Genomic DNA, 57,671 nt, shown 5'->3' with positions numbered 1-57,671 from the left:
CTGCAAAACGTAATGCAGGTTCCACCGTGAGCTGTGTAGCGATATCTAACGACATCAGGCTGTGTACGCCAGTATCAATTTCTGGATGCCATTTCGCTGGAGCAGGAACGCCAAATAGCGCATCCAGTTCAGGAAACAGTACCGCGAGTGCTCCACATTGGCGTAAAACAGAAAAATAGGTCGAAGGTGACGCACTCGACAGTGCCTTTTCGGTCTCTTTCCATACTCGCTCATGGGTAAGATAGGCTAATTCACCACTTTCGGTAATTTGCTTCATTAGTATCAAGGTTTCTTCTGCGATAGTGAAACCCAAAGGTGCAAAGCGTGCGGCGAATCGAGCGACCCGTAAAACACGCAATGGATCTTCGATAAAAGCAGCAGAAACATGTCGAAGACGGCGAGCAGCTAAATCTTGCTGTCCATGCCACGGATCAATAATAGCGCCCGCTTCATCTTCAGCCATCGCATTGATCGTCAGATCACGACGTTGTAAATCTTCCTCGAGAGTCACCTCAGGCGTAAACCGTGTATCAAACCCGGTATAACCACTTCCAGTCTTACGTTCGGTACGCGCTAGGGCATATTCTTCATGGGTCTTGGGGTGTAAAAACACCGGAAAATCTCGGCCAGCCTGTTGATAGCCGAGTGCCAACAATGATTCGGGAGTCGTCCCCACTACCACCCAATCACGATCCGTTACGGGTAATCCCAGCAAGCGGTCTCTCACCGCGCCCCCCACAAGATATTTTTGCACGTATTACATCCAACGATTTTTATTTTTACGACGAGGGATCATATGAGGTAAGAATAGGCCAAAGATCAATCCAACGCCTAATACCCCGCCTCCATATAAGAACCACTGCATAATGATTGCGCGCTGTTTATCATCAAGTTGCACATTTGCCGCATCAACTTTTTTCTGAGCCACGATTAGGGCGTTTTTTAAGCGCTGATTTTCGTCTTTAAGTTGGTTAATGGCTCCATCGCTTCCCGCAACTTTTTGTTGCATTTCCGCGGTGCGCTGATTCCAACTGTTATCGATATTCGCCAATTTATCGCTAAGCGTTTTTACCTGTTGTTCGAGTTGTGGCACACGGACTTTAAAACTTGGGTTTTCGCTTAGCTGTGATTCAGGGATCCAAGTCGTTCGACCTTGTTGATCGCGAATTTGAGCATAATGGGTATCGGCATCGGTACTAAGCAGGGTGACGGCTTCACCGGCATTCACTTGTCCAACCAGTCGATATTGATTACCCGGACCGCTGCGTACCCATGTCGAGAGATCATCCGAAATATAACGGGTGGTCTCTGCTTGAGCGAGTGAGATAGATTGGCCGAGTGTAAGCAGTAAGCAACCTGCAAAAATTATTTTTTTCATTAGATGACAGTTCTGATAGTAAGAGTCGCCACAGTCTGTAGGCGTCAAGTTATGTTATAAATGAGAAGTTTCCTGTTCTCCTTGCACGGTGATCCTAACAAATCAGAGACAGCTCGTCTTTAGTGGATTACCCTTGCTTGGCAATAACAGTGAAGATCTCGCAACGAATGAGTAGCAACAGGATATCTATGACCATCGAAATCGAAGTAAAGTTTCTTGTCGATACCAATCATATCGACAGTATTAAGCAACAATTGAATTTATACCCCAATCGCTATACGCCACCTGTGCTACTTGCCAACCACTATTATGAAACGGCAGATAACCAACTACGACGTTGGGATATGGGGTTACGCATCCGCGGAAAAAATGGTCAGTACGAAATGACGCTTAAAACCGCCGGTCAAGAGATTGGTGGGCTGCATCAACGTCCGGAATACAATATTCCGTTAACAGAGCATCAACTCGACCTGACATTATTACCGCAAGAAGTATGGCCGGCGGATACGGATATTTCTGCCTTGCAAGCGGCACTTTCTCCGTTATTCAGTACCGATTTCCGTCGTGAAAAATGGGTGATTACCTACCGTGAGAGTGAGATTGAAGTGGCCTTTGATCAGGGGCATGTCGGTGCCGGTGAGCAAACAATACCGTTGCTAGAACTTGAGCTCGAACTGCTCAACGGGAAAAGGTCTGATTTATTTGCCTTAGCCGCTGAGCTTATCAACCATGGCGGAATAAGATTAGGATGGCAAAGCAAGGCTGCACGCGGATATGGGCTAGCACAAGGCGTGGGTTTGCCCGCTATTCAGCCATTAATGCCATTTTCAGTAATACCTAAAGCAAGCTGTGAACAGGGCCTCTCTACACTGCTTAGTGCCTTAATTCGTCGCTGGCAATTACTGGAGTCACACTGGTTAGAAAATGAGGCACAGGCGTTACCTTTATTACTGCAAACATTGCTTGCGATTCGTGAAACGTTCACGTTATTCGGGGGATTAATTTCCCGTTCCGCGAGTAGCGAAATACGCCAACGTCTCACGGTTATTGAAGAGGCTTTACAGCAGAAAAAACCGAATGCCCAGAGCCTCTGTTTTTCAGTTGATGGGGTACAAGCACAACTGCAATTAACCGAACTGGTCGTTGCACAGCAGTGGCGTCAATCGGCGAATGCTCGGCAGCTCAAACGTCTCGACGGCTCTTTTAAACGCTTTTGTGATGTGATGTTAAGTCGTTGTGCCGCCGACTTACATGCGCTGGCTGCAGAAAACTTAATTGCGAATCAGGCTGGTATGACCTTGTTGAGGCTCGACAAATTGATACTGTCTATCACCTTACTGAGCAGCGCCTACCCGCGTGAGCAGCTTGAAGCATGGTTAGCACCTTGGGTCTTAGCACGACAGTATTTTGTCTCTGATCAAGACGCAATCCGTTTACCGCTTCCGGTACGACCTTTATCCCCCTTTTGGTTAACCAGTAATACAGCGAAAGACTCACTTAACGGTTAAGAGAGAATATTATGTTGCCACTCCCATTAGCATTGACTCAGCAGGCTGAATCCCGTGTAAAAGGGCAATTATCGCCGCAAGAACCTCTGTTTACTGTCCTCGCCTTCAGTGACTTTGTGGCAGAAAATTTACAGCAACACCCTGAGTGGCAACAAAATTTGTATGACCAGCCACCTCATGCACAAGAGTGGCAACATTATGAACGCTGGCTTGAACAACAGCGCGTAGACGTTGAGACGGAAGCGCAAATCATGCGGCGATTAAGACTGTTTCGCCGAGAGATGTTAGTACGCATTGCCTGGATGCAAATTCTCAATATCGCTACCACTGAGCAGACTTTGCAGCAGTTAAGCCATCTTGCAGAAAAGCTTATTACCACCGCACGCGAATGGTGTTGGCAGCAATATTGTTCCGAAATGGGGACACCTTGCAATGCCGAAGGGCAAGTTCAGCCATTACTGATTCTCGGTATGGGAAAACTGGGCGGAGGAGAGCTGAATTTCTCTTCAGATATCGATCTGATCTTTGCCTGGCCAGAGAACGGGTCGACGCGAGGGGGACGACGCGAATGGGATAATGCCCAATTTTTTCTGCGAATGGGGCAACGGATTATTAAACTCCTAGACCAACCGACCATCGACGGTTTTGTTTATCGTGTCGATATGCGACTGCGTCCTTTTGGTGAGAGTGGCCCATTGGTGATGAGCTTCGCCGCGCTAGAGGATTATTATCAGGAGCAAGGGCGCGAGTGGGAGCGTTATGCGATGGTGAAAGCGCGCTTGATGGGGGAAGATCAACCCCCTTTTACTGAAGAGCTGCAACAGCTACTACGGCCCTTTATTTACCGCCGCTATATCGATTTCAGTGCCATCCAATCGCTGCGGACGATGAAGGGTAAAATCCATCGAGAAGTCAGACGTCGGGGCTTAAAAAATAATATTAAGCTAGGTGCAGGGGGAATTCGAGAATGCGAATTTATTGTACAAGTTTTCCAGCTTATCCGAGGAGGGCGTGAGCGTTGCTTGCAGAGTCGCTCTCTATTAACAGCGTTGCAAGCTATTGATACACTCTCATTACTTCCGAGCGAGCAGGTAGGGCTATTACATGAGGGATACCTTTTTCTGCGGCGTGTTGAGAATCTCCTACAAAGTATCGCTGACCAACAGACGCAAACGCTACCCGATGATGACTTAAATCGTCAGCGTTTAGCCTGGGCAATGGGATTTGAACAGTGGTCAACCTTTCATACTCACCTTGAACAGTTGATGATGTCTATTCACACCCTGTTTGTCGCATTAATTGGTGATGAAGAACAAAGTGCATCAGAGGAGCAAGTGGAGAATCATTACCAGCATCTGTGGCTCGAAATACCCGATCTCGACGAACTTCAACTACTGACTCCACAACTCGCCGTTGATCAACAGCAGCAGTTTCTCAGCGCGCTACAGAATTTTCATCACGATATCGGACGGCGTACTGTCGGCCCTCGGGGGCGTCAGGCATTGGACCAACTCATGCCAATGATTTTGGCAGAGGTTTGCCCGCGAAACGATGCCGCCGCCACGTTTTCGCGGTTATTACAAGTTCTACTTAGTGTTGCAAGCCGCAGTACCTACCTTGAGTTATTGATTCAATACCCAGGGGCATTAAAACATCTTGTAAGATTGTGTGCCGCCTCACCCATGGTTGCTACGCAATTAGCGCGCCATCCATTGCTACTTGATGAACTTCTTGATCCCCAGACCCTCTATCAACCGGCACCGAATAATAGCTATCGCGAAGAGTTACGCGAATATTTATTACGTATCCCGCAAGAAGATGAAGAACAACAAGTTGAGGCATTACGCCAATTTAAATTGACCCAACAATTACGTATTGCCGCCGCAGACATTGCCGGGACTTTACCGGTCATGAAAGTCAGTGATCACTTAACTTGGCTCGCTGAAGCCTTATTAGAAGTCGTGGTTTGGCAAGCCTGGCAATTAATGGTGCAGCGTTATGGTAAACCTAATCATTTGACCGATGAACAAGGTCCAGGTTTTGCTGTGGTTGGCTACGGTAAATTGGGGGGATGGGAATTAGGATATCGCTCTGATTTAGATTTGGTTTTTCTGCATGATTGCCCTGCCAATACCGTAACGAATGGCGAACGAAGCATAGAAGGGCGTCAGTTTTACTTAAAGATGGCACAAAGAATTATTCACCTTTTTAGTACACGTACTGCATCGGGGATTTTATATGAGGTCGATGCGCGGTTACGTCCATCTGGGGCGGCAGGGATGCTGGTGACTACTTTTGAGGCCTTTGAAGCCTATCAACATAATGAGGCCTGGACATGGGAGCATCAAGCATTAGTGCGAGCTCGGACAGTATTTGGTCATCCTCGTTTACAGAAAAAATTCGCCGAAATAAGACATCATATCCTCTGTCAGCCCCGCGATATTAGGCAACTGACGACCGATGTTGCGGCGATGCGCGAGAAAATGCTCAAGCATTTGGGCAACAAACATCTGCCACTTTGGGATATTAAGGCAGATTTAGGTGGGATCACTGATATTGAGTTTTTAGCGCAATATTGGGTATTACGTTTTGCTACGGACTACCCTGATTTAACGCGCTGGTCGGACAACGTCCGCATCGTTGAAACCTTGTCACAACAAGGATTACTCACAGAGCAAAACGCTAAGGCATTGACCCATGCCTACATCACGTTACGTGATGCACTGCATCATTTAGCATTACAGGGGGAAAATGGTGGAGTCGAGGAGCATCATTTTCTACAAGAGCGATCCCTCACTCAATCGGTATGGCAGCAATGGCTAGCCAGTGAGTGAGAGACAAAGGGGAGCTGGCGCTGATGCAAGCTCCGCGATTATCATTAGGCTGTGGTATGATAGGCGCAAAATGTTAAACAAATCTAGCTTGGAGTTGCTGGCATGAAGGTTTCACTGCCTGAGTTTAATCGTGCAGGAGTATTGGTGATTGGCGATGTAATGCTAGATCGCTATTGGTACGGCCCAACACAACGAATCTCCCCAGAAGCCCCCGTCCCTGTTGTCAAAGTGGATGTGGTAGAACAGCGTCCGGGCGGTGCGGCGAATGTAGCGATGAATATTGCCGCCCTAGGCGCAGCATCGCGGATTATTGGCTTAACCGGGGAAGATGAAGCCGCCGAACAGTTACACTCCGCATTGACAGACGTGGGGGTGGAGTGCCAATTTGTTACTGTCTCGACGCACCCAACGATCACTAAGTTACGTGTACTTTCGCGGAACCAACAATTAATTCGTTTAGATTTTGAAAATGCCTTCGATTCGCAACATAGCGAGAAAATTACCGAACGGCTGCCTTTCGCCCTCGATAACATGGGTGCCATCGTTTTATCGGACTATGCAAAAGGTGCGTTAGCGGATATTCAACCGCTAATTATTCAAGCCAGAGAAGCGGGTATCCCGGTATTGATTGATCCTAAGGGCAATGACTTTACTCGTTATCGCGGCGCAACGTTACTGACACCCAATCTTTCCGAGTTTGAAGCCGTTGTCGGCAAGTGTCATACAGAAGCGCAATTAGTCGAAAAAGGGATGGCATTACTGGATGAGTGTCAGCTAAGCGCTTTATTAGTCACGCGCTCGGAACAGGGCATGACTCTGCTGCAACCGGGAGTTGCCCCGCTTCATCTTCCTACACAAGCGCAAGAAGTCTTCGATGTCACGGGTGCTGGCGATACGGTTATCGGCGTGCTCGCTGCCTCCTTAGCAAACGGATGTTCGTTGGAAGAGGCCAGTTTTCTCGCCAACACTGCTGCGGGTATTGTGGTCGGTAAGTTAGGAACCTCGACGGTGACACCTATCGAACTGGAAAATGCGTTACATGCTCGTCCCGAAGAGGGATTTGGCATTATGAATGAAGCGAGTTTGCAACAGGCTCTCGCCGCAGCACGTCAGCGTGGTGAAAAGATAGTTATGACAAATGGCTGTTTTGATATTTTACATGCCGGTCATGTTTCCTATTTGACTCACGCACGTAAGCTGGGCGACAGATTAATTGTTGCGGTCAACAGCGATGCATCAACTGCTCGTTTAAAAGGGCCCACACGGCCGGTTAACCCATTAGAGAATCGAATGATTGTCTTAGGCGCTCTCGGTGCCGTTGATTGGGTGATTCCTTTTGAAGAAGATACGCCTCAGCGTTTGATTGGTGAGCTATTGCCCGATTTGCTGGTTAAAGGGGGAGACTATCGCCCAGAGCAAGTTGCGGGAGGCGAAGAAGTCATTGCGAATGGCGGCGAGGTACGCATCCTTAATTTCGAGGAAGGCTTATCGACCAGCAACATTATTAAGAAAATTAACGGTCAGTGATTGAAATAAGACGTCGGTCCCTGCAGGGACGACGTCATCATGCTGAAACTTATTTGACGTCTGGAACAATAGGTGTTTCGTTAGATACGTCGGCAGGGCTGACTTCTTGGGGGCCTGTCGCGGTGACTTGCTTGCTCTCTAGCGCTTCAAGGCGTTTTTCTAACAATGCCAGTTTTTCACGCGTGCGAACTAATACCTGCGTTTGCACATCAAACTCATCACGGTTAACCAGCTCCATACGGCTCAGTTGTGCTTGGAGTACCTGACGGATTTTCTTTTCGACATCATCACCAAGATTACGGATCCCCTGCGGGAGAGCGTCTTGGACTTGGCGTGCAATTTGTTCAATTTTTTTTGCATCAATCATAATTATTCCCTGAGGTTAACGCCGGAGAAACAGTAATATTTCTGGCATACAGGCTGTAAGTAATTTAAGTGTAATCCCTAATTCACTAAGGTTAAACCTAATTTCTGCACATTAAATGACAATTTTAGCAATTAGGGTTCATTGCGTATTAATTATTTTGCCGATATAGTGATTAGGCTTATTCTCAGGGCGGGGCGTAATTCCCCACCGGCGGTAAATCAGACTCTCTGAAAGCCCGCGAGCGCTTTATTCTACTGGAATAAAGGTCAGCAGATCCGGTGTAAATCCGGGGCCGACGGTTATAGTCCGGACGGGAGAGGGTAAAGATACTGTTCCGATCACTGCGATCTCTGCTGTATTGCTACGTTTAACGACGTCACTCCTATGCCCTGATTCTGGTAATTTTATTAATAGATATAGGATTTTTTACCATGAATCAGAACACACTTTTATCTGAATTTGGCACGCCAGAACAGCGTGTAGAATCGGCTCTACAAGCACTTCGTGAAAATCGCGGTGTAATGGTCTTAGATCACGAAGACCGTGAAAATGAAGCCGATATGATTTTTGCCGCCGAAACCATGACCGTCGAACAGATGGCCCTCACCATTCGTCATGGTAGCGGCATCGTCTGCTTATGTATTACTGAGCAACGTCGCCAGCAATTATCATTACCAATGATGGTCGAACACAACTCCAGTGCTTACGGCACGGGGTTTACTGTGACTATCGAGGCTGCTCAAGGCGTTACCACGGGTGTCTCTGCCGCGGATCGTTTAACGACGGTACGTGCTGCGATTGCTGAGAACGCTGTTCCGGGTGACCTGAATCGCCCTGGGCATGTATTCCCTCTGCGTGCACGCGAAGGTGGGGTGTTGACTCGTGGCGGACATACCGAGGCGACGATCGATCTGGTCAGATTAGCAGGCTTTTCTCCTACGGGCGTACTATGTGAGCTGACTAACGATGACGGGACGATGGCTCGGGCCCCCGAGGCGATTATTTTTGCTAGGCAGCATAATATGCCTGTCGTGACCATCGACGATCTCGTCGCTTGGCGTCAACGTTATGATCAACAAAAAGCGGTATAAATCCTACGCTTAATCTCTACACTTATTGCTATCGGCTCTACGCTAAGTTTTAGCCTCAAGCCGGTAGCAGTAGTCGCGTTCAGTCGCACCTCGATACCCCTCGAATAATATCCTCGTGAGTGACGGGGGCAAGTAGATAATCGAGCCCACCATCTAATAAAAATAATAAAACTAAAAAAAGAAAGTTATTGGTCATCATATCCCTAATGATTATTTTCTTTTTTTCGAGCGGTAATTTTTCATTTCTAGTAACTTTCCAATTTGTTGTCGTGTGAATCTTTCATCTACATACCACTTACTAGTAAACGCTAAAATTTAACAAACCAAGCGTGGGTTTTAGGGTTGACCAAGCGAGGAACAGTGCTAAAAAAATAGCTAATACTTTATTTAGCCTTTTTATCGATGTAAGTTTTAACTTGATGAGTATTATCGGTGACATAACATACAGGGAAAGAAATGGATACTGCATTACTTGATATAATGCGCTCAGGCAGGAATAAGAACTGGGCAGAAACAATGATTAACCTTGAGGCCAGAAAGCTTATCAATACAGCTAATATGCTGTCAGCTTTCCATCTCAGAGACAGTTTCACCCGAATGAAATTTATTCAGGAAATAAAAGATGTTATTGATCAGTAATTTGCAGCCGCCAGACGCGCAAAGTCTGATGAAGAGTGCATGGCCAGCGTAAAAAACCTCAGGGCAGAGACCGAAAGTCTTGAAGAACAGGGGCGTATGCTCCGCACTAAAGCGGCGAAAATTTACGCAAAAGTGGAGTTCGTTCGGGAAAATAACAAAATTGTGGGGTATGTGATTTCAGCTGTGAACATAGTTCTGTCGGGGGTTACGATAGTTGGCGGGTCTATTATGTTAACCACGATGGGGCCAATAGGAATGTTAGCCGGCGCGGTGTTAGTTGTTGATGGATTTAACGGTTTATCTAAGGAATTGAGAAATTTGACACAGTCAGCGGGTCATAGTTTTTCACAAGGAATTTTTGCTGATTCAGTGATGCAAACTGCTCAGTTTATGGGGTTCAGTTCAAAAGCAGGACTGGCTTTTTATAACGGGATCACTCTTGGTGCCAGTGTTTACAGTATTTTCGGTCTTATACGAAAACCGGGAGCATGGAGATTATTCAGATGGATGCCGAGTGACTATTATCGCAGAGTCGAAACAATGAGCCGTCCCACATTAACAATTAAGATTGTTGGTTACGGTGTGAAAGCAAAAGTGATTTTCGATCTTTTAACGACAGACAGTGGTAAGGGTTAATGCCTATTTTTTTTCCTGTAACGCCATGATTTATATGAAACGACTAAGGGCTGAGAAAATGACATGATGATTATCCCTAAGATCATTGCCAGCCCGTCTGCCATTATTCTACTCGGTGAACTAAAAGCGACCAGTAATAGAAAAATCACAATACATACACCAGTGACCCAGAGTAACGCATTGAATCGGCGGGCGAGATCATTTATAGCCTCTTCAAGCGTTCCACCATAATTTACCACGTTGTTTTTGATTTTTTGAAGTTCATCATGACGAAATCCCGACTCTAGCAATGCTGTTTCACTCACTTTCATAGCAACCTACCTTCCATCCTTAAATGTAGATACCTTTCATCAGCAAGAATACACAAAAATCCATGGAAAAGCAGAAGCCTCACAATATGGTCCTTTGCACACTTGACCTTCAACCCCAAGATCACTTCTTGATGGTCTACCTCTTTTACCATTTGGCGACAGAGTATGATGTTAATGAGGTCTCAAATTAACACTCCGGCGTGCTAAGAGTCGTCGCGACACAGAAGGCGACCGATATTCAAATTTTTTGAAAATGATCATCACGGCTTACTAGGTGTATTTTTTATCCAGCGGCGTATCCTAGGCGTAAATTCTTGTGATAAGAGGAGTTATCATGACTCAACCTATGCCTGCACTGTTCTTAGGGCACGGTAATCCGATGCACGCCATTCAAGAAAACCGTTACACCGAGGTCTGGCGCCAACTGGGTGCACAGTTACCTCGTCCTAAAGCTATCTTGGCGATCTCAGCACACTGGGTGACCCAAGGCACTGCGGTGACGGCAATGGATCGGCCGAAAACGATTCATGATTTTGGTCGTTTCCCCCAGGCGCTGTTTGATGTTCGCTATCCGGCACCCGGTGATCCACAGCTAGCGCAATCAATCAAACAGCGCTTAGCCTCGTCTAATGTGACCCTCGATCAACACTGGGGATTAGACCATGGTACCTGGGGAGTCTTAGTGAAAATGTATCCTGAGGCAGATATCCCCGTTGTTCAACTCAGTTTGGATGCGGGCTTATCAGCCGAAGAACATTACCAGCTGGGCAAACAACTTTCCGCACTGCGCGATGAGGGGATCTTACTGCTCGCCAGCGGCAACACTGTGCATAACCTCGCGATGGCGCGTTGGGGAGCGGAAGGGAATATTTATCCTTGGGCAGAGGATTTTGACCGCTTTGTGCAAAATGCCTTAACTTCTGAGACAGGGGATAGACATCATCCGCTGGTTGATTATCAGCAACTCCCTAATGCACAACTCGCCAATCCAACACCGGAACATTTCCTTCCGTTGCTGTATATTTTAGGCGCAGCGCGTGCGGACGATACTATTACTGTACCGGTGACGGGAATGGATATGGGAAGTATTAGTATGACCAGTGTGTTAGTGCGATAAAAGGGGATAATTGACCGCAGGAAAGACGTCATTGTCTTACCTGCGGTTGCATTAATTACTCGCGAAACGGATTGCCTGCACTTGGCGCACGGACTCTTGAAGAATGCGTAACCGGCGCTACAGATGTCATTGCAGCTGGCTGAGCATGAACCGTTGTTTCACCATCAGCAAGACGATCTTGTACTGGGTTATCCGGTGCCACCGCTTCCGGTGACGTAGCAACCTCTCTTCCTAAAGTATTGTTTAAATTAGCAAGATCCTGTTCGTTAAGCGTTCCTAACGCATACTTAATGTTGATCTGGTTAATGAGATAACCATAACGTGCGTTGGCAAGTTGTTGCTTGGCATTATAGAGCGTAGTGGTGGCCGCTAACACATCAACAATAGTACGAGTCCCGACTTGGTAGCCGGCTTCCATCGCATCCAATGAGCTTTGTGCTGAGACAACGGCTTGGCGGTAGGCTTCAATGCTGCTAATAGAGGCATTAATATTATTAAAGGATGAACGTACCGTTTGTACCGTTGAACGGTGAGCACTTTCTAACTTTTCACTGGAGCTGACAAAGCTGTATTCAGCTTGTTTTACCTGAGAGGTTACAGAGCCGCCGCTATATAAAGGAATCGATAGGCTTACCCCAACTTGATTACTTCCCTGAATATAATCTTGTGTCGTAGAGGTGGTATGAGCGCGATAACCGTCGTATTTATTATTGGTCACACCCGTTGAGGCATTGAGGCTCAATGTTGGCATGTGGCCGGTTTCGTAATAACGAATTTGTTCACGTGCGAGATCTTTAGAAAGGCGTGCAGAGAGCAACGATAAGTTGTGGTTTTCCGCTTTCGCTAACAGCGTATCAATAGGCTGTGGTTTTTCGGTTTGAAAGCGATTGATGTCGAGAGACGAGAGAGAGAAGTAACTATTTCCCGTTACCTGACGTAATGCCTCCATTTTATTATCGATATCATTACGTGCAGTGACTTCATTGGCTAAAACGCTGTCGTACTGTGCGCGCGCATTTTGTACGTCAGTAATGGCGACTAAGCCGACATTAAAGCGTTGAGTCGTCTGATCCAGTTCACGATAAATGGACTGTTTTTGCGCTTCGACGTAAGAAAGCGTATCGATGGCGTTTAATACATTAAAATAAGCGGTTGCCGTATTTAAAATTAACTCTTGTTGGGCAACTTGATAAGACACATCTTGGATACCTGCCGTCTTTTCTTGTAACGTTAAGGCACGCCATTTAGACATGTCAAAAATCGTTTGCGTCAGTTGCAGTGAGCCTGCCCAAGTATTGGAACGTATACCACTATAATCCCTAAAACCGCTGTTAAAATTGTAATCACCACCAAGGCCTAGTTGCGGGAGTAGTGGACTACGCGATTCATTAATTTTCTCAAAAGCAGCATCGCGATCAGCCGCTGCACTACGTAAATCAGGATTAGTATCACGTGCTTGTTGATAAACTTGTAATAAGTTTTCAGCGTGGCCTAATTGACTGAAGCCAGCTAAGCTCAGACCAACGAGTACGGGGAGCAATTTTTTCATTTGCGTTCCTTTGTGTTGCAGCGAAATTGCAAAAAATAAAGTTATCAGGTCAAAAATATCTCGAATTGTACCAGACAGGCAGAATGAAATAAGTTGGCTGAACGTGCCTTAAATGGAGCGTTAGCGTAAAATAATGCCTGAATTGCTGAGTTATTAGTAAAAATTGTCCTAGGTAATTGGAACAACCCTACATCCGAGGTCTATTATATGTGCAAAAAGCTAAAATCTCCCACCCAATTTACACGCGACGATGTTGAAATAGTGCACGAAGAACCCATGTATAAGGGATTCTTTTCAATCACTAAATACCGTTTTCGTCATCGACTCTACGCTGGAGGCATGAGTAATCCTGTCGAGCGCGAGGTATTCCAACGAGGAAAAGCGGTTGCACTATTGCCTTATGACCCCGTTAGAGATGAAGTTGTACTTATTGAACAAATCCGTATCCCAGCACTGGATGCCGATCGCACGCCTTGGTTGATTGAATTAGTGGCGGGCATTTGTGAAATCGGTGAGTCGGAGGAAGAGGTTGCACGTCGAGAGGCCGACGAAGAAGCAGGTCTAGCACTAGGTCGGACAAAACCGGTGTTAAGCTATCTTTCGAGTCCAGGAGGAAGCAACGAAAGGCTGGCTATTTGGGTCGGCGAGGTAGATGCAGCGAAAGCAGAAGGGAATCATGGTTTAGCGAGTGAAAATGAAGACATTCTCGTCAGAGTTGTGAGTCGTGAACTCGCTTATCAGTGGGTGGAGTCAGGCGTGATTGATAATGCAGCCTCTATCATTGCGCTGCAATGGCTTACCTTACATCATGAGCAATTACGTAATGAGTGGTTATCTCCATGAAACAGCAATACATTCCCAATTTTCCGGAAATGATGCGTTTAAATGAAACAAATTATGCACAGTTACGGCGACTGATCCCAAGAGATGAAGTGGAAGGGGCAGCGCTGACTTACCAAGTTAAGGGGATTCACTATCAAGTTATGATTGAAGAATCGACCCGCTATACGACGAAAGTCATGATCAAGCAGGTCGCTCCAGTGGTCAGCTATTGGCAACTACCTTCGATGTCGGTAAGGCTATATCATGATGCAATGGTCGCAGAAGTGTGTTCGACCCAGCAGATCTATCGTTTCAAAGCACGCTATGATTATCCTAATAGAAAATTACATCAACGCGATGAAAAGCATCAAATTAACCAGTTCCTTTCCGAATGGTTACGTTATTGTCTTGTGCAAGGTGTAATGGCTACCGCCCAGCACGAGTTATGAGACAATAGAGTTTTTAACGCTGATAAAAGGTGCGTCTTAGTGAATTCGTTAGTGCTAGAGATCGCTGATAATCGGAGTGTCCGACTGCTACAACTCACTGACATGCATCTCTTTAGAACTCCGCATGAAAGTTTATTAGGGGTGAATACGTGGCAGAGTTATCAAGCCGTATTGGCTGCTGTTAGTGCAGAACGGCATAATATCGACCTCGTAGTAGCGACTGGCGATCTCGCTCAAGACCAAAGCCCTGAAGCCTATTTGGCGTTTGCCGCGGGCATTCATCAGTTGCAAAAACCCTGTGTGTGGTTACCGGGTAACCATGACTTCCAGCCAGCGATGGTGAACACGCTGGCGCACCAAGGGATCTGCCCGCAAAAATCGGTGTTACTTGGCGCACATTGGCAATTATTACTGCTTGATAGCCAAGTTCATGGTGTGCCACATGGATTATTAAGTGACTACCAACTGCAAGGATTAAGCGAGGCACTGGCTCGTCACCCTCAACGGCATACGGTTATTTTGCTGCATCACCATCCGACACCGTCAGGGTGCACATGGCTGGATGCACATAGCTTACGCAATGCTCATCAGTTGGCAGAGGTCCTACAGCATTACCCTCTGGCTAAAACTATTGTCTGCGGCCATATCCATCAAGAGATGGATGCAGGCTGGCAGGGAAGACGCGTGTTATCGACGCCCTCCACCTGCGTACAGTTTCGTCCACAATGCACTGGGTTTACGATTGACTCGCTTTCTCCTGGCTGGCGTTGGCTGGAGCTGCATCCAAATGGTGAGATTTCGACGCGTGTAGAACGTTTATCTGATACACAATTTCAACCTGATCTTCACTCAGAAGGGTACTAAGCATGTCAACATTGCTGTATCTGCATGGCTTTAACAGCTCTCCTCGTTCAGAAAAAGCCGCGCGACTCGCTGATTGGTTAGCTGAATACGCCCCACATATTCAGTTGCGTATTCCTGAATTGCCCGCTACGCCGGAAACAATTGAAACTTTTTTAATCACAGAGTTTGAAGGCTGTACTGACCAGCCAGTCGGGATTATCGGGTCATCCTTAGGCGGTTATTATGCGACTTGGTTATCACAACGTTACCGCGTACCGGCTGTAGTCATTAATCCTGCAGTGAAGCCATTCGAGTTATTACTCAATTTTTTAGGTGAGAATCAGAATCCATACACTGGGCAAAAATATATGGTAGAGTCTCGCCATATTGACGATTTGAAAGCGCTCGAAGTGACCCCGTTAATCGCGCCTGAACAGTTATGGTTACTCCAGCAAACCGGTGATGAGGTATTAGATTATACCGAAGCGGTTACGTATTATTCAGCATGCCGTCAAACGATTGAACAAGGGGGAAATCATGCCTTTATCGCGATTGAACGTCACTTCCCATCAATCATCGAATTTCTTGGTTTAACTTATTGTTAGCCACTCACTCTGTACAAATGAAAGAAGACAATGACTCAATCAAGTTATAATGCTGCCGATATCGAAGTGCTGACTGGCCTTGAGCCGGTTAGACGTCGACCCGGCATGTACACCGATACTGTTCGACCTAATCACTTAGCTCAAGAAGTGATTGATAACAGTATTGATGAAGCGTTAGCGGGACATGCGAAACGCGTTGAGGTTATTCTTCATGCCGATCAATCACTGGAAGTGATCGATGATGGGCGAGGAATGCCTGTGGATATTCACCCTGAAGAGGGTGTCCCGGCGGTTGAGCTTATTCTCTGCCGTCTGCATGCGGGAGGCAAGTTCTCCAATAAAAATTACCAGTTTTCCGGTGGCCTACATGGCGTCGGTATCTCGGTCGTCAATGCGCTCTCTACTCGCGTTGAAGTCACCGTTAAACGAGGCGGTGAAGTCTATGACATGGCCTTTGAGAATGGTGATAAAGTTCAAGATCTCACGGTAACTGGTACGGTAGGTCGCCGTAATACCGGTACTCGTGTCCATTTCTGGCCAGATAGCCATTTTTTCGATACACCCAAATTTTCAGTCAGTCGTTTAAGCCATTTGTTAAAAGCGAAAGCGGTGCTGTGTCCCGGTGTTGAGATTATCTTCAAAGACAAGGTTAATGATAGCGAACAACGTTGGTGCTATCAGGATGGCTTGACGGACTATTTACGTGAAGCGATAAATGGCCTACCAACCTTGCCAGATCAGCCTTTTGTCGGCACTTTTTCGAGCGAGACGGAAGCGGTTGATTGGGCGCTGCTTTGGCTGCCGGAAGGCGGCGAACTGCTGACTGAAAGTTATGTCAACTTGATCCCCACCATGCAGGGCGGTACTCACGTTAATGGATTGCGCCAAGGATTGTTGGACGCAATGCGTAACTTCTGCGAATACCGGAATATTTTGCCTCGCGGCGTCAAGCTATCCGCGGAAGATATTTGGGATCGTTGTGCGTACGTATTATCGGTAAAAATGCAAGATCCGCAATTTGCGGGACAAACTAAAGAGCGACTTTCTTCTCGCCAATCGGCAGGATTTGTAGCCAGCGTCGTCAAAGATGCTTTTAGTCTCTGGTTAAACCAAAACGTACAGGTCGCCGAGCAATTGGCGGAGTTGGCCATTGCGAGTGCACAACGGCGCTTACGTGCTGCGAAGAAAGTCGTGCGTAAGAAATTGACCAGCGGGCCTGCATTACCAGGAAAATTGGCTGACTGTACTGCCCAAGATTTGTCACGTACTGAACTCTTTCTCGTTGAAGGCGATTCTGCGGGAGGATCAGCCAAACAGGCACGTGAACGTGAGTTCCAAGCCATCATGCCGCTTAAAGGGAAAATTCTCAATACGTGGGAAGTCTCTTCGGATGAGGTGCTAGGATCACAAGAGGTGCATGATATCTCGGTGGCCATCGGTATTGATCCCGATAGCGAAGACTTAAGCCAACTGCGCTACGGCAAAATTTGTATTTTAGCGGATGCTGATTCCGATGGTCTACACATTGCCACCTTGCTCTGTGCGCTGTTCGTTAAGCACTTTCGCCGCCTGGTACGCGATGGCCACGTTTACGTTGCGATGCCGCCGCTTTATCGGATTGATTTGGGTAAAGAAGTGCATTACGCCTTGGACGATGAAGAGAAAGCGATCATCATTGAAAAGCTCAGTCGTAAGCGTGGGAAAATCAGTGTTCAACGTTTCAAAGGGTTAGGTGAAATGAATCCTTCACAACTGCGTGAAACAACGCTCGATCCGAATACTCGTCGCTTAGTACAACTAACGATTAGCGACGAAGATGAAGCGGAAACCTTACGCGTGATGGACATGCTACTCGCGAAAAAACGCTCTGAAGATCGGCGTAATTGGTTACAGGAGCAAGGCGATCAGGTCGACATCGAACTCTAACCGCCGAGCGGATTACACTTGGCCGAAAATATCGGTCAAGTGTTGCTGATAGTCGCGAACGAAGGTCGGAATATCAGGCTGTTTAATCACGTCATTACAGATAAAGGTTGGGTGAGGCGTCATCCCTAAAAATTGGAAGGCTTTATGTGTATGAAGATAAAGCCCATCCACGCCGATGCCTTCAAAGAACTGATCTTTATCAGTAAAAGCCTGCAGAGGAGCATTCCAGGTTAGGGACAATAAGTAGTGCTTGCCCTGTAACAGCCCACCTGAACCATAGTGTTTGTCGCGGTCTGCGCGGCTACGGCCATCGTTAGCATAAAGGCTACCGTGTCCAAGGCTTAGTACTTCATCGATATATTTTTTTACCGTCCAAGGCTCACCCATCCACCAAGCTGGCATTTGTAATATAAGGCTATCGGCTGCCAAAAATTGTGCCACCTCGTGTTCACAATCATAGTCATCAATCACGCGGGTTTTCGTGACTTTATGCCCGAGTAACTGAAGGGTATCGACAGCGGTAGCTGCTAGGGTGTGATTAAGTTGACCTTGGGAGAGCCCAAAAGTTGTCCCGCCGTCAATAATATGGATATGGCTCATTAATGTTCTCATGTGTCAATGTGGGAAAATCGGTCGATGTACAGTAAACCGTTTTGGCATAGCAATAATTAACACCCTATGCGATCGCTGGGTAGAGGGCGAAGAGAGTTATTGTGACTAACGACGTCTAATAATGTACTATCGCGGGCAAATAATCCCGTTAGAAATGTAGAGTTCGGGAGTGAAGTGAGGAGTATTTCATGAGTGTAATCACGCAGGATGGTGTCGAGCGTCGTGCTCTTCACGAATTTACTGAGAATTCTTATCTCAATTATTCGATGTACGTCATTATGGACCGCGCATTGCCTTATATTGGTGATGGTCTTAAACCAGTTCAACGTCGTATTATTTATGCGATGTCAGAACTGGGTCTCAATGCGAGCGCTAAATTCAAAAAATCAGCGCGTACCGTAGGTGATGTGCTCGGTAAGTACCACCCTCATGGTGATAGTGCTTGTTATGAAGCCATGGTACTGATGGCTCAGCCGTTCTCTTACCGTTATCCGTTAATCGATGGACAAGGTAACTGGGGCGCTCCCGATGATCCGAAGTCCTTTGCGGCTATGCGTTATACCGAATCACGCCTCTCTAAATATGCGCAAACCTTATTAGCGGAACTCGGCCAAGGAACCGTCGATTTTATTCCCAACTTCGATGGCACCTTAGAACAGCCGAGAATGCTACCGGCACGTCTTCCGAATATTTTACTCAACGGGACGACCGGTATTGCCGTCGGTATGGCAACTGATATTCCTCCGCATAACTTACGGGAAGTGGCTCAAGCCACTATTGCGTTGATCGATAAGCCCGAGACGTCATTAGACACATTGATGGATATCGTTCAAGGGCCAGACTTCCCGACGGAAGCAGAAATCATCACTCCACGTAAAGAAATCCGTAAGATTTATGAGACGGGGCGTGGCAGTATCCGTCAACGTGCAGTATGGCATGTAGAAGAGGGCGAAATCGTCGTGACTGCGTTGCCTCACCAAGCCTCTGGGGCGAAAGTGTTAGAGCAGATTGCGACACAGATGCGAAATAAAAAGTTGCCGATGGTCGAAGATCTCCGTGATGAGTCAGATCACCAAAGTCCAACTCGCATTGTCATTGTTCCACGTTCAAATCGTGTCGACAGTGATGCCTTAATGAACCACCTCTTTGCAACGACCGATCTTGAGAAAAGCTATCGTGTTAACCTAAATATGATTGGGTTAGATAATCGACCAGCGGTTAAAAACCTGCGCGAGATCCTTAGCGAATGGTTAACTTACCGGCGTGATACGGTACGTCGTCGGCTTTCTTATCGTTTAGAGAAAGTACTGAATCGATTACATATTTTAGAAGGCCTATTGGTTGCCTTTTTACATATCGATGAAGTGATTGAGATCATTCGCCAAGAAGATGCCCCTAAGCCTGCATTAGTTGCTCGTTTCGGACTGAGCGATACTCAGGCAGAAGCTATTCTCGAATTGAAATTACGCCACTTAGCTCGACTCGAAGAGGTGAAAATTCGCGGTGAACAGCAAGAGTTAGAAAAAGAGCGTGGTGAGCTACAAGCCTTATTAGCGTCAGAGCGTAAAATGAACACCTTGCTGAAAAAAGAGCTTCAAGCTGATGCGAAATTGTATGGTGACGATCGTCGTTCACCGCTACAAGAGCGTGCAGAGGCGAAAGCGATTAGCGAAACGGATTTAGTTCCCTCAGAACCCATCACTGTTGTGTTATCACAAATGGGGTGGATACGAGCAGCACGTGGCCATGATATTGACCCAACCGGTTTGAGCTATAAAGCAGGGGACAGCTATTTAGCTTCAGCAAAAGGTAAAAGTAATCAACCGGTCAGCCTGATTGACTCAACAGGGCGTAGTTATACTCTTGACCCGAGCACGTTACCTTCCGCGCGTGGGCAAGGGGAACCGATTACCGGTAAACTGAGCTTAGCACCCGGTGCTACGGTGCAGCAGGTTCTGATGGCACCGGATGAGACTAAGCTGTTAATGGCTTGCGATGCGGGCTACGGATTTATTTGTACTTTTGCTGATCTACAATCTCGGACAAAAACCGGCAAAGCCCTACTTACGCTTCCAGATCAGGCGAAAGTCATGCCACCGCAGTTTCTTGATGAGTCGCGGGATCAGCTATTAGCGATTACTGAGGCTGGACGTATGCTGATCTTCTCTGTGGATGACCTCCCTCAGCTTTCCAAAGGGAAAGGGAATAAAATTGTTGCAATCCCCAGTGCCGATTTTGCTGCAGGAAAAGATAAGCTGGCATGGTTGGTGTTAATCTCAGCACAAAGTAGCGTTACCTTACATGTCGGAAAGCGTAAGTTGAAATTACGCAGTGAAGAACTGCAGAAGTTTAACGCTGAGAGAGGCCGTAAAGGGACATTGCTACCGCGAGGATTACAACGCATCGATCGTGTCGATATTGAATAACGTTTCTCTCTCTATCGCTGAGAAAAACCTAATGTGAAGGCGGGTATTGAGCCACTCAGATTATCCAAATAGGCTTGATATCTGTCCTTGAATGATGAACGTATTGAGGATGCTATGCTGTTAATTTTACGAGCGATAATAGTCGTTGTGTATTCTATTTTAGTCAGTGTGTTGGGATGTTTATGGTGTCTCACCTCTCCGCGCAATCCGCGCCATGTGGCTACCTTCGCGCACCTGTTTGGTAAGTTAAGTCATTTGTTTGGTATTCAACTGGAGATGCGTCGACCCGAGGGGATCGAACAGGTCGGAAACGCAATTTATATTGCCAACCATCAGAATAACTACGATATGGTTACCGCCGCGAATATGGTACAGGCCCCAACGGTTACCGTCGGGAAAAAAAGCCTTGCGTGGATCCCTTTCTTTGGTCAACTTTATTGGTTAACAGGGAATCTCCTTATCGATCGTGAAAATAAAGCAAAAGCCCATAACAGCATTAACCAAGTCGTAGAACAATTGAAAGATGGCCACGTTTCTTTTTGGATGTTCCCCGAAGGTACGCGGAGTCGTGGGCGGGGGCTACTGCCTTTTAAAACAGGTGCCTTCCATGCAGCGTTAGCAGCCGGCGTACCGATTATTCCTATTGTCGTCTCAAATACGCATGGAAAAATTAACCTTAACCGCCTAAAAAATGGGTTGGTCATTATTGAAATGTTACCACCGATTGATACTACGCCATTCCAAGAGCAATCAGCCAGAAAATTGACCAGCCATTGTCGTGAAATTATGCAGCAGAAATTTGATGAGTTGAATGCGGAAGTGGAACGTCGTGAAGCTGAGCGCGTAAAGTGATCATTGTATTAGACGACTATTGACTCGCTGCTATTTTGTTTAAGGTTAACCATTAATGTCCTTTACCCGACGCAAATTTATTCAGTTTTCAGCCGCTGCGGCTGTTGGTTCCTCGTTATTGCCACGATCGGTCGATGCCGCGGATAATGAGGGAAGTAATCCACTCTATATTCCACCATTGGTAGAATCACGACGTGGCCAACCTATATTTTTAATGATGCAGGAAGCACATTGGCCTTTTAACGGCCGTAATCAAGCGGATTGTGTCGGTTTTAATGGCATGTATTTGGGGCCGACAGTTAAGGTATGGAACGGTGATGACGTTAAACTCATTTACAGCAATCGTCTAACCGAGTCAGTCTCAATGATGGTCAGTGGATTACAGGTACCTGGACCCTTAAGTGGCGGCCCACCTCGGTTAATCTCCTCAGAAGTCGATTGGTCACCGATTTTACCTATTCGACAGCCAGCGGCGACTCTGTGGTATCACGCGAATACTTATCAGCACGCAGGTTCGCAAGTGTACCGGGGATTAGCCGGCTTATGGCTAGTTGAGGATGATGTCAGTAAGCAGCTTGCCCTCCCCAAACACTATGGTGTTGATGATATCCCTCTTATTATCCAAGATAAGCGGTTAGATAATTTTGGATCGTTGGTTTACAGCGATAGCTCAAGCCCATTTCTTGGCGACACACTGCTGGTTAACGGCACACAAAAACCCTATTTCAATGCTTCGCGGGGTTGGGTTCGTTTAAGGTTATTGAATGCTTCTAACTCACGGCGCTACCTGCTACAGCTCTCGGATAACCGTCCCTTTACGGTAATCGCTGGCGATCAGGGCTTTATGTCTGCCCCGGTGATAACAACGCAATTGTCACTTGCTCCTGGTGAGCGACGCGAAGTGCTGGTGGATCTCTCTGACGGTCATAATGTGTCGATTACCGCGGGCACTGAAGCGACGATTATGGAACGGATCCGGGGTATTTTTGAGCCGTCAACGGTTCTGACATCGACCTTAGTGCTCACGCTGCGCCCAACGGGGCTACTGCCATTGGTAACGGATAGCGTTCCTAGCGCCTTGGCACCTGCATTAGCGACAGGATTTGCTAGCCAACATCGGCATATTCGTTTAAATGACTCGCCTGCAGGTATTAATGATCAAGCCTGGGATATGAAGCGTGTTGATATGACGACACAGCAGGGCAGTTTTGAACAATGGACTGTCGAGGCTGATTTACCCCAATCCTTCTCTGTACAGGGAGCAATGTTCCTTATCAAAAGTGTTAATGGTGCACCGCCGATGGTTGAAGACCGTGGCTGGAAAGATACGTTATGGGTCGACGGAAGTGTTGAGTTACTGGTCACGTTCCCGCAAACCTCTTCTGCACATTTCCCATTTATTTATGGTAGTCAGAGCCTTGAACTGTTTGACCAAGGTGCAGTAGGCCAGTTAGTCGTACAACCTTCGCAGTCTACCTCCAATAGTTACTGATAATGCCTCCCCTAGTGGGGAGGCTTATTCGGCTAGCGTTTCTCGAAAGAGTCGGGATCTGGGCCTAACCGTTTACCGCTATCTAACGTGGTGATGGCTTTTAGTTCGTCTTTTTCAAGTTTAAAGTCAAAAACGGCGAAATTTTCATCGATCCGCTTAGGGGTGACCGATTTAGGAATCACAATAAGACCACTGTCGAGATGCCAGCGAATAACGATCTGGGCAGGGGTTTTCTGGTATTTATTGGCTAATTTTTGGATAATTTCCTGATCAAAGACGCCTTCACCGCCTTGTGCAAGAGGGCTCCATGATTCAGTATGTATTTTGTGTAGTGCATTCCAAGTATGGAGTTGGCGCTGTTGGAATAATGGATGTAATTCTATTTGGTTAACCACCGGTGTGACGCCAGTTTCACGGATAATACGCTCAAGGTGTGTCTCTTGGAAATTACAGACGCCAATACTTTTCACTAACCCCTGACGTTGTAAATCAATTATTCCTTGCCATGCTGCAACATAATTATCCTGTTGTGGGCAAGGCCAATGCATAAGATAAAGGTCAACATAGTCGAGTTGTAATTTACCCAAACTGGTTTCTAGTGCTCGCTGCCAATCGTTATGATCGGAATTCCAAAGTTTAGTGGTGATAAAGAGATCTTCGCGAGCCACTGCGCTCGATTGTAAGGCTTGCCCAACCCCTTCTTCATTTTTGTAGATAGCGGCAGTATCGATAGAACGGTAACCGGTATTCAGCGCGTGACTGACGGCATCACGAGTTTGTTCAATTGAGGCTTGCCAAACACCCAAGCCAAGTTGTGGCATGGTACGACCATCATGCAGCGAGACGTCTAATTGCTGAGACATTTTAGGCTCCTTCTCTTGACCATTCGATCGGGGATAATGAGCCTAAGTGTAGTCAAAAAAGTTATTTTTTGAGGCAGAGCCCCAAATTTCAGACAGATTTATGCCAGATCCTTCAATCGCGCAAAGCCTCGCGCTAAATCAGCAATAAGATCCTGAGGATGCTCTAATCCGATATGTAATCGAATAAGCGTCCCGGTAAAATCTAATTCGCCAACAGGACGGATAGCCGCGATCTCTTCCGGCTGACTAGCGAGGATCAGCGACTCGAAGCCCCCCCATGAGTAAGCCATACTAAAATGCGTGAAATGATCGAGGTAATGGGCCAGAGCGGATGGGCTTAATTTTTCCTTCAGGATAAAAGAGAACAATCCACTACTTCCAGAAAAATCACGTTTCCAAAATTGATGACCCGGAGATTGTGGTAAAGCCGGATGGTTTACCCGAAAAACTTCATCGCGCTGACTCAACCATGTTGCGATCTCAATACTCGCCGCCTCGTGTTGCCGTAACCGCACGGATAACGTTCGTAGTCCACGAGCTGCGACATAAGCGGTATCTGCATCAACCATTTGTCCCATTAAATAGGAATTTTCACGCAATTGTTCTACGCAACGTGCATTCGCAACGGCTGTTCCGATCATGGCATCTGAATGGCCAACTAAATATTTCGTACCGGCTTGAATGGAGATATCGACGCCAGCCTCTAATGCATTAAATAAAATACCTGCCGCCCACGTATTATCCAGAATAATGACGGCTTGCGGAGCAATTCGACGCACAGTAGCAATAAGGGTAGGGATATCTTGGACTTCCATAGTGATCGAGGAAGGCGACTCAAGAAAGACTACACGCGTCTCTGGGCGTAGCCACTGTGCAATTTCCTCACCGCTCTGTGCAGGGAAAAAGGTCGTTTCAACGGCGAGTTTTTTTAAAATTGTTGAACAGAAATCTTGCGTCGGTTCATAGACGGAACCGCTAACGAGAATATGATCACCAGCGCTAACAAACGCTAAAATGGCATTTGCCACAGCCGCTGCGCCGCAAGGATAGAGAACACAACCGGCACCGCCTTCGAGTTCGGTCATGGCATCTTGTAAAGCGAAATGGGTAAGCGTGCCGCGACGGCCATAAAAAAGCTCACCTTTCGCTCGACCCGCGGTGGCCTTCTTTTTCTCAGCCACACTAGAAAAAACTAAAGAGGAGGCACGTTGAACGACGCTATTGACTGCCCCTTGCGTGTAGCGAGGTTTACGTCCAGCGCTAATAAGGGTCGTTTCAATATTTTTTTTATCGGACATAGCGGTTCCTAGAATAATATTTCGGATAAGCGCTAGAGTATGCAGAGTCAGCGAGAAAAGGGGAGGTTTTTCTTAGTCTTTTCAGTCATAACAGTATACTTATCCTCTCTTAAAAAACTTATCCCGATTTATGATTATAACTTCCTGTTTTAAGAAAATATTATGCGAAGCCCTTTTTTCTATATGTAAATAGTAATGATAACTACTATCAATAGAGTTTGCTTTTGGTATGATAGTGCAATTGTATTGTGCAACAACCCGAGGCGAGAAAATGAGTGTCGTTACCAATAATCTAATGCAAACGGATTTATCTGTGTTAGGCATGTATCAACATGCTGATATTGTCGTCAAAGTCGTGATGATAGGCTTATTACTCGCCTCTGTGGGGACATGGGCGATTTTTTTCGCCAAATATACGGAATTAACATCAGCGAAACGTCGATTGAAAACTGAGCAAAATGCTTTGAGCGAGGCAAAAACGCTTGAAAGTGCAGGCAAAATTGCACAGCAGTTTTCAACAGGAAGTCATGCTGCACGGTTGATTGCTGAAGCACTTGATGAGCGTGAGCTCTCTACACAAAGCGATGATCATGCCGCAATCAAAGAACGCACAGTATTTCGCTTAGAGCGTCAAGTCGCGCGTATTGCTCGCGATGCGAGTCGTAATAATGGTTTCTTAGCCACTATCGGTTCCGTTTCTCCGTTTATCGGTTTGTTTGGTACCGTATGGGGCATTATGAACAGTTTTATCGGGATTGCGAAAACACAAACGACCAATCTTGCGGTGGTGGCTCCTGGTATTGCTGAGGCGCTGTTGGCCACCGCGGTCGGCCTCGTCGCGGCAATTCCAGCTGTCGTCATTTACAACATTTTTGCACGAATGATCGCTGGCTACAAAGCATCGTTAGGCGATAGCGCAGCACAAATTATTTTATTACAGAGCCGTGATGCTGATCTGCAAAAAAGGACTTTTACGCAAACGACTCTTCACTCATCCAGCCAAAAACTGCGTGCGGGTTAACTGTTATGGCAATGCGACTCAATGATGAAGTAGAAGGTGATGGTGAAATGCATGAAATTAACGTCACGCCATTCATTGACGTGATGTTGGTTCTGCTGATCATTTTTATGGTTGCAGCGCCGCTGGCAACGGTCGATATTCGAGTTAATCTACCCGCTTCCACCAGTACACCACAACCAAGGCCTGAAAAACCGGTTTATCTAAGTGTTAAAGAAGGCAATCAACTCTTTGTAGGGAATGATGCGGTTAGTAAAGAGAACTTAATACAACGCATCATGACACAAACGGAAGGGAACAAAGAGACGACAATTTTTTTCCAAGCAGACAAAAGTATCGATTATGCGACATTAATGAGCATTATGGACGAACTTCGCGGTGCTGGATACTTAAAGATAGGGCTGATGGGCTTAGAAACAGCGACAAAATAGCGTTTAAAAAAACGGAGATCCTCCTACGGGAGGATTTTTTTATTACATTTGTTTGTTATTTGTTGTCATTATTTTAATGAAAGGTGACTTGGATAACATTAAAAATTGACGAGGTTAGGTACAAAAAACAAAAAATGTGAGAAATATTTAATGAACTATTCTGAGATCCCTGAAACCTCTTCTGCTTGGCAACATACCAAATCTATCTTCCGCGTCACCAGCGGAAATTTTTTAGAAATGTACGACTTTATGGTTTTTGGCTATTACGCTACCGCCATCGCCAACACTTTCTTTCCCGGTAGTAACCCTTTTGCTTCGTTAATGTTGACGCTAATGACTTTTGGCGCGGGTTTTTTGATGCGCCCCCTCGGTGCCATTATTCTTGGAACCTACATCGATCAGCATGGCCGTCGTAAAGGATTGTTGATCACCTTGGGTTTAATGGCACTCGGTACTTTAACGATTGCCGTGGTACCCGGCTACAGCACATTGGGGATCTTTGCGCCAATTTTGGTATTAATGGGTCGCTTACTCCAAGGATTTTCAGCGGGTGTTGAGCTAGGAGGCGTTTCTGTTTATCTCTCTGAAATTGCTCCTGCGGGACGTCGTGGTTTTTTCGTCAGCTGGCAGTCAGCGAGCCAACAGGTTTCAGTTATTTTTGCAGCATTACTTGGTCTGCTTCTCAATCACCTACTCGGTAAAGAGATGGTCTCAGAATGGGCATGGCGGATCCCCTTTTTCGTCGGCTGTATGGTAGTTCCCTTTCTTTTTTACATCCGTCGCTCATTGGAAGAAACCTCGGCCTTTAAACAAAAAACACATCGCCCGGGTATGAAAGAGATTGCCCGTTCGGTATTGCGTAACTGGCCATTAGTGATTGCTGGGATGTTTATGGTCGTCACAACTACGGTAATGTTTTATATGATCACGGCCTTTACACCAACCTTTGGTAAGGCCGTGCTGAATATGACTGACCAGCAAAGTTTTCTTGTCACCTTATTGGTAGGGGTTTCAAACTTATTCTGGCTACCGGTTATGGGGGCTCTCTCGGACCGAGTCGGTCGGCGGCCATTATTAATAATCTTTACATTACTAATGATTGCGACGGCATGGCCAATATTGCGTTGGTTAGTTGCGGCGCCTACATTGACTCATCTGATCGAAACAGAATTATGGCTATCATTTTTGTATGCCAGTTATAACGGTGCGATGGTTGTTTGGCTAGCGGAAGTGATGCCCGTTGAAGTCAAGGCTTCTGGATTTTCACTGGCTTATAGTCTCGCAACGGCACTATTTGGGGGTTTTACGCCGGCTATCTCAAGTTATTTAATTCACAGTACCGGTGATAAAGCGATGCCCGGTGCTTGGTTAACCTTTGCTGCAGTATGTGGGTTTATCGGTGCGATGAGTTTAGGGCGATTAATAAAACGTTATCACCCTAAATATTAGTGACATTTTTACGGTATTGGGTGGTAGGCAACTATTAATCTGCTGCCCAATAATAACGTATCGTTATTTGTTTTCTATAATAATTCTTATTTGCATCTCACTACCTACCTTATGTCAATGATGAATATAGCTATTAATCTTTACTCTTTCCGTTATAAAAATCTAAAAATTATCTGAACTATTTTTGATGACTCTTAGCTTATTTGGTTATGTATAATCGAATTTTTTTATCATTAGATCCCGCCAAAAACAGAATTGCATATTGCATTATTTTGTATCATCACATTGATTTTTTTGACATATTAGTCACTAGTTATAAAAAGTTTTTACTGATCTAACGTGGATTGAAAAGCATTATCATTGTTAAAACCAATTTTATACATCCATTTATTGATTAATTTATGAAAGAAAAGTAAAAAATGATTTAATACTTATAAAAGTAATTGTTTAGTGAGTTACTAATCACGTAATATTGATTTTACTAATCATTCATCGCTCGGTCAGAAAAATTTCTCTCTGGCACACCGGGTAGGAGAATCAGTTGAATACAATGAATATGATGCATGTGACTTGGGATAGTGGTCTGGTAGTGGCCTCTATATTTATTGCATTCCTCGCCTCTTTTTCAGCCCTGGATACCGTGGCTCGATTTTCTGAAAGTCGAGGCCTTAATGCGTTGCTATGGTTGTTCGGTGGTGGTGCTGCTATGGGCATCGGGATTTGGTCAATGCATTTTATCGGTATGATGGCGATGAATTTCGATATGCCGATGGGCTACAACCTCAGTGAAACCTTACTCTCTATTTTTCTGGCTATTATTGGTTCAGTTATTGCCTTATGGACAGTATTTAGACACAACCAAATTACGCTCATTAATATCTTTTTAGGTGCAACAGTTTTAGGCTCATCCGTGATTGGTATGCACTATATCGGTATGGGCGGCTTACGTATTAGCCAACCGATAATTTGGCACAAAACACCGATGATTCTCTCTTTCATTATTGCTTATGCTGCCTCCGCCATTGCGTTATGGCTGGCGTTTCGTTTACGTAATAATGAGTCAGGGATTATATTTCGTCGTTTTAATGCCGCAGTTGTTATGGGAGTAGCCATTGCCGGTATGCATTATACCGGTATGTACGCAGCCAATTTTAGTGAATCGATGACAGTATTGCCGGGGGGATTAGGTTCTCAGCGTCTCACTATTTGGGTCTTTATTTCTACTTTAGTGATATTAGGCAGTAACCTTTTTGGTGCGATGATTGAATCGCAAATACGTGTTTCGCGTATGGCTAGCAAGTTAAAAGAGTCTAATGAAGAATTACGACAAATGGCGTTACACGATCCATTGACTAATTTGGCTAACCGCACTTTATTTGAAGAGAGGTTACACGAGTATATTGCCAAGGCAAATCAAATGACTTCCACGTTCAGTCTACTCTATATGGACCTTGATGGATTTAAAATAGTTAACGATGCTTATGGCCACGATATTGGGGACAAACTTTTAGTCGAAGTGGCGAAGCGTCTTAGCCAAGTCATTGCTATAAGTGATACCTTTGCACGTGTTGGCGGTGATGAATTTGTCCTGCTATCGAATGCCAGCTCGGAACATCAGGCCTCTCTTTTAGCAGATAAATTAGTTAAAACAATAGAACCTGAATTTATTGTAGAGAGCTATGAGCTACGGGTTTCATTAAGTATCGGTATTGCGATGTTCCCGATACATGGCGGGGAAGCACGTGAAATGTTATTTAATGCTGATTCCGCTATGTACCACACTAAAAACAGTGGTCGAAATGGCTTCAGTGTCTATCACACCTCGATGAGCCCGATTGGACGTAGTCAAGTTCAGTTAAAAAATGAGTTGTGGCGGGCCATCCATAACAATGAACTACGTTTATATTACCAGCCTAAACTCAATGTAACCTCAGGGGAAATCGTTGGATACGAAGCGCTAGTTCGCTGGCAACATCCCGAGCGAGGCTTGAAATCGCCGGAGAAATTTCTGCCTATAGCAGAGCGTACTGGCATGATTATTCCCTTGGGTGAGTGGGTACTGAACGAAGCCTGTCGCCAACTTGCATTTTGGCATCAGCAAGGTGCCGAACATCTGACTATTTCAGTCAATCTTTCCGCACAGCAATTTGAACAAAAAAACTTAGTCTATATTGTGACAAGAACCCTTGGACAATATCGAATTTCGCCTGAAAAGCTGATTTTAGAGATCACCGAAACGACGGCGATGCGTTACCCTCAAGAAAGTATCAAGATCCTCAAAGAGCTTAAAGCGATTGGTGTACAGGTTGCGATTGATGATTTTGGAACCGGTTACTCTAGCTTACTTTATTTACAGAATATGCCCGCCACTGAACTGAAAATCGATCGCGCATTTATCAATAGTATTGGCCATAAAGAAACGGATCCACGCTTACTCTCAATGATTATCGAGTTAGCTAAAAATATGAATTTGAATATTGTTGCGGAAGGCGTAGAGAGTGAGGAACAGCAGAGACATTTAGTGGGTTTGGGCTGTAATATTCATCAGGGCTACTATTTTAGCCGGCCGGTCCCACCATCAGAAATTATTATTGCGGCGACAAAGTATCAAGCACGAGCCTAAAGCAGTCGTCGCGGATGAAGAACAGCATCCGCGACCATTCAATTAGTTATGAGGATTGTTGGTATGGGACTCAGTATTCATTGTCGCTAAGTCTTTATCGATCAAGAACAAGCCATTAGAGCTGTTCTCCAGCATTCCCAATTTATCGAGTACCGTTTTAAACAACTTCTCTTCTTCGTGCTGCTCAGCCACATACCATTGCAGGAAATTAAAGGTTGAGTAGTCTTGCGACGTCATAGCCGCATGAGCAAGTTCATTGATTTTCTGCGTAATCAGTTGCTCATGGCGGTAAGTTAAGGTGAACACGTCAGTGACCGACTCGAAAGTCACAGGAGGCGCTTCAATGGTACCCAGTACCGGTAATGCCCCTGCATCACTAAGATAATTAAATAAACGCTGCATATGGTCCATTTCTTCACGTGAATGTGAACGTAAAAAAGAGGCAGCGCCCTCTAAGCCTTTATCGCTGCACCATGCACTCATTTGCAAATAAAGGTTAGCAGAATAAAATTCGAGATTGAGTTGCTCGTTTAAGCGAGAAACCATATCAGGTGTCAGCATAATTATTTCCCCAGAAAGATAATCGGTCATTTATGGTCAATAATCATACGCGAGATAGCCGAGCAAATAAAGTGAAGTTTTTTAATAAGTCTAGTTAAATCAATTATTTAATAATAGAAATCATTCCATCTATTGAATGTAATTGTTAATCATTCTTAGTTTCTGTTCTGCGTTGAGTATTGCCCCCTCAATGGCGAGTGTTTTTATCAATGAGGGGGTGATTGGGGAATATCGAAAAATAGCGAAATCGTGTAAACTAGCGGCAATTGTATTTAACGAGTAGCTTAAGTGCTCGCAACGTCAGGAAATTAAGATAACAGCATGTCTATAGAACGCCTTCTGCAAGAAGTCGCCCTCCGGCGCACTTTCGCCATCATTTCTCACCCCGATGCAGGTAAAACCACTATCACTGAAAAAGTCCTTCTTTTCGGGCAGGCTATTCAGACAGCGGGGACAGTTAAAGGACGTGGTTCAAATCAACACGCAAAATCTGACTGGATGGAGATGGAAAAACAGAGGGGAATCTCTATAACGACCTCTGTGATGCAGTTTCCCTATCACGATAAGCTGGTTAACTTACTCGATACCCCTGGACATGAAGACTTCTCGGAAGATACGTATCGTACCCTGACCGCGGTTGACTGCTGCTTGATGGTGATTGATGCGGCCAAAGGGGTTGAAGATCGTACCCGTAAGCTAATGGAAGTTACGCGCTTGCGGGATACGCCGATTATCACTTTTATGAACAAGTTAGACCGTGACATCCGCGATCCGATGGAGCTACTTGATGAAGTTGAAAGTGAATTAAAAATTGCCTGTGCGCCGATCACTTGGCCAATTGGCTGTGGCAAGTTATTCAAAGGGGTTTATCACCTCTATGATGATGAAGTTATTCTCTATCAATCTGGTAAAGGTCATACCATCCAAGAAGTCCGTAAAATTAAAGGGTTGAATAACCCAGACGTTGACCAAGCTATCGGTGAAGAGTTAGCAGGGCAGCTGCGTGATGAATTAGAGTTAGTTCAAGGTGCTTCCCATGAGTTCGATCGTGAACTCTTTTTACAAGGTAAATTAAGCCCAGTCTTCTTCGGTACAGCATTGGGGAACTTTGGTGTTGATCATATGCTAGACGGTTTGGTCGAGTGGGCACCTTCTCCCATGCCACGAGCTACTGACCAACGTCAGGTTATAGCGGGTGAAGAGAAATTTACGGGGTTTGTCTTTAAAATCCAAGCGAATATGGACCCTAAGCACCGTGACCGTGTTGCCTTTATGCGTATTGTTTCTGGTAAATACGAGAAGGGAATGAAGATGTACCAAGTCCGCACCGGCAAAGATGTGGTGATTTCTGATGCGTTGACCTTTATGGCGGGTGACCGTGCACATGTTGAAGAGGCGTGGCCCGGCGATATTATCGGGTTACATAACCACGGTACGATTCAGATTGGTGACTCTTTTACCCAAGGTGAAAAGATGAAGTTCACCGGCATTCCTAACTTTGCCCCTGAACTTTTCCGCCGTATTCGTCTGCGCGATCCTTTAAAACAAAAGCAGCTTCTTAAAGGATTGGTTCAACTTTCCGAAGAAGGTGCGGTGCAAGTATTCCGTCCGATTAGCAATAACGACTTAATTGTTGGGGCGGTTGGTGTACTGCAGTTTGATGTGGTGGTCGCACGCTTAAAATCTGAGTATAACGTCGAAGCGATTTACGAGTCGGTGAATGTGTCAACGGCCCGTTGGGTTGATTGCAATGATGTAAAAAAATTCGACGAATTCCAACGTAAAAATGAAGTTAACCTTGCGCTAGATGGCGGCGACAATCTGACTTATATCGCTCCGACAATGGTTAATCTCTCTATCACTCAAGAACGTTACCCTGACGTTCGCTTCCGTAAAACTCGCGAGCATTAATTTTTTGCCTAGCCCATCGTCAAAAGATGGGCTTTTTTCACTTCCAGTAAGTTAAATCCTAAAACGCTACGCGATGCGTAATCTCGTCTATCATTATTATTGTAATGATTGAACAAAAGAAAGCGACTTTCTCAGCCAAGGGTTCGATCTCACGTTTCTGAGAAAACACGTTATGAAAGCAAAATTAATTATTAACACTGTGGCAATTATTCTGCTCAGTTTGGGTGTACTGGATAGCTTAAAAGTGGCTGCACAACAGAATCCTTCACTCGTCAGCCAATCTGTCGACCATGTTGATGGTTTTCTGAGTGATACAACGGTTACTGCAAAGGTTAAAGCGGCTATTTTGGACAACAAAAAGATCCATGTTTCGTCATTGTCCGTGAAGACAGAGCAGGGACAGGTAACGGTGAGTGGTTTTGTTCCTGATTGGCAGGAGAAAAATCTTATCAGTGTGCAGGTTCCAAAAATCGCAGGGGTGAAACAATTGGATAATCGGGTGCGAGTACGTCGTTCACACGAAAATTCAGTCAGAGTTTACGCCAGTGATGTCGCAACGACCAGTGAAGCGATGATGCGTCTTTTTGCAGACAAACAGATTAATACTCGTGACGTTCACGTCGCGACACGGCATGGTGAAGTTTTCTTAACGGGTACGGTTCCGAGTCAATCAGAAAAGCAACAGGTTGAAAAGTTAGTGGAAGAGATCTCAGGTGTACTCAAGGTCAATAATGAGTTGAAGGTGCCGCACTAATCTCTTTGATACAGAGGCGAGTCACTAATCATAGGCAGTGACATATAGATAAGGAGTGTACTTATGTTTCGTTGGGGAATTATCTTTCTCGTTATAGCGCTAATTGCCGCTGCACTTGGTTTTGGCTCTTTAGCTGGCACGGCGGCTTGGGCCGCAAAAATTGTTTTCGTGGTCGGTATTATTTTATTCTTGATCAGCCTTTTTACTGGGCGTAAAAGGTTATAACCTTTATTAAAAACGTCGCTAGCAGGGACGCTGGCACACTATCAACGACTATGAGATATATCGATACTCACTGCCATTTCAATTTTCCCGTCTTCAGCGACAATCTTGCTCAAAGCTTGCATCAACTTCGAGAATCCAACCTGAGTGCGGTGATTATTCCCGCGACGAAAGCGACAGACTTTTCGGCTCTGCTAGCATTGTCTCGACAGCATGCTGAGCTTTTTGTGGCGCTCGGACTGCATCCACTGTGGATATCCGAGCATCATGATAACGATCTTATCCAACTGGAAAACGCCTTAAGCAGCGGCAATCAAGTGATCGCTATAGGTGAAATTGGCGTTGATTTTTATACACCCCAGCTCACTGCGCTAGCGTCTCGCCAATGGGCACTGTTATCGGCACAACTGCAATTAGCGAAAGCATACCGTTTACCGGTAATTCTACACTCTCGTAAAAGCCACGATCCTCTCTCGCGCTTACTGAAAGAAAGTTCTCTCCCCGCCACAGGAGTGATTCACGGATTCACTGGAAGTTATCAACAGGCTAAACGTTTTATCGACTTGGGATTTTATCTTGGGGTAGGGGGAAGTATTACCTACCCACGGGCGAACAAAACCCGAGAGGCTTTGGCCCGTGTGCCTATTGAGTTCTTAGTATTAGAAACTGATGCCCCAGATATGCCGCTTTACGGGTATCAAGGTACAGCGAATCGACCTGAGCGTGTCGTGCAGGTATGCCAAGCACTGGCAACACTCAGAGGGCAACCGGTTGAAGAGGTGATGGCAGTCATGTGGCAAAATAGTCTGCGGCTTTTTCCCCAATTAACCGCAGAATTAACGTAATTATGCCGTCACCTATATCACTTATCGTGAATACCTTCTACGCGATAGTGAACAATTGGGTATAATTGGTAAAACACAAAGATTGAGTGATAGAGATGAGTAATGTAATGCAGGTAGCGACCCAAGCCTTGGGACTAATGGACTTAACCTCCCTAAATGACGATGACACTGAACAAAAGGTCAAAACCTTGTGTCAGCAGGCTAAAACCGTAATGGGAAACACTGCTGCGGTTTGCATTTACCCACAATTTATTGCAGCAGCCCGTGAAGCCTTACAGTCACAAGACACTCCTGAAATTAAGATCGCCACAGTCGCTAATTTTCCACATGGAAATGCAGACATCACGGTTGCGGTCGCGGAAACTCGCGCAGCCATTGCGAGCGGTGCAGACGAGGTTGATGTTGTTTTTCCTTGGCGCGCATTACGTGAAGGAAACAGCGAGGTTGGCTTTGAATTAGTCCGTGAATGTAAAGCCGTCTGTGCGCTGAGTAACGTACTGCTAAAAGTGATTATCGAAAGTGGTGAACTCAAAGAACCTAGCCTGATTCGCCAAGCTAGCGAGCTCGCTATTGACGCAGGTGCCGACTTTATAAAAACCTCAACGGGGAAAGTCCCTGTTAATGCGACCCTTGAGGCCGCGCGCATCATGCTTGAAGTGATCCGTGATAAAAATAAAGTAAATGAAGTTGGTTTTAAAGCGGCCGGTGGCGTGAAAACGATGGAAGATGCCGCCGCGTATTTGGCGTTAGCCGCTGATATTGTCGGCCCGGATTGGGTGGATAAACGACACTTCCGTTTTGGCGCCTCGGGGCTATTAGGGAATTTACTCGCAAGTTGTGGCCACGGCGAGCAGGATCTACAAGCGAAATATTGAGACTCTTATTATTAATCAGTGCATACTGGCCTGATCGATAATTTTTATCTCAATAGCCTTATTAAGGAGATGAGTATGAAACGTGCCTTTGTAATGGTTCTCGATTCATTCGGAATTGGCGCCAGCCATGATGCAGAAAAATTTGGTGACAAAGGATCAGATACCTTTGGCCATATTGCTCAAGCCTGTGCGCAAGGCTTAGCCGATCAAGGTCGTAAAGGGCCGCTAGATCTACCCAATTTAACGGCACTGGGTCTTGTCAAAGCCGCAGAGCTTTCAACGGGTAAAATTGCAGCAGGCATGGATAGCGATGCCGAAGTGATCGGTGCTTACGCCAGCGCGCAAGAGCTCTCATCTGGAAAAGACACCCCTTCAGGACATTGGGAAATTGCGGGTGTACCTGTCCTTTTTGACTGGGGTTATTTCCCAGAGAAGGAAAACTCTTTTCCTGAATCGCTTTTAGCATTATTAGTTGAAAAAGCACAACTTCCTGGCTATCTCGGTAATTGCCACTCCTCAGGGACGGTCATCTTAGATGCCTTGGGAGAAGAACATATGCGTTCGGGAAAACCGATTTTCTACACTTCAGCGGATTCTGTTTTTCAAATCGCCTGCCATGAAGAAACCTTTGGTCTTGAACGGTTGTATGAGTTATGTGAAATTACCCGTAAAGCCCTGACGGAAGGGGGATATAACATTGGTCGTGTTATCGCTCGTCCTTTTGTTGGCGATAAAGCCGGACATTTTGAGCGAACAGGTAACCGCCATGATTTAGCCGTCGAACCGCCATCTCCGACCGTATTAGCGAAGCTAAAAGAAGCGGGCGGTGCAGTGATTTCGGTAGGAAAAATTGCCGATATTTATGCAGAGCAAGGCATCACTAAAAAAGTGAAAGCCACGGGCTTAGACGCATTGTTTGACGCAACAATTCGCGAGATGCAGCAAGCACCTAATAACAGTATCGTGTTCACCAACTTTGTTGATTTTGATTCGAGCTGGGGGCATCGTCGAGATGTTGCCGGTTATGCAGGTGGCTTAGAATTATTCGATCGTCGCCTGCCTGAATTAATGGCTGAGGTAAAAGAGGGTGATATATTGATCCTAACGGCTGACCACGGTTGTGACCCGACTTGGGCAGGTACTGATCATACGCGCGAGCATATTCCCGTTTTACTCTATGGGCCAAGTATTAAGCCAGGTTCATTAGGTCAGCGTGAAACCTTTGCCGATATCGGACAGACGTTGGCGAAATATTTTGAGCTAGCGCCGATGCAATACGGCAAAGCACTATTTTAATAATGATAAGGCGGTGCATAAGTCACCGCCTCGAAAAAGAAGGAAAATGTAAACATGGCTACTCCTCATATTAATGCAGAAATGGGTGACTTTGCTGACGTTGTCTTGATGCCCGGTGACCCGCTTCGTGCGAAGTTTATCGCAGAAAACTTCCTAGATGACGCGGTAGAAGTCAACAACGTACGGGGTATGCTTGGTTATACCGGAACTTATAAAGGGCGCAGAATCTCGGTAATGGGGCATGGAATGGGGATCCCATCATGCTCAATTTATACCAAGGAGCTGATTACTGAATATGGCGTAAAAAAAATCATCCGTATCGGCTCATGTGGTGCGGTACTGCCTCAGATCAAACTACGTGACGTTGTTATTGGTCTTGGCGCTAGCACTGACTCGAAAGTCAACCGTACCCGTTTTAAAGATCACGATTTTGCCGCTATCGCAGATTTTGATATGGTGAACAATGCCGTCAATGCAGCGAAAGCCCTTGGGGTAGAAACTAAAGTCGGTAATATTTTCTCCGCTGATTTATTCTATACGCCGCAACCGGAAATGTTCGATGTCATGGAAAAATATGGCATTCTGGGCGTAGAAATGGAAGCTGCAGGTATCTATGGTGTTGCGGCTGAGTTTGGCGCAAAAGCACTCGCGATCTGTACCGTTTCCGACCATTTACGGACTCACGAGCAAACAACCTCAGAAGAACGTCAAACGACCTTTAATGATATGATTAAAATTGCTTTGGAATCTGTACTATTAGGTGACTAACCTATTGTTCCATTACTCTTTTAATTAAACAGAGGAGCGCTTAGGCGCTCTTCTTTGTTATTAAATGACACACTTTATTCACTTTTAGCTGCGAATGTTACTGGCGCTAAATACGAATCCTATTATTATAGAGCGTCGAAAATTTTGTGGCCCTCCAATAGTTGTTGTCAATGAATCTGCGTAATTTTGAAACTGAAGAAAAGTTGTTTATCCGTCGGGCGCTAGTGGCGCTGGGGTTGGTCTGCGTCTGTTTTACCATTCTCGGTGTTAATCTCTGGCATTTACAGATTCAGCAACATGCTTACTATCAAACGCGATCGAACGCGAACGATATAAAAATGATCCCGATTGCGCCGACGCGAGGGATGATTTACGACCGTAATGGAATTCCTTTAGTTCAAAACGTTACGCAATATGACTTACAACTGACACCCTATAATATTGCCAACATGCAGCAATTGTTGGATCAACTCGCCCCAATTATTGACCTAAGCCCGGATGATATCGCTGATTTTAAGAAACGACTAAAAGCGACCAGTCGTTATAAACCGATTATCGTCAAAGAAGAGCTGAGTGAAGAGGAAATTGCGCGTTTTTCTGTTAATGAATACCGCTTCCCTGGGGTAAGTATCAATTCATTCCAAGATCGTTTTTATCCTTACGGGGCATCATTAGCTCATGTTGTCGGCTATGTGTCTAAAATTAACGATCGTGATGCTGCGCGGTTGAACGCTGAGGGAGTCGGGGAGAACTACGCGGCAGATCATAATATTGGTAAGCAGGGTATCGAAGGCTATTATGAATCGGCACTACATGGCAAAACCGGCTACCAAGAAGTGGAGGTTGATAACCACGGCCGTATTATTCGTGTGCTCAATGAGGTTCCACCGACCGCCGGTAAAAACATTTGGCTGACGCTCGACCTGCATCTACAGCAATATATCGAAAGCCAATTAGTGGGGCAGCGGGCTGCGGTACTAGTTGAAGATCCCCATGATGGATCGGTACTCGCGATGGTGTCGAGCCCGAGCTATGATCCAAATCCTTTTGTGAAGGGGATCAGTTACCAGTCCTACAAACAGTTACTGCAAGATAAAGATCTTCCGTTGATCAACCGGGTGACACAAGGTCTCTATCCGCCGGCTTCTACAGTAAAACCTTATATGGCGATGTCGGCCCTCTTAAATAATGTGATCACTCCGCAAACCAGCTTCTTTGGCGCACCGACCTGGACGCTTCCGGGAACGGACCGTCGTTATCGTGACTGGAAAAAGACCGGTCATGGGATGTTGAATGTGACGCGAGCGATCGAAGAATCAGCCGATACCTTTTTCTACCAAGTCGCCTACATGATGGGTATCGATCGGATCCATCATATGCTTAGCCAATTTGGCTATGGCAAATTATCCGGCATTGACTTAAATGAAGAGTATCGCGGCCTGTTACCTAGTCGTGAATGGAAACTTAAGGCGCGGAAAAAAGCCTGGTACCAAGGGGATACTATTTCCGTAGGGATCGGGCAAGGTTATTGGATAGCCACCCCTATTCAGATGGAGAAAGCGCTTGTTACCTTGTTAAATAATGGGAAGGTGTTGATTCCGCATTTATTGCAGAAAGAGCAACTCGGTAATCAAGTTGAACCCTACAAAGCGCCTGAAACGTTTACGCAAGTCGGCACAGCGGACTCCCCTTACTGGGCATTAGTGCGCCGAGCAATGTTTGGTATGGCCAATGCGCCTAATGGTACGGGGTATAAGTATTTCCATACCGCTCCTTACGGGATTGCTGCAAAAAGTGGGACCTCGCAGGTATTTAGCCTGCGTCAAAACCAGGTATATAACGCGAAAATGATTCCGGTTCGGCTACGTGACCATATCTTTTACACGGCATTTGCTCCTTTTGATGATCCTAAGGTGGCTGTCACTTTAATCTTAGAAAATGGCGGAAGTGATGGGGTGGTTGCAGCACCGGTGATGAGGAAAATCCTTGATCATATTATGCTTCCCAACCAATCGGATAACAGTCTAACACCAGGCGAAGGCATCCCAGCGATGCTACCGGTGGAAAGTGCGCATCCAGGAGCTATTTTGGCGACGCCAACGGCTCCTGTAGCGAGTCCAGCGCCGAAGCCGGAAACGACGCATTAAGATAGGTTGAATACTTTATTCCTATTCATAAAGCCTTGCTGTAAAGCAGGGCTTTTTGCTATGGGTAAGTCTGAAAACCTCGGTGTTTCAACGCGTCGCGACGAGGTGTCTAAGGCTGATTTTAATACAGAGTAGGATAATGAGGATGACTAACTTACTTACGACGCTTAGTGGCTCAAACTTATTATTAATGATACTTAGTGTATTAGGCAGAGGTTAGGGACTGGCGGATAGTGAATGAAGAGATCTCCGACATAAGCCAAGGCAGATAACGAGCAGGGGATGCTTGTTCTAGTGCCAATAGAAATCCCATCAACCTGTCGTAATTCAACGCCAAGAGCTACGGTGGTAAGGCCCTGAGAAGCTACCCAGACGGTGGTTTGAGTGAAATACCGACGCTTTGCAGAAAAAATAGGCGTACGAACGATCCGGTGAAGATTTTTCATTGACGAAGTGACGCTAATCCAGTTTAATACGCCCCGTTGCCCGAATAGCTCAGTCGGTAGAGCAGGGGATTGAAAATCCCCGTGTCCTTGGTTCGATTCCGAGTTCGGGCACCACTATTCTATAAATGGACGTCGATTGACGTCCATTTTTCCTTTTAAAGTCAACAAAATATTGACTTCAAGCCTTCTCCTACCGCTCTCTGACTCTCATCGGCAAGCGCTATCATTTGATGGTATATTCGTTGGTATCTTTAGTTCGATACGTTTTGTACCATCAAAAGAGGGGGGTGAATGATGGCTCTCACTGATGTCAAAGTAAGAAATGCCAAACCCGCCGATAAGCCTGTAAAGCTCACAGATAGCAGCGGCATGCATATTCCGATTCATCGGAATGGTTCCAAGTACTGGCGTCTGCAATACCGCTTTGCAGGAAAACAAAAGCTACTTGCTCTGGTGGTTTATCCCGCTCTATCACTTGCTGACGCACGTCATCGCCGTGATGATGCCAGAAGATTAATTGCTGCTGGTATTGACCCATCGGAAAAGAAAAAATCCGATAAAGTTGAACAAAGCGGCGCACTGGCTTTTGAATCCGTTGCCAGAGACTGGCATGCAAGCAACATCAACTGGTCAGAAACTCATGCTGAAAGAGTGATCAATAGCCTTACTAACCATGTGTTCCCTGCTCTTGGCAAACGCAACACTACTGACCTTAAAACCCGCGACCTGCTTCAGCCAATCAAAACGGCTGAAAAATCCGGGCATCTTGAGATTGCTGCCCGTCTCCAGCAACGTATCACCGCCATCATGCGATATGCTGTCCATAATAGTATTATCGAGAGCAATCCTGCTCAGAATTTAGCAGGAGCCATTGCAACAGCAAAAAGGGTTCATCGCCCTGCTCTTCCTTTTGAACGCATTACAGAGCTTCTCAGCCGCATTGAGAGCTACAGAGGAAGGCCGCTCACCCGCCTTGCTGCTAAGCTAACTCTGCTGACTTTCGTTCGTTCCAGCGAACTACGTTTTGCCCGTTGGTCTGAAATTGATTTCAGGAATGCGCTGTGGACCATTCCAGCCGAACGGGAAGAGTTATTGGGTATGAAGCACTCCAGCCGCGGCTCCAAGAAGAAAATGCCTCATCTTGTCCCATTGAGCCGACAAGCCGTCGCTATTCTGAAAGAGATCCAGAATCTCAGCAAAGATCTGAAAATTATTTTTACGGGCGATCACTATGCAGATAAGCCTATGAGTGAAAACAGAATCAACAACGCTTTGCGAAAAATGGGCTATGACACCAAAACAGAAGTTTGCGGTCACGGTTTCCGTTCTATGGCTTTTAGTGTCTTGATTGAGTCAGGATTATGGTCAAAAGATGCTGTTGAACGGCAGATGAGCCATCAAGAGCGTAACAACGTTCGTGCCGCTTACATCCATCTCGCTCAACATCTCGATGAGAGAAGGATGATGCTCAAGTGGTGGGCTGAATATCTTGATGCCAGCAGGAAAAGTATGGTTAGGCCGTTTGAGTTTGTATATAGAAAATAGAAAATTAGACAAAGATAATATCCTTACATATTAAAAATGTAAGGGTTTGTTTTTATTATATTTTAATACTTCATTAAAAGCCAAGTACTTTTGAGGTACAATCAAAGGCACTTGATATATTGGTTTAGATTGGTAAATTACTATGCTCAAAAAAACAGCACGCTCTGGAACATTCACAGATAATATGAAACTGCCTGTTCATCGTTGGTTTCGATACTCAGCAGGTTTTTCTGCTGAGTGGGTCAATTCTGAGATTTTAAAATACCAAGAAGAAACCGGTAATAAAGCTATAGTACTTGAACCGTTTACAGGTTCAGGAACCACAAATATATCTGCTGACTCATTAAAAGTTAAGTCTTATGGATTTGAAGGACATCCTTTTATTGCAAGGATCGCTAAAGCAAAACAGTTATGGGATACAAGTATCCTAGACTTTGATGAAGCAGGAAAAGCAACTCTTAATTATGCGATGTCTATTAAATCGGACACTAAAATTGATAGATATAAAAATGATAACCTTCTTGGAAAATGTTATTCGCTTGAATCATTTGAAAAACTGGACCGTTTGAAAAGAGCCTATGAAAAATTATCGACTACAGAACCAGTTTGGGAGCTAATTCGATTAAATATTACATCGATCCTTCGAGCTTGTAGTCACGTAGGCACTGCACAATGGCAATATGTATTGCCAAATAAATCTAAATCAAAAGTTCTTGATCCCTTCGAGGCTTTCTCAGGAAAGCTTGAACTAATGAAGTCTGATATGTTGCATGCCGTTTCTTCTGGATGGGAAAGTTGTTCTAAAATAGAACATCAGGATGTAAGACGTCCATTTCTAACTGAAAAATGTAATTTGCTCATATCATCACCACCATATCCAAACAATTACGATTATGCTGATGCTACGCGATTAGAAATGATGTTTTGGGGAGAAATTAATGGCTGGGGAGACCTGAAAGAAGTTGTAAGACCATCTCTTATGAGATCTTGTTCTCAACACTCTGCTGCCGATAAGATTGACTTAGATGAATACATTAGCAATCCATTATTATCCCCAATTAAAGATGAAATAGCGGACGTCACCAAGCAATTAGATGTTATTCGTCACACAAAAGGTGGAAAAAAAACATACCATACTATGATTGCTGCATATTTTTTAGACTTAGCGCAGACATGGGTAAATTTACGAAATAATATGGATAAAGGGTCAAAGATCTGCTTTGTTATTGGTGATTCAGCACCTTACGGAATTCATGTTCCAGCAGAACGATGGTTAGGAGATTTAGCTCTTGCAGCTGGCTTCTCTGAGTATAGTTTTGAGAAACTGAGAGATAGAAACGTTAAGTGGAAAAATAGAACACATACGGTACCTTTGCATGAAGGTAGGCTTTGGATAAAAGGATAAAAAATGGCTACATCCCCATCACATAAGTTAGGACAGCTTTTAGGCAATATGCTTGAAAGCATTTTCATCCCTCTACTTCAGGGGGTTGCAGATAGACATAACATGTATTTGGATGTTGTTGGGCAACCACGAGAAGGAAGGAAGGGTAAAAAAATAACTTGGGCCGACTCTTATGGAAGCACTCATGACTTGGATATCGTTTTTGAATATGGTGGATCATCTACACAATTAGGAAGACCCGTAGCATTCATTGAATCCGCGTGGAGAAGATACACTAAACACTCCAAAAATAAAGCTCAGGAAATTCAAGGAGCTATTCTACCAATTGCTGATAAATATTATATCGAATGTCCTTTTAAAGGCGCTATACTTGCTGGAGAGTTTACTGAACCCTCACTAAAGCAACTGGCAAATTGTGGTTTTCATGTGTTATATATCCCTTATATAAAGATAGTGTCTGCTTTTTCTCAATCTGGCATTGACATGTCTTTTGATGAGAGCACTTCTGAAGTTCTTCTTAGCCAAAAGGTTTCTGCAATTGAAAATATAAGCCAAGAGCAGCTTCTCACCATTAAAAGAATAATTATTGATTCAAATAGAGATAGTATATCCACTTTTATTAATGTACTGGAAGGAAAAATAAGTAAATCTTTGAAAAAATTAATTATAACTCCACTCTATGGAAATAACTATGAATTTAATAGTTTAAACGACGCAAAAGATTTTATTACTAGTTATAATACACAAAATTCCGCCACAGGATATTTGGCATTCAATAATTTTTTAATATATGTTGTTTATATGAATGATGACCATATAAAAGCAGAGTTTTCATCAAGTATCGCTGCAATAAATTTTTTAAATGCAGTAATAATATAACATAGTAAGAGTGTAAATTCTTTTTCTATGTGAGATGATAAGAACCTACGACCTATTAGGGCCATCCGGCCCGATATCATCCCACTGAGTTATAAAGTACTTCTTGTATAAAACCGAATAAGTTTCATACAAAATATAGACAAAATAATTCTATATAAACACAATCACAATGCCTATTTTATTTTTGTTTTAGTGCATGATATTTTGAATATTTTATCGACCACCTCAGAAAAAGTATATATTATAATTATTTAATATATAGACACCAGAAACGAGTAAAAGCAAGTTTTACTCGTTTCTGTCGCCGCCATTTTTCCAGTTGTCTAAAAGTTCATTACCTCTATCAGCATATATATTATTTTTTAAGTTTTGTTTTTTTAAATATAAATAACCAATAACAGAAGGTAAATGCTCATCTATTTCTAAATATTTTATACCAAGCACTTTACAAATATTAGTGCCCATTTCAATAAGAACTCTTGCTCTTTTTTTCTTCTTTCAGCATCTTTGCTTTTGCTGATTTATTCTTTCTTCTTTGCTTTTAGTTGTGCAAGCTATTGTTGATGATACAGAACTCTGTTTTCTATTTTATCTATCTTTTTACTCATACTTTAAACCCCCTTCTTTCTGGCATTAGCAATAGCCTGTTTGGTCATTTTATCAAAATGATACCCAGCTACCTTTATATCATCACTATGATTTTTCTTTTCAATGTATGAAGCACCGACCCAGAATATAAAAAAAATAAAAAACACATTATTATTGCACTTATGATAAACATCGTTAGCTCATTATTTTTGTTTTATGAATATTCAGTAATATATTTTCACTCATTTGTCAAAAGGCTTAATTTCTGTTATTAAATAAATATAAGTAAAGCGACATTTCTTATTTTAAGCCAATCTAAAGAGAGGATAAAAATAAAAATCAATGCCCACTTACACAAACTTTTCTTCGCAAGTTTGTAGTGGTCTCTACGAGGTTAAAGGCAAAAACAAAAGTCAAAATTAAAAGAAAAAAGGATTGCTCATATGGATATATATTTTTTTCAATGTAGGTTGTAGTAAGAACAAAATTTTTAAATAATGCTGTGACTCATGCGGAATATATTAACCGTATTGATCTTGATAATAGCCGTGATGGCTCAAAATGGCGTTATGGTCATCGCAACGAAGATGTATATAAATCTGGTGTTATCCTTCCAGATAAGGCAGATGAAAAATTCTCTGACCTGTCTTATTTATGGAGTGAAGTTGAAAAAAAGGAAAATAGATCCAATAGTCGTTTGGCGCGGTCTTTTATTATTGCTTTACCAAATAAGCTAACACCAGAAAAAAATTAAAAATTGATTGAAGATTACATTAAAAGCCATATGACAAGCAAAGGTAGGATTGTAAACTACGCCATTCATATAGATGATATTAATAATTTTCATGCCCATTTGATGAGCACTACAAGAGAAGTTGATAAATCAGAATTAGAGTTTGCAAAAAAGAACGTTATAGGCAGAACGTGGAACGATGATGATTTTCTTGAAGGGTTGAGGAAAGGCTGGGCTGATACTGCTAATACTCATCTGGCAAAGCTTGATCATCAGGTCAGGATTGACCACAGAACACTATCAGCGCAACGTGATGAAGCTATCGAACAATTTGAAATGGCTACCACTGTGGAAGCAAAAGCAGAAGCTTTATCCCGTGCTGTAAGTCTTGACAGACCAGCAATACAGCATATTTGGCGTAGTAAGTTAGATACAGAAGAAGGCAAGGCTTTACGTGAAGTACAACAAGACAGAAGAGATCTGCAGCTCATTATTGCTGAAGAGACTAAAAGGAGTGTTTTGTCTTTACCACAAGAGATAGTTTTAAATAACTTTACTCCTAAAAAAATAAAATAAAAATCCAAAAAAAACTACTATTGAAAAAAACACACCCCGCCCCAGAAGCAGTTTTAAAAACTGCTGATAAAGTGGGAGAGATAATAGATCTCAAATATAGTACTTTTGGTAAGTTAATATTAAACATTAAAATAATGTATAACGAGTACAAGAAAAAATCTATTGGTAAGAAAATAAATAAAAGAATAAAGAAGATAGAAAAGGCAGACAAAATAGGTGGTGGCAAAGGCGGTTGTTTTGCTAGAAATTTAGATAATGATTATTCAGTTGAGGATGATATCCAACCTATACCAGAAGAACGCAAGGAAGATGAATATACGAAGCTGAAGAAGTTTTTTGATGATGTAAATAAAAGCGGTATTGAGCTGAACAGCAAAAAAGAAATGATGCTTAAAGCTGAACAGGAGCATAAAAAGATGCTATCACAAGAACCTAAACATAAACCAAAAGCGGACGATCAAAATGATAGACACATTAAATATAAATGAGATATCTGAAAAGTATAAAAAATATTGGATGAAGGATGTATTATTTTATATACATAAAAAACTGATCTATATGGTGAAGTAATAGAGCTCGCAATAATTAATAATGAAGATTCTGTTTTGTTCAGTCACAAGATAAAACCTAAAGAGGAAAAAATAACACCTACCGCTGAAGCTATTCATCATATGTCTGTGGAGATGCTTAAGGATGAAAAAGAGTTATCCTTCTATATGGATGAGCTAACAACTATTTTTTTAGATTATAAAAATATTGTCATATACAATGCTGCGTTTGATCTTTAATGCTTACAGTAATCATTAAGAGAAAATGACGTATCCGAGTTTTTCGATTGGGGTTTCAAATATCCTGATCTTAATATTGAATGTGCAATGCTTGATTATGCTTATTATTATAATGAGTATAGCTATTACTTTAATGATTATAAATGGTAAAGATTATAAGTAGCGGTAAGAAGATTTGACTTTTATTTTACTAACATCACTCCACATAGAGCGTTAAGCTATTATTTAATGACGCTACACGTCATAGAGTCAATGGCTAAAAAGAAAAGCGAGAAATTTTATTCTCTTGCTGATTTTTTCAATAAAAAATATAGCAGGATAAAAATCTATATTTATTTTCTTTTTAAGAAATCATTGTGGCGGGATTTTTCTATTCTTTACAGTTCTAGTTTAACTTATTTTTTATCGGTGTCTCATGAAATGTCACCTTACTATTTTATATTTCCCAGTTCTGGTTTTTCATGTTCTTTTATTTATTTTTTGTACTAATAGTACTAGAATTTTATCAGCTTAGGTTCTGGGGTTTTAGATGGCGACTTTCAGTCGTAGTAGTTTTCCGTCAGGAAAACTTAGTTTTTCTGCAAGCTTAATCCCCCGCAAAAAAATACTATTGTAATATTTTTTATTAGGTTCGCAGGTTGGCGATTCTCACCGTAGCTATTGAGTTCCAGCACGTTTCCGACGCTGGGATACCCCATCGGACTCCTACGGATACATCATGATGATTTAAAGCATTTTCTCGTTTTACTAAAGAAAATTACACTACCGCTTAATAGATTTTAGATGAACGCTTCAAGTTGGTGGCTACCGACTTCCCCCCGTTTATATGCCACCTACAATAACCTAAGAATAAAACAGTCTTTAACACATGATATCCAAAGACTCTTAGACCTGATACACAGGTTTAACGTTATTGCTTTTGAGAACTAAAAGGATTCTGGAAATGGTATTTAAAATACTTGTAAAAAGTTGAGATTTAGATTTGACAAATATGAAAGGATTATTTAATGCTTTATTATACTTGTAATCACGTTAATCCTCTAACTAATTACAAGACTTAAAAAAGTCGTCGAAATTTTTTAGTCCTTAAAAAGTCAACTTTAATAAGTTGGCTTTTTTTGTATCTTTATTGTTTATAGATCTCTATATATAACCTGTCAATAAAAAATAAAAAATATTTTTAACACCATGATCAATTAGAAAAAGACATCAATAAAAAAGGCCAGATAAAAACCTAGTCTTTTATTTACTGTCAGTTATTTTTTTCATATATAGCCCTAAAACGCTTTGTATGCGATTCTGAGGCGTTTAATGTTTTAAATGGTAAATACACTAAAAATAAGCAAAATGGTTTGTAGTGCCCTTCAGGATTATTTTTTTGAAAACATTCACAAACAATAAAAGAAAATATTTTGTTTCCATAACTAATTGTTTATTATGCAAGAAATAAAAACACAAATAAAATATGATGTTGTCATAAAAAATAATTTAAAGTCACATAGTTACAAGATAATGACAACAACCAATTGTTTTTAATTGGCTTTTTTCTCGATTAATATAATAATATGATGGTATATTTAATGGTACAAAAGAGAGTTATATGAAAAAATATCAATATAATTATATTCTTAATATATTTTACGGGTGCGAGTTCGGGCACCAAATTCATATTAACGGACCTCCACAGAGGTCCGTTTTTGCATTCTAAGCCCGCCAAAATCAACGCTTCTACAATCCCTTAACTCCACCCAACTCAATTAACTTCAACCTGCATCAAGTCCCTTGCGAGGGTACAACTGAGGATATAGTCTGATTCGATAAAATATATACCCCTTGTCTATCAGGAGATACCGCTAATGGCGCTCACTGACGCTAAAACCCGTGCAGCTAAACCGGATGAAAAACCTTATAAACTTGCCGATAGCGGTAACATGTTTTTGCTTGTTCATCCTAATGGCTCGAAGTACTGGGGCGTTAGGAAGGTCTTGCCGCGAGTTTATTCAGTCGTCTGGAATATCTCTGGTCTTCGTGCTCGCGGCCGGTGTCTACGCAGTCGGATTTGTACCGGCTGACGTAGGCAATTGAACAGCTTAAATCGCAGGGCTGGGTCAATGAGGTGATCAGTGACGGGGAATAGGGCAGTGAAGGTCTAACTGAGAATACAGCGATACGAATGCACTGCTGGTCATAAAATCGGCACTGACCGGCTGGCATTACAGTCCTGACAGCAAATGAAACGCTCTCTGTCCGGGCATAAAACCGATTATGTTCCTGACGCTTCCTTATGGTTACTGCTGTGTTTCCCACATAAAGCAAAACTATAACTTTCCACCCCTTTTATCTATTTCTGATCTAAAACCCTATCTTCAAAAAACATGGGCATTTCACCTCCCCTGATATTGATGTAAATCAATTCAAGATCTTTTCGTTAACAATTATCCGTTCATTTTTACTACAGCAATATAAATATTTGTTTTGTTAGCTAATGGCAGTTCATTTTACTGTCATTAGAGTGCAATCATCCATTACAATTTTAGTGTAAAATTCTTATAGATTACATTTTTACAATTTAAAGTTTGGTTTGTTTGATCTTAAGTCGATCATTATTCTGTTTTCGTGTGAAAATCACTTTAGTCTGAAAGTGCGCGCAGCGATAAACCGAGGGATGATGAGATGGCTGATAGTTTCCAGAATGAAGTGCCAAAGGCACGTATTAATCTAAAACTTGACCTGCATACAGGAGGAACGAGCAAGAAAACGGAACTCCCCCTGAAATTGCTCATAGCAGGCGACTTCAGTAATGGCCAAGAGTCTGTCCCCCTATCTGAGCGCAAAAAAGTGGATTTGAATAAAAATAATGTTGATTCTGTGCTGTCCGAATACTCCCCAAAACTCAATCTAACCGTTAAAAACACACTGACTGATGACGGCAGCGAAGACACCATCGATCTGACCTTCCGAAGCATGAAGGATTTCACCCCTGAGCAGGTTTCCCGTCAAATCCCCCAACTGAAGGCTATGCTTTCCATGCGTAACCTGCTTCGCGATTTAAAAGCGAACCTGCTGGACAATCAGACTTTCCGTAAGGAGCTGGAAAAAATTCTGCTCGACCCGACGTTGAGTGCAAAACTCAGAGCCGAGCTTTCTACCCTAGCCCCGAAACAGCCATAACGGTCACCATGATTTAACGGATTAAAAAGGAAGATGCTGATGTCGGTAAAAAATGAGAATGGGACGAGTGCCGAAAGCGTGGTACTGGAACGTCCTGCTGCGGATGGGGTTTATGCGTCCCTGTTTGAAAAAATTAATCTGAACCCGGTGTCCGAGCTGAGTGCGCTGGACATCTGGCAGGACGCACAGGCGATGTCGGAAGCGACTGCGGATGAACGATTAACCGCTGGGATGCAGGTATTCCTAGAGTGTCTGAAAAAATCGGGCTCAACCGTTGAAAAACTCGACAAAAACCTGATTGACCACCATATCGCGGAACTGGATTGGCAGATTAGCCGTCAGCTGGATGCGGTAATGCATAGCGAAGAATTCCAGGCGGTAGAGAGCCTGTGGCGTGGCGTAAAATCCCTAGTCGACAAAACCGATTTCCGCCAGAACGTGCGCGTCGAACTGCTGGATATGTCCAAAGAAGACCTACGTCAGGACTTTGAAGACAGTCCGGAAATCATCCAGAGTGGACTGTATAAACATACGTATATTGATGAGTATGACACACTGGGGGGAGAGCCGATCGCTGCGCTGATTTCCGCTTACGAATTTGATGCGTCTGCGTAGGATATCGCGCTCCTGCGCAATATTTCAAAAGTATCTGCCGCCGCGCATATGCCGTTTATTGGATCGACTGGCCCGAAATTTTTCCTCAAAGATTCGATGGAGGAAGTGGCGGCCATCAAGGATATTGGCAACTACTTCGACCGTGCCGAGTACATCAAGTGGAAATCCTTCCGCGAGACGGATGATGCTCGTTATATCGGTCTGGTGATGCCGCGTGTACTGGGTCGCCTGCCGTATGGTCCGGATACCGTACCCGTACGCAGCTTCAATTATGTGGAAGAAGTTAAAGGCCCGGATCACAACAAATACCTATGGACCAACGCTTCGTTTGCGTTTGCTTCTAACATGGTGCGCAGCTTCATCAACAACGGCTGGTGTGTACAAATTCGTGGCCCGCAGGCCGGTGGTGCCGTGCAAGACCTGCCTATTCATCTGTACGATCTGGGTACCGGTAATCAGGTAAAGATCCCGTCAGAAGTAATGATCCCTGAAACCCGCGAATTCGAGTTTGCCAATCTGGGCTTTATCCCGCTGTCCTACTACAAGAACCGCGATTATGCTTGCTTCTTCTCGGCGAATTCGACGCAGAAGCCTGCGTTGTATGACAGCGCAGATACAACGGCTAACAGCCGCATCAATGCCCGTCTGCCGTACATTTTCCTGCTGTCGCGTATTGCGCATTACCTGAAGCTGATTCAGCGTGAAAATATCGGCACAACCAAAGACCGTCGTCTGCTGGAGCTGGAGCTGAACACTTGGGTACGTGGTCTGGTGACCGAAATGACCGACCCGGGCGACGAACTGCAGGCCTCTCACCCGCTGCGCGATGCGAAAGTGGTGGTGGAAGATATCGAAGACAATCCGGGCTTCTTCCGCGTGAAACTCTATGCGGTGCCGCACTTTCAGGTGGAAGGCATGGACGTTAACCTGTCACTGGTTTCTCAGATGCCAAAAGCCAAGTCGTAAGGCGAGGAAAATCAGGGATGAAAATTTACCGCCCACTTTGGGAGGATGGGGCCGCTCTGGCTCCGCAACAGTTCCAGCAGCAGGCCCGCTGGAGTGAGCACGTTGCCGATATGGTCGCCCGGATGGGGATTTCTCATCCCTGGGGCGTGGTGGCGGCAGAGTTTGATGATGCCTCGCTGGCGCTCTCGCGCCTGAACGCTACCCGTCTGGTGGTGCGCTTTCAGGACGGGACCCTTGTTGATACAGACTTGGCAGACACACTTCCTCCTGTCTGTGATTTGTCTATGGCTGCGGGCAGCGAGGTTGTTGACGTGGTTGTCGCGCTGCCGCTGCTGAGCGCCAGCGGTGGCAACCTCGATAACGGTCAGGACTGTGGGCGCCCGCATCGCTGGAAAGCGGAGCGTGTGGTGGTGCAGGAGCTGGCCGGTAATGAAAGCGGGGATCTTGCGATCCTGCGTCATGCGCTGACCCTGCGTCTGTCCAGCCAGGAAAACACGGCATACCTGACCTGTCCGGTGGCGCGTCTGGTGCGTAATGCGCAGGGGCAGTGGAGCCGTGACCCGGCCTTTATCCCGCCGATGCTATCTGTTTCTGCCAGCCCGTTGCTGACCACCGAACTGGGGGACCTGCTGGTGCGTCTGCAGGCCCGCCGCCGTCGCCTGATGGCCATGCGCCGTGAAAGCAATGAGCGGATGGCCGACTTTGCGGTCGCGGATATCTCCCTGTTCTGGCTGCTCAATGCCCTGAACAGCGTCGAGCCGGTGCTGACGGAACTGCTGCAGACACCGGAGCGTCACCCGGAACTGCTATACCGCGAACTGACCCGTCTGGCCGGTAGCCTGCTGACCTTCTCACTGGAGCATGACGCTGGGGACATTCCGGCTTATCAGCACGATGTGCCGGAGCGAGTATTCCCACCGTTGCTGACGCTGCTGGACAAACTACTGGAAGCAAGCCTGCCATCACGCGTGGTCAGTATTCAACTGGAGCATCACGACCAAATCTGGAAAGGAGCCCTGCACGATGCGCGTCTGCGCGAAGGGGCAGACTTCTGGCTCTCGGTACGCTCTTCCATGCCGAATCATGAGCTTCAGACGAAATTCCCGCAGTTGTGTAAAGCGGGCAGCTTTGAAGATGTGTCCAATGTGGTGAATGTGGCCCTGAGTGGGATCACCCTCAAACCTGTCAGCCATGTTCCGGCAGCAATTCCGTTGCGCCTTGAGAACCAGTATTTCTCGCTGGATCTGAGTACTGAGGCGGCTCGCGCAATGCTTGAGATGGGAAGCTGCACCTTCTACACCCCGCGCTCACTGGGGGAGGTGAAACTTGAACTCTTTGCGGTGCTGCGCACATGAATACATCAGAAATGAGTCAAATTGAGCGTATTTTCTACCCCGGCTGGCTGATGGCCAGCCAGCTGCGGGGCGGTCAGGAAGTCCGTGACGGGGAAGGGCTCTATCGCCGGGCCTGCCGTCTGGTGCAGGAGGCAAAAGCGGCGCTCACGGAGGCAGGTTACAGCGACATCAGTCGTGACCACATGGTGTATGCCCTGTGTGCTCTGCTTGATGAGAGCGTGATGAACCGGGGAACCACCGATGATGGTTACCTGACCTGGCGTCGTGACCCGCTGCAGGCACACCTCTTTGGCACCCTCAATGCCGGTGAGGAGCTGTGGGAACGGATCCGTAACCTGCTGAAGGAAACCGCCCCTGACTCAGCCGTCCTGACCTGCATGTACCGGACCCTGCAGCTGGGGTTCGTCGGTCAGTATCGCGCCCAGGATGATGAGCGTCGGGAAGATATTGTTCGCGCACTCGCGGAGCGGGTGCCGGCCTTTACGCTTGCACAGGACGCTCCTATTGTTGCCCGGGCATCACGCCTGCGCAGCGGTCATCGCGGGTACTGGCTGAGTTGGATTGTGGCCGCCGTTGCCCTGGTGGCACTCTGGTTCTTCCTTTCGTCTTCGCTTACTGACCTGGTAAGCCAGACCGTCAGGCCGAGGTAAGCGATGCGGGATGTGTACCGAAGTCTGTTAACTGCCCTAGGTACCATACTGGCGCTGTGGCTCATCCTGGGATTCTGGCCACTGTCCACAGACAGCCGTGTGGCACCCAGCCTGCTGGTTATTCTGGTATCAGGCGTGATGTTCTGGCGTCAGCGTCGAGCTTCGCAGGTGCGGGCGACCGCTGTCCGGGATATTGTGGATGAAAACCTGCCGCCGGAAGATTTTCAGGGGGCGGTGATCCTCGTTTGTGGCGATAACGCCCCGCTGTTTGTGTCCGGTTCCCGTCACCGGGAAACCCGGCAGGGCTGGTATCTGTGGGTGAAGGATACGGAACAGCTACCAATCCTGGCACAGCACCTAAGCCTGATGCGCCCGGCCTTGGTGTCGCAAATATCCGTCATGCTGGCGGTGGTACCTGAACAGCACACCTCCGGCGATGATTTTACTCAGAATCTTCGGGGGTGGCAGCGGGCCGTTGTCCAGTGCCGTGCGGCATTTGGCACGCTTCCCCCGCTGTGGACCGTGACCTGGGTATCGCCTCCTGTGGCCTGCGCAGAGGCAGAGCCCCTCTGGTTTACCACGGTCAGCCAGCGAAGCGGTATTCAGGTGTATCAGCTTGGTCAGGGAAATGTGTCACTGACGGAGTGGACCCGGGAGACCGGCTCAGACGGGCGTCTTTCGCGTCTGAGTCAGGGCCTGTGGCTGGACAGTCTGCTTGCTTGGCAGAGCTGTGCGGTGAATGACCTGTTGTCGGTACGCCAGGGAGAACTGCCGGCGTTGCCGCGCCGATGTGGTGTCAGCCGCAGAAGGGTGTTCTGGCGTTACGCCGGGTTGCTGGGCGGGATTTTCCTCGCGCTGGCTATGCTGGCGTCCTGGATTAATAACCAGCGTCTTATTCGTAATGTTGGCGATCACCTTGCGTTATATCACCAGCTGACAGGTAAACCTGTTGCCCCGAAACTGCATGCGCAACAGCGCCTCAGAGCCGATGGTGCATTGCTGGATGACTGGCAGCGTCGCGGAGAGCCACTGCGTTATCGCCTGGGGCTGTATCAGGGGTTTCGCCTGCTTCCACCTGTTGAGGCCGCCGTCAGCGACTGGGCTCCTCCGCCACCGGCCATCAAGAAAATCATCCAGGGTCCGAAAACCATTCGTCTCGACAGTATGTCGCTGTTCGATTCGGGCAAATCGGCGCTGAAAGCCGGGTCCACCAAAATGCTGGTGAATTCGCTGGTTGGCGTTAAGGCGAAGCCGGGTTGGCTGATTGTGGTCGCCGGCCACACCGATAATACCGGTACAGCACAGCTGAACCAGACGCTGTCGCTTGAGCGTGCCGCAGCGGTACGCGACTGGATGCGTGACACCGGTGACGTACCAGAAAGCTGTTTTGCGGTGCAAGGATATGGCGACAGCCGTCCGATCGCAACCAACGACACCCCGAATGGGCGCGCGCTCAACCGTCGTGTCGAAATTAGTCTGGTACCGCAGGCCAACGCCTGTCAGATACCGGGCAAAGACCCGGCGTCATCGCAGGATGATGACGCATCACAGCACAATGGAGAGTAATTCTATGGCAATTCCTGTTTATCTTTGGCTGAAAGACGACGGTGGCGCGGACATTAAAGGGTCTGTGGACGTTCAGGACCGTGAAGGCAGCATGGAGGTTGTCGCGCAGGAGCATAACCTGTACATCCCGACCGACAATAACACCGGCAAGCTGACCGGTACTCGTATCCACACCCCGTTCCTGTTCACCAAGGAAATCGATTCCTCCAGCCCGTACCTGTACAAGGCTGTAACCACTGGTCAGACCCTGAAGTCTGCTGAATTCAAATGGTACAAAATTAACGACGCGGGCCAAGAAGTTGAATACTTCAACACTAAACTCGAGAACGTGAAAGTGGTGAAAGTGAACCCGGTGATGCACGACGTCAAGGATCCTTCTTTCGAGAAGCACAATCACCTTGAAGAAATTGAGTTACGTTACGAAAAAATCACCTGGACCTACAAAGACGGCAACATCATTCATTCCGATTCCTGGAACGAACGAGCTACCGCCTAAGTCATAAGCGGACAGTCCCCGCTACCCGCTTTTTTTGTCTTTGCTGAACGTCTGCCCGTACGGGCGTTGAGCAAAGAAACCCACGAACTGCCAGCCCGACCTAATGCGCTTTGGTCCCCATCCTGGGAAACAGCGATGGGCGGTAGCGTGTCCAGGAGCCGACAAAGAGAGAACTTTATGGAAAATCCAGCCATCCTGTTGCGACGTCTTAACCCTTACTGCGCCCGTGCGATGGAAGGCGCGGCTTCACTCTGCGTACCCTTGACCTCGGCCTGCCTGTTGCCGGATACCGGGGCTCGCAACGTCGACAGCCTACTCAATCAGCAAATCCTACCAGTGCTGAGCCACCAGTTGCTGACCCATATGGCCGCAAAACAAAAACCACACACCCTGACGCTTAGCTGGAATGTCGAAGAAGGGATTGGGCTTGAATTTTCAGGCGCGGCTGAACGCTAATTCGGAGGCAGAGAATGACCCTTCATGATGCAGGGAAGAAGAAAAAGAAGGACAGCAAGAATCACGGCGACGATTCCGTCAGAAAACTGACCTCTGGGGAAATCGCTTTAGCTAGAACGGTATTCGGTAACCGGGTCGATTATGAGAAGGTAAAAATGCATCATGGCAGTTATCTGCCATTTAATGCGCAGGATGCGAATACGGCAATGACGCCTAATGGTGAAATCTACTTCATCAATCACTACCGGGATGATTTTTCACAATCACTGTATTCGCTTCAGCATCTGTTTATACACGAAATGAGCCATGTCTGGCAGCGTGAAAAAGGGATGAATGTTATTGGACGAGGTCTTGTTAGCTGGCTTGTTAGTTATCGCTATACGCTTGATGGTCGCCTGCTGAGTGACTATCCGATGGAGCAGCAGGCACAGATTATTGCTGATAATTTTATTTTACAGACATTTGGCTATGAAATCTGGTGGCACCTTGAAAATAAAAAGTACCCCGACATTACGCTTGATGGCGACATTTCTGAGGCGGCAATACGTGAAGGGTATAAAAATTCTCTGAGAGGTTTCCCATGGTGAGCGTAAATCATTTTCAAAAAATTATCTTTATCGTTGCATTAGGCATGTCGTCGGTAGCCCTGACTGGCTGCCCGGGCCCTGGTGACAGAATGAGCCTGGATGAAACTGCGCAAGTAAGCAGGAAAGGTAATGACGTTTGTATGAGTATTCATGATGCTCGAGATTATCAGCCTGCAGACATGGGTATCAATCTTCGGGGTACTCCGCCTAAAGAGAAAGAATTCAACTTCTCACCAGACCTTAAGATTGTTGATGGTGCATTGTGCATTCCACCGTCTTACTACCATTTTATGAATGGTAATAAATATATTGTTGAATTCGTGCTTCATTCAGCAAACAACCAAGATAAACCCCGGAATTTTGTTGTCGGAATAGGCGTTAATGATACTCAAGTATATAACTTTCCTTTGACCGACCGCGAAATTTTAAGGCCTTATGGCTCAATTGAAGTTTCTGAATAGTGCTTCGGTATAACGCCATGAAGGTTTTTATCTTTTTAACTCTAGTGGTGGTGGGAGTGCTGTTTCTTCCGGAGACGTGTTTTTACGCATTCGTTAAGCGCTTTATCCCCATTAGTGGCGACGGCGAATACGGCATGAATAATTTTGAAATAACCGTTTTGCTGATGAAAACCCTCGACTGCACCCTCGAAGCTGGAGCCGTAATCACGCTTTTTCGTACTCGCTGAGTACCCCTGATTAAACCTGTGACTTGCCCGTCGGCAAGAAAGTCATGGACTGCAGGTTATCCCATGGAGTCAAAATCATGAGTCTGACAGATACGCTTAAGAACACCCTGTCTGCG

47 protein-coding genes, 1 tRNA gene, 5 pseudogenes and 1 riboswitch (1 of these 54 running past the window's edge) are annotated in these 57,671 nt (G+C 45.3%); of the genes and pseudogenes, 43 read left to right on the top strand and 10 right to left on the bottom strand.

Translation table 11 applies throughout. The features are described from left to right. Window positions 1-754, bottom strand: the 5' portion of a protein-coding gene (locus tag HGT73_RS06965; protein ID WP_214213043.1) for a multifunctional CCA addition/repair protein. Its footprint begins 470 nt before the window's first position; only the first 754 of its 1,224 coding nucleotides appear in the window; it begins with the start codon at window positions 752-754; the stop codon falls past the left edge of the window. Window positions 755-757: 3 nt separating this feature from the next. Then, window positions 758-1,378 carry a TIGR04211 family SH3 domain-containing protein gene (locus tag HGT73_RS06960; RefSeq protein ID WP_214213040.1) on the bottom strand — a complete coding sequence of 207 codons (621 nt, stop codon included), beginning with the start codon at window positions 1,376-1,378 and terminating at the stop codon, window positions 758-760. Window positions 1,379-1,566: 188 nt separating this feature from the next. Here HGT73_RS06960 and HGT73_RS06955 point away from each other — a divergent pair, with 188 nt between their 5' ends. The 3 genes from HGT73_RS06955 to hldE all read left to right on the top strand — a co-directional run bounded on the left by HGT73_RS06955 (window position 1,567) and on the right by hldE (window position 7,247). Continuing rightward, complete coding sequence (locus tag HGT73_RS06955) at window positions 1,567-2,886, top strand: CYTH domain-containing protein (RefSeq protein WP_214213038.1); 1,320 nt, start codon at window positions 1,567-1,569, stop codon at window positions 2,884-2,886. Window positions 2,887-2,897: 11 nt separating this feature from the next. Continuing rightward, a complete protein-coding gene (gene glnE, locus HGT73_RS06950; protein ID WP_214213036.1) occupies window positions 2,898-5,720 on the top strand; it encodes a bifunctional [glutamate--ammonia ligase]-adenylyl-L-tyrosine phosphorylase/[glutamate--ammonia-ligase] adenylyltransferase in 2,823 nt (940 codons plus the stop codon). A gap of 102 nt (window positions 5,721-5,822) precedes the next feature. Beyond that, on the top strand, window positions 5,823-7,247 hold the full coding sequence (gene hldE / locus HGT73_RS06945) for a bifunctional D-glycero-beta-D-manno-heptose-7-phosphate kinase/D-glycero-beta-D-manno-heptose 1-phosphate adenylyltransferase HldE (RefSeq protein ID WP_214213034.1): 1,425 nt from the start codon (window positions 5,823-5,825) through the stop codon (window positions 7,245-7,247). A 49-nt stretch (window positions 7,248-7,296) separates the two neighbouring features. Here the strand turns inward: hldE and ubiK are convergent, their stop codons facing one another. Further along, window positions 7,297-7,614, bottom strand: a complete 318-nt coding sequence (ubiK, locus tag HGT73_RS06940) for a ubiquinone biosynthesis accessory factor UbiK (RefSeq protein WP_214213032.1) — start codon at window positions 7,612-7,614, stop codon at window positions 7,297-7,299. A gap of 176 nt (window positions 7,615-7,790) precedes the next feature. Then, window positions 7,791-7,940, top strand: a riboswitch (FMN riboswitch). Window positions 7,941-8,045: 105 nt separating this feature from the next. On the opposite strand from ubiK, the gene ribB reads away from it, so the two are divergent. Further along, window positions 8,046-8,705: a 3,4-dihydroxy-2-butanone-4-phosphate synthase gene (gene ribB, locus HGT73_RS06935; protein ID WP_214213030.1), complete on the top strand. Its 660-nt coding sequence runs from the start codon at window positions 8,046-8,048 to the stop codon at window positions 8,703-8,705. 456 nt (window positions 8,706-9,161) lie between these two features. Then, window positions 9,162-9,980 (top strand): annotated as a pseudogene (locus HGT73_RS06930) (DUF4225 domain-containing protein). On the opposite strand, the gene HGT73_RS06925 reads toward HGT73_RS06930, so the two are convergent. Continuing rightward, window positions 9,977-10,291 carry a hypothetical protein gene (locus tag HGT73_RS06925; protein ID WP_214213027.1) on the bottom strand — a complete coding sequence of 105 codons (315 nt, stop codon included), beginning with the start codon at window positions 10,289-10,291 and terminating at the stop codon, window positions 9,977-9,979. The pseudogene HGT73_RS06930 and the gene HGT73_RS06925 sit on opposite strands and share 4 nt — an antisense overlap. Before the next feature lie 334 nt (window positions 10,292-10,625). Here HGT73_RS06925 and ygiD point away from each other — a divergent pair, with 334 nt between their 5' ends. Then, the gene (ygiD, locus tag HGT73_RS06920) at window positions 10,626-11,408 is read left to right on the top strand and encodes a 4,5-DOPA-extradiol-dioxygenase (protein ID WP_214213025.1); all 783 of its coding nucleotides are present in this window, start codon (window positions 10,626-10,628) and stop codon (window positions 11,406-11,408) included. Window positions 11,409-11,463: 55 nt separating this feature from the next. On the opposite strand, the gene tolC is transcribed toward ygiD, so the two are convergent. Next, entirely contained in the window at window positions 11,464-12,957 is a 1,494-nt protein-coding gene (gene tolC / locus HGT73_RS06915) for an outer membrane channel protein TolC (protein WP_214213023.1), read from the bottom strand. Between the two features lie 207 nt (window positions 12,958-13,164). On the opposite strand from tolC, the gene nudF reads away from it, so the two are divergent. Genes nudF through parE form a run of 5 tightly spaced genes read left to right on the top strand, consistent with a single transcriptional unit; the run spans window position 13,165 to window position 17,602 of the window. After that, window positions 13,165-13,800 (top strand): ADP-ribose diphosphatase, encoded by a 636-nt coding sequence (gene nudF / locus HGT73_RS06910; protein WP_214213021.1) that lies wholly within the window; start codon window positions 13,165-13,167, stop codon window positions 13,798-13,800. Continuing rightward, a complete protein-coding gene (locus HGT73_RS06905; protein ID WP_214213018.1) occupies window positions 13,797-14,228 on the top strand; it encodes a DUF1249 family protein in 432 nt (143 codons plus the stop codon). The genes nudF and HGT73_RS06905 overlap by 4 nt, the downstream gene beginning before the upstream one ends. 39 nt (window positions 14,229-14,267) lie before the next feature. Continuing rightward, complete coding sequence (gene cpdA / locus HGT73_RS06900) at window positions 14,268-15,092, top strand: 3',5'-cyclic-AMP phosphodiesterase (protein WP_214213016.1); 825 nt, start codon at window positions 14,268-14,270, stop codon at window positions 15,090-15,092. Between the two features lie 2 nt (window positions 15,093-15,094). Beyond that, complete coding sequence (gene yqiA, locus HGT73_RS06895; RefSeq protein ID WP_214213015.1) at window positions 15,095-15,676, top strand: esterase YqiA; 582 nt, start codon at window positions 15,095-15,097, stop codon at window positions 15,674-15,676. A gap of 30 nt (window positions 15,677-15,706) precedes the next feature. Then, window positions 15,707-17,602, top strand: a complete 1,896-nt coding sequence (parE, locus tag HGT73_RS06890) for a DNA topoisomerase IV subunit B (RefSeq protein ID WP_214213013.1) — start codon at window positions 15,707-15,709, stop codon at window positions 17,600-17,602. Between the two features lie 12 nt (window positions 17,603-17,614). Here the strand turns inward: parE and HGT73_RS06885 are convergent, their stop codons facing one another. Beyond that, window positions 17,615-18,202 (bottom strand): NAD(P)H-dependent oxidoreductase, encoded by a 588-nt coding sequence (locus HGT73_RS06885; protein ID WP_214213011.1) that lies wholly within the window; start codon window positions 18,200-18,202, stop codon window positions 17,615-17,617. A gap of 200 nt (window positions 18,203-18,402) precedes the next feature. On the opposite strand from HGT73_RS06885, the gene parC reads away from it, so the two are divergent. The 3 genes from parC to ftsP all read left to right on the top strand — a co-directional run bounded on the left by parC (window position 18,403) and on the right by ftsP (window position 22,984). Continuing rightward, the gene (gene parC, locus HGT73_RS06880) at window positions 18,403-20,640 is read left to right on the top strand and encodes a DNA topoisomerase IV subunit A (protein WP_214213009.1); all 2,238 of its coding nucleotides are present in this window, start codon (window positions 18,403-18,405) and stop codon (window positions 20,638-20,640) included. A gap of 114 nt (window positions 20,641-20,754) precedes the next feature. Then, complete coding sequence (locus HGT73_RS06875) at window positions 20,755-21,492, top strand: 1-acylglycerol-3-phosphate O-acyltransferase (RefSeq protein WP_214213007.1); 738 nt, start codon at window positions 20,755-20,757, stop codon at window positions 21,490-21,492. Window positions 21,493-21,547: 55 nt separating this feature from the next. Next, window positions 21,548-22,984: a cell division protein FtsP gene (ftsP, locus tag HGT73_RS06870; protein WP_214213005.1), complete on the top strand. Its 1,437-nt coding sequence runs from the start codon at window positions 21,548-21,550 to the stop codon at window positions 22,982-22,984. A 32-nt stretch (window positions 22,985-23,016) separates the two neighbouring features. On the opposite strand, the gene dkgA is transcribed toward ftsP, so the two are convergent. Together dkgA and metC are read right to left on the bottom strand one after the other, a co-directional pair. Next, window positions 23,017-23,847: a 2,5-didehydrogluconate reductase DkgA gene (gene dkgA / locus HGT73_RS06865; protein WP_214213003.1), complete on the bottom strand. Its 831-nt coding sequence runs from the start codon at window positions 23,845-23,847 to the stop codon at window positions 23,017-23,019. Between the two features lie 98 nt (window positions 23,848-23,945). Then, complete coding sequence (gene metC, locus HGT73_RS06860; protein ID WP_214213001.1) at window positions 23,946-25,145, bottom strand: cystathionine beta-lyase; 1,200 nt, start codon at window positions 25,143-25,145, stop codon at window positions 23,946-23,948. Window positions 25,146-25,440: 295 nt separating this feature from the next. On the opposite strand from metC, the gene exbB reads away from it, so the two are divergent. From exbB to HGT73_RS06840, 4 genes are all read left to right on the top strand, one after another. Then, on the top strand, window positions 25,441-26,166 hold the full coding sequence (gene exbB / locus HGT73_RS06855; RefSeq protein ID WP_214213265.1) for a tonB-system energizer ExbB: 726 nt from the start codon (window positions 25,441-25,443) through the stop codon (window positions 26,164-26,166). Between the two features lie 5 nt (window positions 26,167-26,171). Continuing rightward, on the top strand, window positions 26,172-26,594 hold the full coding sequence (exbD, locus tag HGT73_RS06850; RefSeq protein WP_214212998.1) for a TonB system transport protein ExbD: 423 nt from the start codon (window positions 26,172-26,174) through the stop codon (window positions 26,592-26,594). A gap of 150 nt (window positions 26,595-26,744) precedes the next feature. Beyond that, entirely contained in the window at window positions 26,745-28,043 is a 1,299-nt protein-coding gene (gene tcuC, locus HGT73_RS06845; protein WP_214212996.1) for an MFS transporter, read from the top strand. Between the two features lie 550 nt (window positions 28,044-28,593). Then, window positions 28,594-30,666, top strand: a complete 2,073-nt coding sequence (locus tag HGT73_RS06840) for a putative bifunctional diguanylate cyclase/phosphodiesterase (RefSeq protein ID WP_244968489.1) — start codon at window positions 28,594-28,596, stop codon at window positions 30,664-30,666. Window positions 30,667-30,708: 42 nt separating this feature from the next. On the opposite strand, the gene ftnA is transcribed toward HGT73_RS06840, so the two are convergent. Continuing rightward, on the bottom strand, window positions 30,709-31,227 hold the full coding sequence (gene ftnA, locus HGT73_RS06835; protein ID WP_214212993.1) for a non-heme ferritin: 519 nt from the start codon (window positions 31,225-31,227) through the stop codon (window positions 30,709-30,711). A 321-nt stretch (window positions 31,228-31,548) separates the two neighbouring features. On the opposite strand from ftnA, the gene prfC reads away from it, so the two are divergent. The 12 genes from prfC (at window position 31,549) to HGT73_RS06775 (ending at window position 44,320) form a co-directional block, all read left to right on the top strand. Next, on the top strand, window positions 31,549-33,138 hold the full coding sequence (prfC, locus tag HGT73_RS06830; RefSeq protein WP_214212991.1) for a peptide chain release factor 3: 1,590 nt from the start codon (window positions 31,549-31,551) through the stop codon (window positions 33,136-33,138). A gap of 172 nt (window positions 33,139-33,310) precedes the next feature. Next, a complete protein-coding gene (locus HGT73_RS06825; protein WP_214212989.1) occupies window positions 33,311-33,892 on the top strand; it encodes a BON domain-containing protein in 582 nt (193 codons plus the stop codon). Window positions 33,893-33,955: 63 nt separating this feature from the next. Further along, window positions 33,956-34,117: a DUF1328 domain-containing protein gene (locus HGT73_RS06820; RefSeq protein ID WP_214212987.1), complete on the top strand. Its 162-nt coding sequence runs from the start codon at window positions 33,956-33,958 to the stop codon at window positions 34,115-34,117. Window positions 34,118-34,167: 50 nt separating this feature from the next. Continuing rightward, the gene (locus HGT73_RS06815) at window positions 34,168-34,959 is read left to right on the top strand and encodes a TatD family hydrolase (protein WP_214212985.1); all 792 of its coding nucleotides are present in this window, start codon (window positions 34,168-34,170) and stop codon (window positions 34,957-34,959) included. A gap of 95 nt (window positions 34,960-35,054) precedes the next feature. Further along, window positions 35,055-35,834, top strand: a complete 780-nt coding sequence (gene deoC / locus HGT73_RS06810; protein WP_214212983.1) for a deoxyribose-phosphate aldolase — start codon at window positions 35,055-35,057, stop codon at window positions 35,832-35,834. 75 nt (window positions 35,835-35,909) lie between these two features. Beyond that, complete coding sequence (gene deoB, locus HGT73_RS06805; RefSeq protein ID WP_214212981.1) at window positions 35,910-37,130, top strand: phosphopentomutase; 1,221 nt, start codon at window positions 35,910-35,912, stop codon at window positions 37,128-37,130. A 54-nt stretch (window positions 37,131-37,184) separates the two neighbouring features. Next, window positions 37,185-37,898 (top strand): purine-nucleoside phosphorylase, encoded by a 714-nt coding sequence (deoD, locus tag HGT73_RS06800; protein WP_214212979.1) that lies wholly within the window; start codon window positions 37,185-37,187, stop codon window positions 37,896-37,898. Between the two features lie 170 nt (window positions 37,899-38,068). Further along, window positions 38,069-40,045 carry a penicillin-binding protein 2 gene (mrdA, locus tag HGT73_RS06795; protein ID WP_214212977.1) on the top strand — a complete coding sequence of 659 codons (1,977 nt, stop codon included), beginning with the start codon at window positions 38,069-38,071 and terminating at the stop codon, window positions 40,043-40,045. A gap of 484 nt (window positions 40,046-40,529) precedes the next feature. Beyond that, a tRNA-Phe gene (locus HGT73_RS06790) sits at window positions 40,530-40,605 on the top strand. A 180-nt stretch (window positions 40,606-40,785) separates the two neighbouring features. Next, window positions 40,786-42,036: a tyrosine-type recombinase/integrase gene (locus tag HGT73_RS06785; protein WP_214213263.1), complete on the top strand. Its 1,251-nt coding sequence runs from the start codon at window positions 40,786-40,788 to the stop codon at window positions 42,034-42,036. 142 nt (window positions 42,037-42,178) lie between these two features. Continuing rightward, a complete protein-coding gene (locus tag HGT73_RS06780) occupies window positions 42,179-43,441 on the top strand; it encodes a hypothetical protein (protein WP_214212975.1) in 1,263 nt (420 codons plus the stop codon). Window positions 43,442-43,444: 3 nt separating this feature from the next. Next, window positions 43,445-44,320, top strand: coding sequence for a hypothetical protein (locus HGT73_RS06775; protein ID WP_214212973.1), 876 nt, complete (start codon window positions 43,445-43,447; stop codon window positions 44,318-44,320). 288 nt (window positions 44,321-44,608) lie between these two features. On the opposite strand, the gene HGT73_RS06770 is transcribed toward HGT73_RS06775, so the two are convergent. Continuing rightward, window positions 44,609-44,785 (bottom strand): hypothetical protein, encoded by a 177-nt coding sequence (locus HGT73_RS06770; protein ID WP_214212971.1) that lies wholly within the window; start codon window positions 44,783-44,785, stop codon window positions 44,609-44,611. A gap of 625 nt (window positions 44,786-45,410) precedes the next feature. Between HGT73_RS06770 and HGT73_RS06760 the strand changes: the two are divergent. The 13 genes and pseudogenes from HGT73_RS06760 (at window position 45,411) to HGT73_RS06700 (ending at window position 57,555) form a co-directional block, all read left to right on the top strand. Next, window positions 45,411-46,217, top strand: a pseudogene (locus HGT73_RS06760) (MobA/MobL family protein). A 20-nt stretch (window positions 46,218-46,237) separates the two neighbouring features. Next, window positions 46,238-46,705, top strand: coding sequence for a hypothetical protein (locus tag HGT73_RS06755; RefSeq protein WP_214212965.1), 468 nt, complete (start codon window positions 46,238-46,240; stop codon window positions 46,703-46,705). Between the two features lie 2,156 nt (window positions 46,706-48,861). Then, a pseudogene (locus tag HGT73_RS06750) lies at window positions 48,862-48,984 on the top strand (Arm DNA-binding domain-containing protein); the annotation flags it as partial. Window positions 48,985-49,678: 694 nt separating this feature from the next. Continuing rightward, window positions 49,679-50,176, top strand: a complete 498-nt coding sequence (gene tssB, locus HGT73_RS06745) for a type VI secretion system contractile sheath small subunit (protein ID WP_214212963.1) — start codon at window positions 49,679-49,681, stop codon at window positions 50,174-50,176. Window positions 50,177-50,209: 33 nt separating this feature from the next. Then, window positions 50,210-51,757: pseudogene (tssC, locus tag HGT73_RS06740) on the top strand (type VI secretion system contractile sheath large subunit). 17 nt (window positions 51,758-51,774) lie between these two features. Continuing rightward, complete coding sequence (gene tssK, locus HGT73_RS06735) at window positions 51,775-53,112, top strand: type VI secretion system baseplate subunit TssK (RefSeq protein WP_214212961.1); 1,338 nt, start codon at window positions 51,775-51,777, stop codon at window positions 53,110-53,112. Further along, window positions 53,109-53,762, top strand: a complete 654-nt coding sequence (tssL, locus tag HGT73_RS06730) for a type VI secretion system protein TssL, short form (protein WP_214212959.1) — start codon at window positions 53,109-53,111, stop codon at window positions 53,760-53,762. The genes tssK and tssL overlap by 4 nt, the downstream gene beginning before the upstream one ends. A gap of 3 nt (window positions 53,763-53,765) precedes the next feature. Further along, window positions 53,766-55,328, top strand: a complete 1,563-nt coding sequence (locus HGT73_RS06725) for an OmpA family protein (RefSeq protein WP_214212957.1) — start codon at window positions 53,766-53,768, stop codon at window positions 55,326-55,328. A 4-nt stretch (window positions 55,329-55,332) separates the two neighbouring features. Beyond that, window positions 55,333-55,824, top strand: a complete 492-nt coding sequence (hcp, locus tag HGT73_RS06720) for a type VI secretion system effector Hcp (protein ID WP_214212954.1) — start codon at window positions 55,333-55,335, stop codon at window positions 55,822-55,824. Window positions 55,825-56,070: 246 nt separating this feature from the next. After that, a pseudogene (locus tag HGT73_RS06715) lies at window positions 56,071-56,280 on the top strand (hypothetical protein); the annotation flags it as partial. Between the two features lie 14 nt (window positions 56,281-56,294). Continuing rightward, the gene (locus tag HGT73_RS06710; RefSeq protein ID WP_214212952.1) at window positions 56,295-56,867 is read left to right on the top strand and encodes a type IV secretion protein Rhs; all 573 of its coding nucleotides are present in this window, start codon (window positions 56,295-56,297) and stop codon (window positions 56,865-56,867) included. Continuing rightward, entirely contained in the window at window positions 56,861-57,328 is a 468-nt protein-coding gene (locus HGT73_RS06705; protein WP_244968486.1) for a putative T6SS immunity periplasmic lipoprotein, read from the top strand. Before HGT73_RS06710 ends, HGT73_RS06705 begins: the two co-directional genes overlap by 7 nt. A 17-nt stretch (window positions 57,329-57,345) precedes the next feature. After that, on the top strand, window positions 57,346-57,555 hold the full coding sequence (locus HGT73_RS06700) for a hypothetical protein (protein WP_214212950.1): 210 nt from the start codon (window positions 57,346-57,348) through the stop codon (window positions 57,553-57,555). The last annotated feature ends 116 nt before the right edge of the window (window positions 57,556-57,671 follow it).

This window comes from Rosenbergiella australiborealis (assembly GCF_018494035.1).
GTDB lineage: Bacteria > Pseudomonadota > Gammaproteobacteria > Enterobacterales > Enterobacteriaceae > Rosenbergiella > Rosenbergiella australiborealis.
Note: the sequence above shows the minus strand (reverse complement) of the source record. Positions and strands in the feature narration are given on the sequence as shown.

Coding starts and splice junctions, on each gene's coding strand:
- HGT73_RS06960 (WP_214213040.1), bottom strand. CDS start 1,378: ATGAAAAAAATAATTTTTGCAGGTTGCTTACTGCTTACACTCGGCCAA.
- HGT73_RS06955 (WP_214213038.1), top strand. CDS start 1,567: ATGACCATCGAAATCGAAGTAAAGTTTCTTGTCGATACCAATCATATC.
- glnE (WP_214213036.1), top strand. CDS start 2,898: ATGTTGCCACTCCCATTAGCATTGACTCAGCAGGCTGAATCCCGTGTA.
- hldE (WP_214213034.1), top strand. CDS start 5,823: ATGAAGGTTTCACTGCCTGAGTTTAATCGTGCAGGAGTATTGGTGATT.
- ubiK (WP_214213032.1), bottom strand. CDS start 7,614: ATGATTGATGCAAAAAAAATTGAACAAATTGCACGCCAAGTCCAAGAC.
- ribB (WP_214213030.1), top strand. CDS start 8,046: ATGAATCAGAACACACTTTTATCTGAATTTGGCACGCCAGAACAGCGT.
- HGT73_RS06925 (WP_214213027.1), bottom strand. CDS start 10,291: ATGAAAGTGAGTGAAACAGCATTGCTAGAGTCGGGATTTCGTCATGAT.
- ygiD (WP_214213025.1), top strand. CDS start 10,626: ATGACTCAACCTATGCCTGCACTGTTCTTAGGGCACGGTAATCCGATG.
- tolC (WP_214213023.1), bottom strand. CDS start 12,957: ATGAAAAAATTGCTCCCCGTACTCGTTGGTCTGAGCTTAGCTGGCTTC.
- nudF (WP_214213021.1), top strand. CDS start 13,165: ATGTGCAAAAAGCTAAAATCTCCCACCCAATTTACACGCGACGATGTT.
- HGT73_RS06905 (WP_214213018.1), top strand. CDS start 13,797: ATGAAACAGCAATACATTCCCAATTTTCCGGAAATGATGCGTTTAAAT.
- yqiA (WP_214213015.1), top strand. CDS start 15,095: ATGTCAACATTGCTGTATCTGCATGGCTTTAACAGCTCTCCTCGTTCA.
- parE (WP_214213013.1), top strand. CDS start 15,707: ATGACTCAATCAAGTTATAATGCTGCCGATATCGAAGTGCTGACTGGC.
- HGT73_RS06885 (WP_214213011.1), bottom strand. CDS start 18,202: ATGAGCCATATCCATATTATTGACGGCGGGACAACTTTTGGGCTCTCC.
- parC (WP_214213009.1), top strand. CDS start 18,403: ATGAGTGTAATCACGCAGGATGGTGTCGAGCGTCGTGCTCTTCACGAA.
- HGT73_RS06875 (WP_214213007.1), top strand. CDS start 20,755: ATGCTGTTAATTTTACGAGCGATAATAGTCGTTGTGTATTCTATTTTA.
- ftsP (WP_214213005.1), top strand. CDS start 21,548: ATGTCCTTTACCCGACGCAAATTTATTCAGTTTTCAGCCGCTGCGGCT.
- dkgA (WP_214213003.1), bottom strand. CDS start 23,847: ATGTCTCAGCAATTAGACGTCTCGCTGCATGATGGTCGTACCATGCCA.
- metC (WP_214213001.1), bottom strand. CDS start 25,145: ATGTCCGATAAAAAAAATATTGAAACGACCCTTATTAGCGCTGGACGT.
- exbB (WP_214213265.1), top strand. CDS start 25,441: ATGCAAACGGATTTATCTGTGTTAGGCATGTATCAACATGCTGATATT.
- exbD (WP_214212998.1), top strand. CDS start 26,172: ATGGCAATGCGACTCAATGATGAAGTAGAAGGTGATGGTGAAATGCAT.
- tcuC (WP_214212996.1), top strand. CDS start 26,745: ATGAACTATTCTGAGATCCCTGAAACCTCTTCTGCTTGGCAACATACC.
- HGT73_RS06840 (WP_244968489.1), top strand. CDS start 28,594: ATGAATATGATGCATGTGACTTGGGATAGTGGTCTGGTAGTGGCCTCT.
- ftnA (WP_214212993.1), bottom strand. CDS start 31,227: ATGCTGACACCTGATATGGTTTCTCGCTTAAACGAGCAACTCAATCTC.
- prfC (WP_214212991.1), top strand. CDS start 31,549: ATGTCTATAGAACGCCTTCTGCAAGAAGTCGCCCTCCGGCGCACTTTC.
- HGT73_RS06825 (WP_214212989.1), top strand. CDS start 33,311: ATGAAAGCAAAATTAATTATTAACACTGTGGCAATTATTCTGCTCAGT.
- HGT73_RS06820 (WP_214212987.1), top strand. CDS start 33,956: ATGTTTCGTTGGGGAATTATCTTTCTCGTTATAGCGCTAATTGCCGCT.
- HGT73_RS06815 (WP_214212985.1), top strand. CDS start 34,168: ATGAGATATATCGATACTCACTGCCATTTCAATTTTCCCGTCTTCAGC.
- deoC (WP_214212983.1), top strand. CDS start 35,055: ATGAGTAATGTAATGCAGGTAGCGACCCAAGCCTTGGGACTAATGGAC.
- deoB (WP_214212981.1), top strand. CDS start 35,910: ATGAAACGTGCCTTTGTAATGGTTCTCGATTCATTCGGAATTGGCGCC.
- deoD (WP_214212979.1), top strand. CDS start 37,185: ATGGCTACTCCTCATATTAATGCAGAAATGGGTGACTTTGCTGACGTT.
- mrdA (WP_214212977.1), top strand. CDS start 38,069: ATGAATCTGCGTAATTTTGAAACTGAAGAAAAGTTGTTTATCCGTCGG.
- HGT73_RS06785 (WP_214213263.1), top strand. CDS start 40,786: ATGGCTCTCACTGATGTCAAAGTAAGAAATGCCAAACCCGCCGATAAG.
- HGT73_RS06780 (WP_214212975.1), top strand. CDS start 42,179: ATGCTCAAAAAAACAGCACGCTCTGGAACATTCACAGATAATATGAAA.
- HGT73_RS06775 (WP_214212973.1), top strand. CDS start 43,445: ATGGCTACATCCCCATCACATAAGTTAGGACAGCTTTTAGGCAATATG.
- HGT73_RS06770 (WP_214212971.1), bottom strand. CDS start 44,785: ATGGGCACTAATATTTGTAAAGTGCTTGGTATAAAATATTTAGAAATA.
- tssB (WP_214212963.1), top strand. CDS start 49,679: ATGGCTGATAGTTTCCAGAATGAAGTGCCAAAGGCACGTATTAATCTA.
- tssK (WP_214212961.1), top strand. CDS start 51,775: ATGAAAATTTACCGCCCACTTTGGGAGGATGGGGCCGCTCTGGCTCCG.
- tssL (WP_214212959.1), top strand. CDS start 53,109: ATGAATACATCAGAAATGAGTCAAATTGAGCGTATTTTCTACCCCGGC.
- HGT73_RS06725 (WP_214212957.1), top strand. CDS start 53,766: ATGCGGGATGTGTACCGAAGTCTGTTAACTGCCCTAGGTACCATACTG.
- hcp (WP_214212954.1), top strand. CDS start 55,333: ATGGCAATTCCTGTTTATCTTTGGCTGAAAGACGACGGTGGCGCGGAC.
- HGT73_RS06710 (WP_214212952.1), top strand. CDS start 56,295: ATGACCCTTCATGATGCAGGGAAGAAGAAAAAGAAGGACAGCAAGAAT.
- HGT73_RS06705 (WP_244968486.1), top strand. CDS start 56,861: ATGGTGAGCGTAAATCATTTTCAAAAAATTATCTTTATCGTTGCATTA.
- HGT73_RS06700 (WP_214212950.1), top strand. CDS start 57,346: ATGAAGGTTTTTATCTTTTTAACTCTAGTGGTGGTGGGAGTGCTGTTT.